The organism is Pseudomonas sp. I2 (assembly GCF_040984075.1).
GTDB lineage: Bacteria > Pseudomonadota > Gammaproteobacteria > Pseudomonadales > Pseudomonadaceae > Aquipseudomonas > Aquipseudomonas guariconensis_B.
This window is the reverse complement of record NZ_JBCGFQ010000019.1, coordinates 1-57,529: the sequence shown is the minus strand read 5'-3', so window position 1 is coordinate 57,529 and position 57,529 is coordinate 1. Positions and strand designations below refer to the sequence as shown.

General features: G+C 64.4%; 49 protein-coding genes and 1 tRNA gene (1 of these 50 cut by a window edge). 25 read left to right on the top strand and 25 right to left on the bottom strand.

All coding sequences use genetic code 11. From position 1 onward, the window contains the following. The 3 genes from WCE05_RS11920 to cysB all read left to right on the top strand — a co-directional run. On the top strand, positions 1–560 hold the 3' portion of the coding sequence (locus WCE05_RS11920) for a putative 2-dehydropantoate 2-reductase (protein WP_225790170.1). Its footprint begins 382 nt before the window's first position; only the last 560 of its 942 coding nucleotides appear in the window; its start codon lies off the left edge, out of view; it ends in the stop codon at positions 558–560. A 95-nt stretch (positions 561–655) separates the two neighbouring features. Beyond that, positions 656–1,153, top strand: a complete 498-nt coding sequence (locus WCE05_RS11915) for a universal stress protein (protein ID WP_225790171.1) — start codon at positions 656–658, stop codon at positions 1,151–1,153. A gap of 126 nt (positions 1,154–1,279) precedes the next feature. Further along, the gene (gene cysB / locus WCE05_RS11910) at positions 1,280–2,254 is read left to right on the top strand and encodes an HTH-type transcriptional regulator CysB (RefSeq protein ID WP_225790172.1); all 975 of its coding nucleotides are present in this window, start codon (positions 1,280–1,282) and stop codon (positions 2,252–2,254) included. Between the two features lie 163 nt (positions 2,255–2,417). Here the strand turns inward: cysB and WCE05_RS11905 are convergent, their stop codons facing one another. The 5 genes from WCE05_RS11905 to WCE05_RS11885 form a co-directional block, all read right to left on the bottom strand. Continuing rightward, positions 2,418–3,152: a phosphoadenylyl-sulfate reductase gene (locus WCE05_RS11905; protein ID WP_253091354.1), complete on the bottom strand. Its 735-nt coding sequence runs from the start codon at positions 3,150–3,152 to the stop codon at positions 2,418–2,420. A gap of 193 nt (positions 3,153–3,345) precedes the next feature. Beyond that, positions 3,346–4,689, bottom strand: coding sequence for an aminodeoxychorismate synthase component I (gene pabB, locus WCE05_RS11900; RefSeq protein WP_368815977.1), 1,344 nt, complete (start codon positions 4,687–4,689; stop codon positions 3,346–3,348). Positions 4,690–4,868: 179 nt separating this feature from the next. Beyond that, positions 4,869–5,849 carry an alpha-L-glutamate ligase-like protein gene (locus WCE05_RS11895; RefSeq protein WP_225790175.1) on the bottom strand — a complete coding sequence of 327 codons (981 nt, stop codon included), beginning with the start codon at positions 5,847–5,849 and terminating at the stop codon, positions 4,869–4,871. Further along, on the bottom strand, positions 5,849–7,381 hold the full coding sequence (locus tag WCE05_RS11890) for an inactive transglutaminase family protein (protein ID WP_253081779.1): 1,533 nt from the start codon (positions 7,379–7,381) through the stop codon (positions 5,849–5,851). Before WCE05_RS11890 ends, WCE05_RS11895 begins: the two co-directional genes overlap by 1 nt. Positions 7,382–7,386: 5 nt before the next feature. Further along, positions 7,387–7,923 carry an ATP-dependent zinc protease gene (locus WCE05_RS11885; RefSeq protein ID WP_225790177.1) on the bottom strand — a complete coding sequence of 179 codons (537 nt, stop codon included), beginning with the start codon at positions 7,921–7,923 and terminating at the stop codon, positions 7,387–7,389. A 297-nt stretch (positions 7,924–8,220) separates the two neighbouring features. On the opposite strand from WCE05_RS11885, the gene WCE05_RS11880 reads away from it, so the two are divergent. The 6 genes from WCE05_RS11880 (at position 8,221) to prpD (ending at position 16,723) form a co-directional block, all read left to right on the top strand. Further along, on the top strand, positions 8,221–8,937 hold the full coding sequence (locus tag WCE05_RS11880; protein ID WP_253081780.1) for a GntR family transcriptional regulator: 717 nt from the start codon (positions 8,221–8,223) through the stop codon (positions 8,935–8,937). Next, entirely contained in the window at positions 8,934–9,824 is an 891-nt protein-coding gene (gene prpB / locus WCE05_RS11875; RefSeq protein ID WP_225790179.1) for a methylisocitrate lyase, read from the top strand. The genes WCE05_RS11880 and prpB overlap by 4 nt, the downstream gene beginning before the upstream one ends. Before the next feature lie 159 nt (positions 9,825–9,983). Continuing rightward, the gene (gene prpC, locus WCE05_RS11870; protein ID WP_225790180.1) at positions 9,984–11,111 is read left to right on the top strand and encodes a 2-methylcitrate synthase; all 1,128 of its coding nucleotides are present in this window, start codon (positions 9,984–9,986) and stop codon (positions 11,109–11,111) included. Positions 11,112–11,269: 158 nt separating this feature from the next. Next, positions 11,270–13,858: a Fe/S-dependent 2-methylisocitrate dehydratase AcnD gene (acnD, locus tag WCE05_RS11865; protein WP_368815990.1), complete on the top strand. Its 2,589-nt coding sequence runs from the start codon at positions 11,270–11,272 to the stop codon at positions 13,856–13,858. 100 nt (positions 13,859–13,958) lie between these two features. After that, positions 13,959–15,149, top strand: coding sequence for a 2-methylaconitate cis-trans isomerase PrpF (gene prpF / locus WCE05_RS11860; protein ID WP_253081742.1), 1,191 nt, complete (start codon positions 13,959–13,961; stop codon positions 15,147–15,149). Positions 15,150–15,238: 89 nt separating this feature from the next. Further along, complete coding sequence (gene prpD, locus WCE05_RS11855; RefSeq protein ID WP_225790182.1) at positions 15,239–16,723, top strand: 2-methylcitrate dehydratase; 1,485 nt, start codon at positions 15,239–15,241, stop codon at positions 16,721–16,723. Positions 16,724–16,920: 197 nt separating this feature from the next. On the opposite strand, the gene acnB is transcribed toward prpD, so the two are convergent. Further along, positions 16,921–19,530, bottom strand: a complete 2,610-nt coding sequence (acnB, locus tag WCE05_RS11850) for a bifunctional aconitate hydratase 2/2-methylisocitrate dehydratase (protein ID WP_225790216.1) — start codon at positions 19,528–19,530, stop codon at positions 16,921–16,923. A 406-nt stretch (positions 19,531–19,936) separates the two neighbouring features. Between acnB and WCE05_RS11845 the strand changes: the two genes are divergently transcribed. Beyond that, positions 19,937–20,404: a DUF1289 domain-containing protein gene (locus WCE05_RS11845; RefSeq protein WP_253081429.1), complete on the top strand. Its 468-nt coding sequence runs from the start codon at positions 19,937–19,939 to the stop codon at positions 20,402–20,404. An 85-nt stretch (positions 20,405–20,489) separates the two neighbouring features. Here WCE05_RS11845 and queD read toward each other — a convergent pair whose 3' ends face one another. Together queD and WCE05_RS11835 are read right to left on the bottom strand one after the other, a co-directional pair. Beyond that, positions 20,490–20,846 (bottom strand): 6-carboxytetrahydropterin synthase QueD, encoded by a 357-nt coding sequence (gene queD / locus WCE05_RS11840; protein ID WP_225790184.1) that lies wholly within the window; start codon positions 20,844–20,846, stop codon positions 20,490–20,492. A 63-nt stretch (positions 20,847–20,909) separates the two neighbouring features. Continuing rightward, the gene (locus WCE05_RS11835) at positions 20,910–21,155 is read right to left on the bottom strand and encodes an AlpA family transcriptional regulator (protein WP_225790185.1); all 246 of its coding nucleotides are present in this window, start codon (positions 21,153–21,155) and stop codon (positions 20,910–20,912) included. Positions 21,156–21,184: 29 nt separating this feature from the next. Here WCE05_RS11835 and WCE05_RS11830 point away from each other — a divergent pair, with 29 nt between their 5' ends. Next, a complete protein-coding gene (locus tag WCE05_RS11830) occupies positions 21,185–21,421 on the top strand; it encodes a type II toxin-antitoxin system HicA family toxin (RefSeq protein ID WP_225790186.1) in 237 nt (78 codons plus the stop codon). Then, positions 21,421–21,762 carry a type II toxin-antitoxin system HicB family antitoxin gene (locus tag WCE05_RS11825; RefSeq protein ID WP_225790187.1) on the top strand — a complete coding sequence of 114 codons (342 nt, stop codon included), beginning with the start codon at positions 21,421–21,423 and terminating at the stop codon, positions 21,760–21,762. Before WCE05_RS11830 ends, WCE05_RS11825 begins: the two co-directional genes overlap by 1 nt. A gap of 109 nt (positions 21,763–21,871) precedes the next feature. Here the strand turns inward: WCE05_RS11825 and WCE05_RS11820 are convergent, their stop codons facing one another. Next, entirely contained in the window at positions 21,872–22,951 is a 1,080-nt protein-coding gene (locus WCE05_RS11820) for a patatin-like phospholipase family protein (protein ID WP_368815976.1), read from the bottom strand. 163 nt (positions 22,952–23,114) lie between these two features. Here WCE05_RS11820 and WCE05_RS11815 point away from each other — a divergent pair, with 163 nt between their 5' ends. From WCE05_RS11815 to WCE05_RS11795, 5 genes are all read left to right on the top strand, one after another. Then, positions 23,115–23,423 (top strand): PepSY domain-containing protein, encoded by a 309-nt coding sequence (locus WCE05_RS11815; RefSeq protein WP_225790189.1) that lies wholly within the window; start codon positions 23,115–23,117, stop codon positions 23,421–23,423. After that, entirely contained in the window at positions 23,423–23,737 is a 315-nt protein-coding gene (locus tag WCE05_RS11810) for a PepSY domain-containing protein (RefSeq protein ID WP_225790190.1), read from the top strand. The genes WCE05_RS11815 and WCE05_RS11810 overlap by 1 nt, the downstream gene beginning before the upstream one ends. Beyond that, entirely contained in the window at positions 23,738–24,406 is a 669-nt protein-coding gene (locus WCE05_RS11805) for a response regulator transcription factor (protein WP_225790191.1), read from the top strand. It begins immediately after the preceding gene. Continuing rightward, a complete protein-coding gene (locus WCE05_RS11800; protein ID WP_368815975.1) occupies positions 24,403–25,722 on the top strand; it encodes a sensor histidine kinase in 1,320 nt (439 codons plus the stop codon). Before WCE05_RS11805 ends, WCE05_RS11800 begins: the two co-directional genes overlap by 4 nt. Positions 25,723–25,963: 241 nt before the next feature. Continuing rightward, positions 25,964–27,121 carry an HPP family protein gene (locus WCE05_RS11795; RefSeq protein ID WP_368815974.1) on the top strand — a complete coding sequence of 386 codons (1,158 nt, stop codon included), beginning with the start codon at positions 25,964–25,966 and terminating at the stop codon, positions 27,119–27,121. On the opposite strand, the gene WCE05_RS11790 is transcribed toward WCE05_RS11795, so the two are convergent. Then, positions 27,095–27,961 (bottom strand): LysR family transcriptional regulator, encoded by an 867-nt coding sequence (locus WCE05_RS11790; protein WP_225790194.1) that lies wholly within the window; start codon positions 27,959–27,961, stop codon positions 27,095–27,097. The genes WCE05_RS11795 and WCE05_RS11790 overlap by 27 nt on opposite strands. A 178-nt stretch (positions 27,962–28,139) precedes the next feature. Here WCE05_RS11790 and WCE05_RS11785 point away from each other — a divergent pair, with 178 nt between their 5' ends. After that, on the top strand, positions 28,140–30,029 hold the full coding sequence (locus WCE05_RS11785) for a propionyl-CoA synthetase (protein WP_368815973.1): 1,890 nt from the start codon (positions 28,140–28,142) through the stop codon (positions 30,027–30,029). 47 nt (positions 30,030–30,076) lie between these two features. On the opposite strand, the gene zapE is transcribed toward WCE05_RS11785, so the two are convergent. Beyond that, entirely contained in the window at positions 30,077–31,150 is a 1,074-nt protein-coding gene (gene zapE, locus WCE05_RS11780; protein WP_368815972.1) for a cell division protein ZapE, read from the bottom strand. A 166-nt stretch (positions 31,151–31,316) separates the two neighbouring features. On the opposite strand from zapE, the gene WCE05_RS11775 reads away from it, so the two are divergent. Continuing rightward, complete coding sequence (locus tag WCE05_RS11775; RefSeq protein WP_225790197.1) at positions 31,317–31,742, top strand: DUF1810 domain-containing protein; 426 nt, start codon at positions 31,317–31,319, stop codon at positions 31,740–31,742. Between the two features lie 6 nt (positions 31,743–31,748). Here WCE05_RS11775 and WCE05_RS11770 read toward each other — a convergent pair whose 3' ends face one another. Then, positions 31,749–31,991 (bottom strand): DUF465 domain-containing protein, encoded by a 243-nt coding sequence (locus WCE05_RS11770; protein ID WP_225790198.1) that lies wholly within the window; start codon positions 31,989–31,991, stop codon positions 31,749–31,751. A 316-nt stretch (positions 31,992–32,307) separates the two neighbouring features. Here WCE05_RS11770 and WCE05_RS11765 point away from each other — a divergent pair. Continuing rightward, a tRNA-Gln gene (locus WCE05_RS11765) sits at positions 32,308–32,382 on the top strand. A 168-nt stretch (positions 32,383–32,550) separates the two neighbouring features. Here WCE05_RS11765 and WCE05_RS11760 read toward each other — a convergent pair. The 3 genes from WCE05_RS11760 to WCE05_RS11750 form a co-directional block, all read right to left on the bottom strand. Next, positions 32,551–33,699 carry a M14-type cytosolic carboxypeptidase gene (locus WCE05_RS11760; protein WP_225790199.1) on the bottom strand — a complete coding sequence of 383 codons (1,149 nt, stop codon included), beginning with the start codon at positions 33,697–33,699 and terminating at the stop codon, positions 32,551–32,553. A 149-nt stretch (positions 33,700–33,848) separates the two neighbouring features. Beyond that, on the bottom strand, positions 33,849–34,364 hold the full coding sequence (locus WCE05_RS11755) for a DUF4880 domain-containing protein (RefSeq protein WP_368815971.1): 516 nt from the start codon (positions 34,362–34,364) through the stop codon (positions 33,849–33,851). A gap of 430 nt (positions 34,365–34,794) precedes the next feature. Then, complete coding sequence (locus tag WCE05_RS11750) at positions 34,795–35,112, bottom strand: hypothetical protein (protein WP_368815970.1); 318 nt, start codon at positions 35,110–35,112, stop codon at positions 34,795–34,797. Between the two features lie 87 nt (positions 35,113–35,199). Here WCE05_RS11750 and WCE05_RS11745 point away from each other — a divergent pair, with 87 nt between their 5' ends. Continuing rightward, the gene (locus tag WCE05_RS11745; RefSeq protein WP_225790202.1) at positions 35,200–35,904 is read left to right on the top strand and encodes a LexA family transcriptional regulator; all 705 of its coding nucleotides are present in this window, start codon (positions 35,200–35,202) and stop codon (positions 35,902–35,904) included. Between the two features lie 80 nt (positions 35,905–35,984). Here WCE05_RS11745 and WCE05_RS11740 read toward each other — a convergent pair whose 3' ends face one another. The 4 genes from WCE05_RS11740 to WCE05_RS11725 all read right to left on the bottom strand — a co-directional run bounded on the left by WCE05_RS11740 (position 35,985) and on the right by WCE05_RS11725 (position 41,660). Next, positions 35,985–37,937 carry an acetyl-CoA carboxylase biotin carboxylase subunit gene (locus tag WCE05_RS11740; protein WP_368815969.1) on the bottom strand — a complete coding sequence of 651 codons (1,953 nt, stop codon included), beginning with the start codon at positions 37,935–37,937 and terminating at the stop codon, positions 35,985–35,987. Next, positions 37,934–38,746 carry a gamma-carboxygeranoyl-CoA hydratase gene (locus tag WCE05_RS11735; RefSeq protein ID WP_253091361.1) on the bottom strand — a complete coding sequence of 271 codons (813 nt, stop codon included), beginning with the start codon at positions 38,744–38,746 and terminating at the stop codon, positions 37,934–37,936. The genes WCE05_RS11740 and WCE05_RS11735 overlap by 4 nt, the downstream gene beginning before the upstream one ends. Positions 38,747–38,749: 3 nt before the next feature. Beyond that, positions 38,750–40,357, bottom strand: a complete 1,608-nt coding sequence (locus tag WCE05_RS11730) for a carboxyl transferase domain-containing protein (RefSeq protein ID WP_225790205.1) — start codon at positions 40,355–40,357, stop codon at positions 38,750–38,752. Positions 40,358–40,496: 139 nt separating this feature from the next. Next, a complete protein-coding gene (locus WCE05_RS11725; protein ID WP_253081422.1) occupies positions 40,497–41,660 on the bottom strand; it encodes an isovaleryl-CoA dehydrogenase in 1,164 nt (387 codons plus the stop codon). Between the two features lie 229 nt (positions 41,661–41,889). On the opposite strand from WCE05_RS11725, the gene WCE05_RS11720 reads away from it, so the two are divergent. Then, a complete protein-coding gene (locus WCE05_RS11720; RefSeq protein WP_225790207.1) occupies positions 41,890–43,560 on the top strand; it encodes an AMP-binding protein in 1,671 nt (556 codons plus the stop codon). Positions 43,561–43,739: 179 nt separating this feature from the next. Here the strand turns inward: WCE05_RS11720 and WCE05_RS11715 are convergent, their stop codons facing one another. Then, positions 43,740–43,907, bottom strand: coding sequence for a hypothetical protein (locus WCE05_RS11715; RefSeq protein WP_368815968.1), 168 nt, complete (start codon positions 43,905–43,907; stop codon positions 43,740–43,742). Between the two features lie 136 nt (positions 43,908–44,043). On the opposite strand from WCE05_RS11715, the gene WCE05_RS11710 reads away from it, so the two are divergent. The 3 genes from WCE05_RS11710 (at position 44,044) to glgB (ending at position 51,752) form a co-directional block, all read left to right on the top strand. Continuing rightward, on the top strand, positions 44,044–46,062 hold the full coding sequence (locus WCE05_RS11710; RefSeq protein WP_253081420.1) for an alpha-1,4-glucan--maltose-1-phosphate maltosyltransferase: 2,019 nt from the start codon (positions 44,044–44,046) through the stop codon (positions 46,060–46,062). Positions 46,063–46,229: 167 nt separating this feature from the next. After that, a complete protein-coding gene (treS, locus tag WCE05_RS11705) occupies positions 46,230–49,541 on the top strand; it encodes a maltose alpha-D-glucosyltransferase (RefSeq protein ID WP_368815967.1) in 3,312 nt (1,103 codons plus the stop codon). Further along, a complete protein-coding gene (gene glgB, locus WCE05_RS11700; RefSeq protein WP_225790211.1) occupies positions 49,542–51,752 on the top strand; it encodes a 1,4-alpha-glucan branching protein GlgB in 2,211 nt (736 codons plus the stop codon). A 101-nt stretch (positions 51,753–51,853) separates the two neighbouring features. Here glgB and WCE05_RS11695 read toward each other — a convergent pair whose 3' ends face one another. From WCE05_RS11695 to WCE05_RS11675, 5 genes are all read right to left on the bottom strand, one after another. Then, positions 51,854–52,711 (bottom strand): DUF6708 domain-containing protein, encoded by an 858-nt coding sequence (locus WCE05_RS11695; protein ID WP_368815966.1) that lies wholly within the window; start codon positions 52,709–52,711, stop codon positions 51,854–51,856. Positions 52,712–52,967: 256 nt separating this feature from the next. Further along, positions 52,968–53,351 (bottom strand): hypothetical protein, encoded by a 384-nt coding sequence (locus WCE05_RS11690; protein WP_368815965.1) that lies wholly within the window; start codon positions 53,349–53,351, stop codon positions 52,968–52,970. Positions 53,352–53,646: 295 nt separating this feature from the next. Further along, positions 53,647–54,540, bottom strand: a complete 894-nt coding sequence (locus WCE05_RS11685; protein WP_368815989.1) for a hypothetical protein — start codon at positions 54,538–54,540, stop codon at positions 53,647–53,649. Positions 54,541–54,908: 368 nt separating this feature from the next. Then, a complete protein-coding gene (locus WCE05_RS11680) occupies positions 54,909–55,802 on the bottom strand; it encodes a hypothetical protein (protein WP_368815964.1) in 894 nt (297 codons plus the stop codon). 2 nt (positions 55,803–55,804) lie between these two features. Beyond that, positions 55,805–57,529, bottom strand: a 1,725-nt coding sequence (locus WCE05_RS11675) for a hypothetical protein (RefSeq protein ID WP_368815963.1), incomplete at its 5' end; no start/stop codon positions are given.

Here is a 57,529-nt window from a genome sequence, read left to right as displayed (position 1 = left end):
GCTTCATTTGCGTCAATCGCCAGGCGCCTGGAGTGATTCGCCACCAGGCGCTGGGCGCGGTCAACCTGGGGTATCACAGCGGCCCGGCCGAGGACGCGGGGGCGGCCATTGTCGCCGAGGGCGCCGCTTTGTTCCAGGCGGCCGGTATCGACTCCCAGGCCATGGATGACCTCGACCTGGCGCGCTGGCAGAAACTGGTATGGAACGTACCCTACAACGGCCTTTCGGTGCTCCTGCAGGCCAGTACGACCCCACTGATGAGCGACCCGCACAGCCGTGAGCTGATCCAGGCGCTGATGGCCGAGGTGGTGCAGGGCGCGCAGGCCTGTGGTCATGTGCTGGCGCAAGGGTATGCCGAGCACTTGTTGCGCATCACCGAGCAGATGCCCGACTACTGGCCGAGCATGTACCACGACCATGCCCTGGGGCGTGCGCTGGAGTTGCAGGCGATCTATGCCGAGCCGCTGGCCCGGGCGCGAGCGGCCGGATGCCAGCTGCCGCGCATGGAGATGCTGTACCAGGCACTGACCTTCCTCGACCGGCGCAATCGCCCGGCCTGAAGGGCGCGGCGGCAGCGCGCCGGACGGCACGGCGGCCGTTCGCGGCGCTGCTAAGCTGAACCTTGCTCTGCCTTAGCGGCAGTCGAGGAGGTCGAATGATCCATTCCATGCTGTATGCCACCGACCTCGGTGTATACGCGCCCTTCGTCATGCAACACGCCCTGGCCCTGGCGCGCACCTTCAATGCAGAGCTGTACGTAATTCATGCGGTGGAGCCCATGGGGCAGTTCGCCGAATCCTTGCTGCAGAGCTACCTCGACGAACAGACCCTGGACGAACTGCACAGCCAGGGCGTCAACACGGTGCTGGCCAATATCGAGCAGCGGGTACTGGAGAACTTTCGCGACGAACTGGGCGAGGAGGCCGACCTGGCCGTGATCCGGGCGGTCAGGGTGCGCCAGGGCGACCCGGCTCAGGTCATTCTCGAGCAGGCCCAGCGCCTGAGTGTCGACCTGCTGATCTTCGGCAGCCACAGCCAGGGGGCAGGGGTGGACGTGCCGATCGGCCGTACCGCGGTGCGGCTGTTGCAGCTGTCGCCGGTGCCGGTCTACATGGTGCCGTTGGCCCAACATTTGGGGCGTAGGAAAGCGTGAGGCTGGCAGTAAGTCATTTCCGGGCATGTAACAAAATAGTTCTAGATTTATTTCCAGAACCACTAATATAGTTATATCTCGTCGCTGCCAGCTGCCGGTGACCTACCGCTGATCCGAGGGATACCTATGAAGCTTCAACAACTGCGCTACATCTGGGAAGTGGCGCACCATGACCTCAACGTCTCCGCGACAGCGCAGAGCCTCTACACCTCCCAACCCGGGATCAGCAAGCAGATCCGCCTGCTCGAGGACGAACTGGGTGTCGAGGTCTTCGCCCGCAGTGGCAAGCACCTGACCCGCGTCACCCCTGCAGGCGAGCGCATCATCAATACCGCTGGCGAGATCCTGCGCAAGGTCGAGAGCATCAAGCAGATCGCCCAGGAATTCTCCAACGAGAAGAAGGGCACCCTGTCGATCGCCACCACCCACACCCAGGCGCGCTATGCGCTGCCACCGGTGATCAGCAGCTTCATCAAGCAGTACCCGGAAGTCGCCCTGCACATGCACCAGGGCTCGCCCATGCAGATCGCCGAGATGGCCGCCGACGGCACCGTCGATTTCGCCATCGCCACCGAGGCGCTGGAGCTGTTCGGCGACCTGATCATGATGCCGTGCTACAAGTGGAACCGCTGCGTGGTCGTGCCCCAGGGCCACCCGCTGACCAAGCTGCCGAAGCTGACCCTCGAAGCGGTCGCCGAGTATCCGATCGTCACCTATGTATTCGGTTTCACTGGCCGTTCCAAGCTGGACGAGGCCTTCAATCATCGCGGCCTGACGCCGAAAGTAGTGTTCACCGCCGCCGACGCCGACGTGATCAAGACCTATGTGCGCCTGGGGTTGGGCGTGGGCATCGTGGCCAAGATGGCGGTCGATCCCAAGCTCGACAGCGACCTGGTGTGCCTGGATGCCAGCGAACTGTTCGAAGCCAGCATCACCAAGATCGGCTTCCGTCGTGGCACCTTCCTGCGCGGCTTCATGTGCGATTTCATCGAGAAGTTCGCCCCGCACCTGACCCGCGAAGTGATGGCCAAGGCCATCCAGTGCCATAACAAGCAGGAGCTCGAGGAGCTGTTCGCGGGCGTCGAGTTGCCGGTGCACTGACAACAGCGGCAAGCTACAAGAGAAAAGCAGCCTGTGCCCTAATGCTGTTCACTTAAGTCTGATGTTGCATCGATTGGGGCTGCAAGGCAGCCCCAATGGCTTAAGTGAACGGCATTAGCCTGTGCCCGGTCTGCTTTTCTTGTGGCTTGAAGCTGGGCCCGCTTCAGGCCTTGCTGATCAGGTTGCCCGCGTGCAGGCCGCATTCCTTCTGGGTCGACTCTTCCCACCACCAGCGGCCTTCGCGCTCGTGCTGGTTGGGTAGTACAGGACGGGTGCAGGGTTCGCAGCCGATGCTGATGAAGCCGCGCTCGTGCAGGCTGTTGTAGGGCAGCTCGAGCATGCGGATGTAACCCCAGACTTCCTCGCTGGTCATCTGCGCCAGCGGATTGAACTTGTACAGGGTACGTTCAGGGGTGGAGAACGCCGTGTCGATCTCCAGCGCGGCCACCTGGCTGCGGGTGCCCGGGCTCTGGTCGCGGCGCTGGCCGGTGGCCCAGGCGCGCACGGTGGCCAGCTTGCGGCGCAGCGGCTCGATCTTGCGGATGCCGCAGCACTCGCCATGGCCATCCTTGTAGAAACTGAACAGGCCCTTTTCCTTGACGAACGGCTCGAGCTTGGCATGATCCGGGCTGAGGATCTCGATCGGCAGGTTGTACTGTTCGCGGACCTGGTCGATGAAGCGATAGGTTTCCGGGTGCAGGCGGCCGGTGTCGAGGCTGAATACCTTGACCTGCTTGTTCAGCTTCCAGGCCATGTCCACCAGTACCACGTCCTCGGCACCGCTGAAGGAAATCCACAAGTCGTCGCCGAAGTGCTCGAAGGCGAGCTTGAGGATGTCCTGTGGGGACTTGCTGGCATAGGTCGCGGCGAGGGTGGCGACGTCGAAGGGTTGGCTCATCAGGCGGTTTCCATCGTGTGTATGGCGCTGTGCGCTCGTAATAGGGCGATGGTAACAAAAAATGGCGGGGTAGACGCCCTGCGATGGTGAGTGGATGCCAGGGTGTCGCCTGTGTAGGTCAATCAAGATGCTCGGCTGCCATCTCGGGGCGCAAGGCAGCCCTGGGGCTTGCCCGCGTAAAGGGCGGCGCCAGTCACAAGCCTTGCAGCGTCTGCATCAATACCCGCACCTTGGCGATGGACTCCTCGTATTCGGCCTGCCAGTCGGAGTCGGCCACCACTGCGCCGCCTCCCCAGCAACTGACCTGGCCATCCTTGACCAACAGGCTGCGGATGGCGATGGAGCTGTCCATTTCGCCGCGTACATCCACATACAGCAGCGAGCCGCAATACAGCGCCCGGCGCGCTGGCTCCAGTTCGTCGATGATCTGCATGGCGCGGATCTTCGGAGCGCCGGTGATCGAGCCACCGGGGAAGCTGTCGCCGATCAGGTCCAGCGCGTCCTTGCCGCTGGCCAGGCGCCCGGTGATGCTGCTGACCAGGTGATGGACGTTGGGGTAGCTCTCCAGGCTGAACAGCTCAGGTACCTTGACCGAGCCGATCTCGCAGGTACGCCCCAGGTCGTTGCGCAGCAGGTCGACGATCATCAGGTTTTCCGAGCGGTCCTTGGGGCTCTCCTGTAGCTCGGCGGCGTTGCGGGCATCTTCCTGCGGGTCGCTGGAGCGGGGGCGGGTGCCCTTGATCGGGCGGGTTTCCACCTGGCCCTGGCTGACCTGGATGAAGCGCTCCGGTGAGAAGCTCAGCAGGGCACTGCCGTCGGCCAACTGCTGGTAGCCGGAGAAGGGCGTCGGGCAGGCCTTGCGCAGAGCCTGGTAGGCCCGCCACGGGTCGCCCTGGCAGGGCGCGCGGAAGCGTTGGGTCAGGTTGATCTGGTAGCAGTCACCGGCCTGGATGTACTGCTGGACCTTGTCGAAGGCTGCCCGGTATTGCTCGGGCTGCAGGTCGCCGCGCATGGGGGCGAGCAGTTGGAAGTCACCGGGCTCACAGGCTTCGGGCATTTCGAACAGGTGGACCAGGCGCTCCCGCTCGCGGGCGTCCAGGCTTGGGTGGAAGACCAGTTGGCTGGTGCGTAGCCGATGGTCGCTGACCAGGGCCCAGGCATACAGGCCGAGTTGTGCATCGGGCAGGCCGAGATCGTCCCGCGCCAGGCTCGGCAGGTGCTCCAGGCGCCGGCCGAAGTCGTAGCTCAGGTAGCCGATCAGGCCGCCGGCGAAGGGCAGTTCGATGCCTTCGGGCAGTGTCGCTCGGCCCAACTGCGTCAGGGCGTTGCGCAGGCGTTGCAGGTAGGCCCGACCTTCTTCCCCGGCTTGAGCCTGCAGGTGTTGCAGCGGCCAGGCGCTGAGCAGGTCGAAGCGGCCGCGCTCGGCACCTGGGCGGGCGCTGTCGAGCAGGATTGCCCCGGCGGCCTGGCGCAGGCGGGCGAAGTAGGTGGCCGGGTCGGGCTGGTAGGGCAGGGCGTGGAGCGTACAGGTCGGCATGCGAGTGGGTGGCGATGACAAAGCGAGGAGGGCGATTGTAGTCGCCTGGGGGAGGGGCGGCCAGCTCTGGCTGCGACAGCTATTCGGCTTCCATTTAGAGCGAGCGCTTTCGTGATCGTCGCGCTAGCCTCTCGCGTTGACAAATGACTGGGGCCGCTTCGCGGCCCCGATACGGCGGATCACTGCGGATGAACGTGCCCGAACAACCCCTGGGACACACGCACCCGCTGCTCGGCATCTTCCGTGACGCCGTCCTTGGCCAGCGCCTCCAGGTGCGCCTCGATGGCATGGGTGCGCTGGGTCAGGCCGCAGTCGTTGGCGATCTGGATGTTCAGGCCCGGGCGGGCGTTGAGCTCGAGGATCAACGGGCCCTTGTCCTGGTCCAGGACCATGTCCACCCCGATATAGCCCAGGCCACACAGCTCGTAGCAGTTGGCCGCGAGCTTCATGAAGCCGTCCCAGTTCGGCAACTGCACGCCATCCACCGCGTTGGTGGTGTCCGGGTGCTTGCTGATGATCTTGTTCAGCCAGGTGCCGCGCAGGGTGACACCGGTGGCCAGGTCCACGCCCACGCCGATGGCGCCTTGGTGCAGGTTGGCCTTGCCGCCCGACTGACGGGTCGGCAGGCGCAGCATGGCCATCACCGGGTAGCCCATCAGCACGATGATGCGGATGTCCGGCACGCCTTCGTAGCTGATGCTCTTGAAGATCTGGTCCGGGGTCACCCGGTACTCGATCAGCGCGCGGTCGCGATGCCCACCGAGCGAATACAGGCCGGTGAGGATGCTGGAGATCTGGTGCTCGATCTCGCCGTGGCTGATGATCTTGCCCGACACCGTGCGATAGCGGTCCTCGAAGCGGTCGGCGATGACCATGATGCCGTCACCGCCGGCGCCCTGGGCCGGCTTGATGACGAAATCGTTGCGCCCGCCGATGATCTGGTCGAGCTTTTCGATCTGCTTCTCGGTCTCGATGATGCCGTACATCTCCGGCACATGGATGCCAGCCTCGAGCGCACGCTCCTTGGTGATGATCTTGTCGTCGACGATCGGGTACAGGTGGCGCTTGTTGTACTTCAGGACGTAGTCCGCGTTGCGCCGGTTGATACCCATGATGCCCCGGGCCTCCAGGGCTTTCCAGGTCTTGATCAGTCCGAACATCAGGCGTCAGCCTTCACGAAAGCCTTGAAGCGAACGAGCTCGGTCAGGCGGTAGCCGCGGTAACGGCCCATCGCCAGCATGAAGCCCACCAGAACCAGCAGTACGGCCGGGAAGGTGAAGACGAAGTACACCAGCTCCGGCACCATCATCAGCAGGTGCGCCAGGGAGGCGGCGAACAGGGTGCCGATGGCCACCTTCATGGCATGGCCGCCGCCACGTTCCTCCCAGGTGATCGACAGGCGCTCGATGGTCATGGTCAGGATCACCATCGGGAACAGTGCCACCGACAGGCCGCGCTCCAGGCCCAGCTTGTGGCTGAACAGGCTGATGGCGGCGATCAGCACCACGACGAAGGTCAGCACCACCGACAGGCGCGGCAGCATCTGCAGCTTCAGGTGCTCGAGGTAGGAACGTAGCGACAGGCCCAGGGCGGTGATCACCGTGAACAGGATGATGCCGAAGCCCAACTGGGTCTCGCGGAAGGCCAGGGCGATCAGCACCGGGGTGAAGGTACCCAGGGTCTGGATGCCGATCAGGTTGCGCAGCACCAGGATCACCAGCACGCCGATCGGGATCATCACCATGATCATGAAGGTCTGCTGGGTCTGCAGCGGCAGGCCGTACAGGGAATACTCGAGGAAGTCGGCGTCGGTGTTCTCGTCGGTCAGCTTGGCCAGGCGGATGGCGTTCATCTCGCTGTTGTTCATGCTGAAGGTGACGTTGGCCTTGCGGCCGCCATCGACGGTGACCAGGTTCTCGTCGCCGACCCACCACAGCAGGCGGTCGTTGGGCAGGCCCTGCTCGCCGGTGTCGGGGTTGAAGTACAGCCAGTCGTTGCCGTTGAAGCTGCGCAGCCACAGCTCGGGGCTTTGCGGGGTATCGGCGACCAGGCGGATGGTGTGCACCTTCTCCATCGGCACGTGGGCGATCGACAGCAGCAGGTCGATGACCTTGGCCTTGTTCAGGGCCGAGGTATCGCCGCCCAGCAGCAGCTTGACGTTGTCGTCGTTGAGGTTGTTGACCCGCTTGATGGTCTCGCTGACGAAGGTCTCGACGTCGGCCGAGTGCTGGCGGATCGGCGCCATCAACGCCTCGGCGGCGATCTTCTCGGGGCCCTCGACGGCCAGGCTGTCACGGAAGGTCGGGCCCTTGACCGTGGTCTTCTCGTTGCTGTAGCGCTTGGTCAGCACCAGGCGGTAGTAGAGGGTCTGGTTGCCGCTGGCGCGGCGCGCCGACCAGGTCACCTTGCGGTTGCCGTCGACACGGTTGACGCTCACCCCGTAGTTGTTGGAGATGAAGCTCTCGTTGAGGCTGACGTAGTCGCGGTTCAGCGGCGGCACGAACATCTGAACCTTGACCGGGTCCTTGGGGTTGGCGATGAACTCGACCTTGGCGTCGATGTTCCACAAATCGTCGGTCTCGTCCTCGGTGACCGGGATGCCGAGAATGAAGATCTGGTAGGCCGTGACCAGCACGCCCAGGAGCACCAGGACGGTGATCAGGACTTTCAGGTGGAGGGTAAGAGAGCGCATCGGGATTACTCTGCTTTGGGAGCTTCGGTGGCACAGGCAGGTTTGCCGGCCGCGTATTTAAGGCTTGGGTCGACCAGCGCGTCGAAGTGCTTGAGCGCCTCGGAGCCGATCAGCAGCGGGAACTGGAAGGCGCTGCGGTCGGTGAGGTTGACTTCGATGGTGCGCTGCGCGCGGCCCATGCAGATGTTCAGTTCGATGACCGGGCGGGCCGTGTAGGCCTTGCCTTCGTCGGGATTGTAGTCGCCGGCGCGCCGCTTGATCTTGCTGACCCGCGCCAGCGGGCGCTCGATCGGGTGCGAGTGGGCGGCATCGATGGCCAGGTAGAAGCGTACCCAGCTTTCGCCATCGCGCTTGAAGCGCTTGATGTCGCGGGCACTGAGGGAGGCGGTCTTGGCGCCGGTGTCGAGCTTGGCCGCCACTTCCAGGTCGAGGTCGGAAAGACGGGCATATTCGTTCAGGCCATACACGGTCTTTTCCGCCGCCGGGACGTGGGCCGGCAGCAGGGCGAGGCAGAACAGCAGTGAAACGGGTGTGAGTCTCATAAATCCTGGCGCGGTGCTGTGCGGGGTTCGGGGCAAGGCGACTGGCAAGTACTGCGCAAGCATCCTCGTTCATCTGTCAACAGCATGAAACGATGACAGGCACACTATATCCATCCTCCCTTGGGAAGCGCGGCATTCTATCACGCCAACGTCTCGACGCCAGCGCGCCGCGTTCTGACAGCATTTGCAGCCGTTAAGTTCGTTCTTAGACGATTGTCGACAATGTTGATTTTGTCTTTGACGTGCCACCCATGTTTAGCTAGCTTTTGCGCTATTGAAACGTAAGGTGTCGACAATATGCTAGGTGCAACCCAGGCTTCCCTGACCCTTCCGGATGAAACGGAAACCCTCTCGGAGAACGTTTTCCGACGCATCCAGGCAGCGATCGTCAAGGGCGAGATCGCGCCGGGCAGCAAGATCTCCGAGCCTGAGCTGGCGCGTACCTATGGCATCAGCCGCGGCCCGCTGCGCGAGGCCATCCACCGCCTGGAGGGGCAGCGCCTGCTGGTGCGCGTGCCCCATGTCGGCGCCCGGGTGGTGTCGCTCAGCCACGCCGAGCTGATCGAGCTGTACGAGATCCGCGAGTCCCTCGAAGGCATGGCCTGCCGCCTGGCCGCCGAGCGCATGAGCCAGGCCGAGATCGACGAACTGCGCCGGGTGCTCGACACCCACGAGCGCGACGCCACCTTCCAGGCCGGCCTTGGCTACTACCAGCAGGAAGGCGACTTCGACTTCCATTACCGGATCATCCAGGGCAGCGGCAACCAGACCCTGGTCAAGATGCTCTGCGGCGAGCTGTACCAGCTGGTGCGCATGTACCGCATCCAGTTCTCCGCCACGCCCAACCGCCCGCACCAGGCCTTCGCCGAGCACCATCGCATCCTCGATGCCATCGAAGGCCGCGACGGCGAACTGGCCGAACTCCTGATGCGCCGGCACATCGGCGCATCCAAGCGCAACATCGAGCGTCACTACCAAGGCGCCGACAACAATAGCCCACGAGGTGAGTCATGACTTTGAAGAGCACGCCCGGCCAGCGTTTCCGTGACGCGGTCGCTGCCGAACATCCGTTGCAGGTGGTCGGGACCATCAATGCCAACCACGCCCTGCTGGCCAAGCGCGCCGGCTTCAAGGCCATCTACCTGTCCGGCGGCGGTGTCGCCGCCGGCTCCCTGGGCCTGCCGGACCTGGGCATCAGCGGCCTGGACGACGTGCTGACCGACGTGCGCCGCATCACCGATGTCTGCGACCTGCCGCTGCTGGTGGATGTCGATACCGGCTTCGGCGCCTCGGCCTTCAACGTGGCCCGCACCGTGCGTTCGATGATCAAGTTCGGCGCCGCCGCCCTGCACATCGAGGACCAGGTCGGCGCCAAGCGCTGCGGCCACCGGCCGAACAAGGAGATCGTCTCCCAGCAGGAGATGGTCGACCGCATCAAGGCCGCGGTGGACGCCCGCACCGACGACAGTTTCGTGATCATGGCGCGTACCGACGCCCTGGCCGTGGAAGGCCTGAACGCCGCCCTGGACCGCGCCGCCGCCTGCATCGAGGCCGGTGCCGACATGATCTTCCCGGAAGCGATCACTGAACTGTCGATGTACAAGACCTTCGCCGACCGGGTGAAGGCGCCGATCCTGGCCAACATCACCGAGTTCGGTGCCACGCCGCTGTACACCACCGAGGAACTGGCGTCGGTCGATGTCTCCCTGGTGCTGTACCCACTGTCGGCGTTCCGTGCCATGAACAAGGCCGCCGAGAACGTCTACACCGCGCTGCGCCGCGACGGCACGCAGAAGAACGTCATCGACACCATGCAGACGCGCATGGAGCTCTACGATGCCATCGGCTACCACGCCTTCGAGCAGAGCCTCGATGCGTTGTTCGCCCAGAAGAAAGCCTGAGCCAGCGCCGTCGCTGGTCGGCCAGCCTCCACAGGGCGCGCAAGTTGCAAAGGGTGCGCTGTACTTGTGGACGCCGGCTTGCCGGCGATGGGGCGGTACAGATACGTCGGATTAGCCTGTAAGACTTCACATAACAAGTTCAAGAAAGGAGAACACACCATGGCCGAAGCAAAAGTACTCAGTGGCGCAGGCCTGCGTGGCCAGGTGGCCGGGCAGACCGCCTTGTCGACCGTCGGCCAGGCCGGTGCCGGCCTGACCTACCGTGGTTACGATGTGCGTGACCTGGCGGCCGCTGCCGAATTCGAGGAAGTCGCCTACCTGCTGCTGTACGGCGAACTGCCGAGCAAGGCGGAACTTGCCGACTACAAGCGCAAGCTCAAGGGGCTGCGCGACTTGCCGCAAACCCTCAAGGAAGTGCTCGAGCGTATCCCGCGCGACGCCCACCCGATGGACGTGATGCGTACCGGCTGCTCGGTACTGGGTACCCTGGAACCGGAACTGACCTTCGAAGCCCAGCGCGAGAAGACCGATCGCCTGCTGGCGGTGTTCCCGGCGATCATGTGCTACTGGTACCGCTTCTCCCACCATGGCGTGCGCATCGACTGCACCAGCGACGAGGACACCCTTGGCGGTCACTTCCTGCACCTGCTGCACGGCAAGCAGCCGAGCCCGCTGCACGTCAAGGTGATGAACGTCTCGCTGATCCTCTACGCCGAGCACGAGTTCAACGCCTCGACCTTCACCGCCCGGGTCTGCGCCTCGACCCTGTCGGACCTGTACTCCTGCGTCACCGCCGCCATCGGCACGCTACGCGGCCCGCTGCACGGGGGCGCCAACGAAGCGGCGATGGAACTGATCGAGCGCTTCCAGAGCCCGCAGGAGGCGGTCGCCGAGCTGCTCAAGATGCTCGAGCGCAAGGACAAGATCATGGGCTTCGGCCATGCCATCTACAAGGAGTCCGACCCGCGTAACGAGGTGATCAAGGGCTGGTCCCGGCAGCTTGCCGACGAGGTGGGCGACAAGGTGCTGTACCCGGTCTCCGAAGCCATCGACAAGACCATGTGGGAGCAGAAGCGCCTGTTCCCCAACGCCGACTTCTACCATGCCTCGGCGTACCACTTCATGGGCATCCCGACCAAGCTGTTCACCCCGATCTTCGTCTGCTCGCGCCTGACCGGCTGGGCGGCGCACGTCTTCGAGCAACGCGCCAACAACCGCATCATCCGCCCAAGCGCCGAGTACATCGGTGTCGAACAGCGCCAGTTCGTGCCGATCGAGCAGCGCTGAATAGAAATAGAGAGGCAACCCGTTTCCCCTGTGGAAGCGGGCTTGCCCGCGAATGCGCCCGACCGGCCTACCCATGTGCGCCTGCTGACGCATTCGCGGGCAAGCCCGCTCCCACAGGGACGGTGGAGCCTTCCGAATCCTGTGACCGAGCCTGAATGATGAACACTGCATACCGCAAAGCCCTGCCAGGCACCGACCTGGACTACTTCGACGCCCGCGCGGCGGTCGAGGCGATCAAGCCCGGCGCCTACGATGGCCTGCCTTACACCTCCCGCGTGCTCGCCGAGAACCTGGTGCGCCGCTGCGACCCGGCGACCCTCAACGCCTCCCTGGAGCAGTTGATCGAGCGCAAGCGCGACCTCGACTTCCCCTGGTTCCCGGCGCGGGTGGTGTGCCATGACATCCTCGGCCAGACCGCCCTGGTCGACCTGGCTGGCCTGCGTGACGCCATTGCCGACAAAGGCGGTGACCCGGCCCAGGTCAACCCGGTGGTGCCGGTGCAACTGATCGTCGACCACTCGCTGGCGGTGGAGTGTGGTGGTTTCGATCCGCAGGCGTTCGAGAAGAACCGCGCCATCGAGGACCGTCGCAACGAAGACCGTTTCCATTTCATCAACTGGACCAAGAAGGCGTTCAAGAACGTCGACGTGATCCAGCCAGGCAACGGCATCATGCACCAGATCAACCTGGAGAAGATGTCGCCGGTGATCCACAACGACCGCGGCGTGGCCTACCCGGACACCTGTGTCGGCACCGACAGCCACACCCCGCACGTCGATGCCTTGGGCGTGATCGCCATCGGCGTCGGTGGCCTGGAGGCCGAGAACGTCATGCTCGGCCGGGCCTCCTGGATGCGCCTGCCAGAGATCGTCGGCGTCGAGCTGAGCGGCCGGCTCGCGCCGAACATCACCGCCACCGACCTGGTGCTGGCCCTGACCGAATTCCTGCGCAAGCAGAAAGTGGTCGGCGCCTACCTCGAGTTCCATGGCGAAGGCGCCCGTGCCCTGACCCTGGGCGACCGCGCCACCATCTCCAACATGGCCCCGGAGTACGGCGCCACCGCGGCGATGTTCGCCATCGACCAACAGACCATCGATTACCTGCGGCTGACCGGCCGCGAAGACCAGCAGGTCAAGCTGGTGGAAACCTACGCCAAGGCCGCCGGCCTGTGGGCCGACAACCTGGCCAAGGCCGAGTACGAGCGGGTGCTGCGCTTCGATCTGTCCAGCGTGGTGCGCAACATGGCCGGCCCGTCCAACCCGCACGCCCGTGTCGCCACCGCCGACCTGGCCGCCAAGGGCATCGCTGGCGCCTGGGAAGAGGTACCGGGGCAGATGCCCGACGGCGCGGTGATCATCGCCGCCATCACCAGTTGCACCAACACCAGCAACCCGCGCAACGTGATCGCCGCAGGCCTCCTGGCGCGCAATGCCAACAAGCTCGGCCTGGCGCGCAAGCCCTGGGTGAAGTCCTCCCTGGCTCCCGGCTCCAAGGCCGTGCAGCTGTACCTGCAGGAAGCGGGGCTGGAGCAGGAGCTCGAGCAACTGGGCTTTGGCATCGTCGCCTTCGCCTGCACCACCTGCAACGGCATGTCCGGCGCCCTGGACCCGAAGATCCAGCAGGAGATCATCGACCGCGACCTGTACGCCACCGCGGTGCTGTCGGGCAACCGTAACTTCGACGGGCGCATCCACCCGTACGCCAAGCAGGCGTTCCTCGCCTCGCCACCTCTGGTGGTGGCCTACGCCATCGCCGGCACCATCCGCTTCGACATCGAGAAGGACGTGCTGGGCGTGGTCGATGGCCGGGAGATCCGCCTCAAGGACATCTGGCCGAGCGACGAGGAAATCGACGCCGTGGTGCGTGCCGCGGTCAAGCCAGAGCAGTTCCGCCAGGTGTACATCCCGATGTTCGCCATCGAGCAGGACAAGGGGCCGAAGGTCGCGCCGCTGTATCAATGGCGGCCGATGAGCACCTACATCCGTCGCCCGCCGTACTGGGAAGGTGCCCTGGCCGGCGAGCGCAGCCTGCGTGGCATGCGCCCGCTGGCGGTGCTGCCGGACAACATCACCACCGACCACCTGTCGCCGTCCAACGCCATCCTGGCCAACAGTGCCGCGGGCGAGTACCTGGCGAAGATGGGCCTGCCGGAAGAGGACTTCAACTCCTACGCGACGCACCGTGGCGACCACCTGACCGCACAACGCGCCACCTTCGCCAACCCCAAGCTGTTCAACGAGATGGTGCGCAACGAGGATGGCAGCGTGAAGCAGGGCTCGCTGGCGCGCATCGAGCCGGAGGGCAAGGTGACCCGCATGTGGGAGGCGATCGAGACCTACATGGAGCGCAAGCAGCCGCTGATCATCGTCGCCGGTGCCGACTACGGCCAGGGCTCGTCCCGCGACTGGGCGGCCAAGGGCGTGCGCCTGGCGGGCGTGGAGGCGATCGTCGCCGAAGGCTTCGAGCGCATCCACCGCACCAACCTGGTGGGCATGGGCGTGTTGCCGCTGGAGTTCCAGCCAGGCACCAACCGCAAGACCCTGGACCTCGATGGCAGCGAGACCTACGACGTGCTCGGCGAGCGCACGCCGCGGGCGACCCTGACCCTGGTGGTGACCCGGCGCAATGGCGAGCGGGTCGAGGTGCCGGTGACCTGCCGCCTGGATACCGCCGAGGAAGTGTCGATCTACGAGGCCGGCGGGGTGTTGCAGCGCTTCGCCCAGGACTTCCTGGAAGCGACCGCCTGAGTGAAGCGGGCCGCTCCTGCCGGGGCGGCCTTGCGTCGCGAAAGGGCTGCGCAGCAGCCCCAGGTTTTCGCCGGAACGAAACAATCAGGACAGCACAGCAATGGCACATGTACCCCAGATCAGAATCCCCGCCACCTATATCCGTGGCGGCACCAGCAAGGGCGTGTTCTTCCGCCTGCAGGACCTGCCCGAGCGCGCCCAGGTCGCGGGCCCTGCCCGTGATGCGCTGCTGCTGCGGGTGATCGGTAGCCCCGATCCCTATGGCAAGCAGATCGATGGCATGGGCGGCGCCACCTCCAGCACCAGCAAGACGGTGATCCTCGCGCGCAGCACCCGCCCGGACCATGATGTCGACTACCTGTTCGGTCAGGTCGCCATCGACAAGGCCTTCGTCGACTGGAGCGGCAACTGCGGCAACCTCTCCGCCGCGGTCGGCGCCTTCGCCATCAGCGGCGGCCTGGTGGACCCTGCGCGCATTCCGCGCAACGGCACCGCCACCGTGCGCATCTGGCAGGCCAACATCGGCAAGACCATCATCGCCCATGTGCCGATCAGCGAAGGCGAGGTGCAGGAGACCGGCGACTTCGAGCTCGACGGCGTGACCTTCCCGGCGGCCGAAGTGCAACTGGAGTTCCTCGATCCGGCCGCCGACGAAGACGGCGACGGGGGCGCCATGTTCCCCACCGGCAACCTGGTGGACGACCTGGAGGTCCCCGGTGTCGGGACCCTCAAGGCGACCCTGATCAATGCCGGCATCCCGACCATCTTCGTCAATGCCGCCGAGATCGGCTACAGCGGCACGGAGCTGCAGGATGCGATCAATGGCGACCCCGAGGCGCTGGCCCGGTTCGAGGCCATCCGTGCCCATGGCGCGGTGCGCATGGGGTTGATCGAGCACGTCGACGAAGCCGCCGGGCGCCAGCACACGCCGAAGGTCGCCTTCGTCGCGCCGCCGACCTCGTATACCGCGTCCAGCGGCAAGGTGGTCGAGAGCGTAGACATCGACCTGTTGGTGCGCGCGCTGTCCATGGGCAAGCTGCACCACGCCATGATGGGCACCGCGGCAGTCGCCATCGGCACGGCCGCGGCCGTACCCGGCACCCTGGTGAACCTCGCCGCCGGCGGGGGCGAGCGCAGCGCCGTGCGTTTCGGCCACCCCTCTGGCACCTTGCGGGTCGGTGCCCAGGCGCGCAAGGTGGACGGTGAGTGGACGGTGACCAAGGCAATCATGAGCCGTAGCGCCCGCGTGTTGATGGAGGGCTGGGTACGCGTGCCTGGCGACAGCTTCTAGCACGCCTCTGGCGCTCGGCTTCGAAGAACGCAGGGCAGGCCCTGCGGTAGTGGGGCTGCTTTGCAGCCCTCATTCTCAAGGAGCAGAAGATGAGTGCCAACGTAGACCTGAACGACCGCCCGGACTACGACCGGGTGTTGCAAGCCATCGCCGACTACGTGCTCGACTACCGGGTCGAGTCGGCCGAGGCGCTGGACACGGCGCGCAACTGCCTGATGGATACCCTGGGCTGCGGCCTGCTGGCGCTGCGCTTCCCCGAGTGCACCAAGCACCTGGGGCCGCTGGTGGAGGGGACCGTGGTACCCCATGGCGCCCGGGTGCCTGGCACCGCCTACCGCCTGGACCCGGTCAAGGCAGCCTGGGACATCGGCTGTATCGTGCGTTGGCTGGACTACAACGACACCTGGCTGGCCGCCGAATGGGGGCATCCGTCCGACAACCTCGGCGGCATTCTCGCCGTGGCCGATCACCTGTCGCAAAAGCGCGTGGCCAATGGCGAGCCGGCGCTGACCCTGCGCGAGGTGCTCGAGGCGATGGTCATGGCCCACGAGATCCAGGGCGTGCTGGCCCTGGAGAACGCCTTCAATCGCGTCGGCCTGGACCATGTGTTGCTGGTCAAGGTCGCCTCCACGGCGGTGTGCGCCCGGCTGATGGGGGCCAACCGAGAACAACTGCTGTCGGCGCTGTCCCATGCTTTCGTCGACGGCCAGGCGTTGCGCACCTATCGCCATGCGCCCAATGCCGGTTCGCGCAAGTCGTGGGCGGCGGGCGATGCCTCCAGTCGCGGGGTGCGCCTGGCCGATATCGCCCTGCGTGGCGAGATGGGCATCCCCGGCGTACTGACCGCGCCCCAGTGGGGGTTCTACGATGTCTTGTTCAGCCACACCAACAAGGACCTCGCGCTCAAGCCCGAAGCCCAGCGCAGTTTCCGGCTACCCCAGCCGTTCGGCAGCTATGTGATGGAGAACGTGCTGTTCAAGATCAGCTTCCCTGCCGAGTTCCATGCCCAGACCGCCTGCGAGGCGGCGGTGGCCTTGCATCCGCAGGTGCGCGACCGGTTGGGCGAGATCGACCGCATCGTCATCACCACCCATGAGTCGGCGATCCGCATCATCTCCAAGGTCGGCCCCCTGGCCAACGCCGCCGACCGTGACCACTGCATTCAGTACATGACCGCCGTGCCGCTGATCTTCGGCAACCTGGTGGCCGAGCACTACGAGGATGCCTTCCATGCCGCCCACCCGCTGATCGATGCCTTGCGGGCGAAGATGCAGATCGTCGAGGAGCCGCGTTTCAGCCGTGAGTACCTGGAGGCGGACAAGCGCTCCATTGCCAATGGCGTGCAGGTGTTCTTCAAGGACGGTACGCAGACCGAGCAGGTGGTGGTGGAGTACCCCATCGGTCATCGGCGTCGGCGTGCGGAGGGGATTCCCTTGCTGGAAGCGAAGTTCAGGGAAAACCTGGCGACGCGCTTCGCCCCGCAGCGCTGCGAGACGATTTTCGCGCTGTGCAAGGATCAGGTGCGGCTGGAAGGCACGGCGGTGCACAGGTTCGTCGATCTGTTCGTGATCTGACCTCCCGCGAAGGGACTCTTTGCGGCCCATCGCCGGCAAGCCGGATCCTCCAGGGGCTGCGTCGATCACATAGGATGTGATTTGCAGGGCCATGGGAGCGGGCTTGCCCGCGAATGGGCCCACAAGCCCAACGAAAAAGCCCCGGCATCTCTGCCAGGGCTTTTTCTTGTAGCTTGCAGCTCGAAGCTTGACGCTTCTTACGCCTGGACCACCGGGATCTGGGCGTTGGCCGCCGCTTCGCGGAACTCGGCGATCTGGTCGAAGCTCAGGTAGCGGTAGACGTCGGCAGCCATGCTGTCGATGTCCTTGGCGTACTGCAGGTATTCCTCGACGGTCGGCAGCTTGCCGAGGATCGAGGCGACTGCGGCCAGTTCAGCCGATGCCAGGTAGACGTTGGTGGCGTCGCCCAGGCGGTTCGGGAAGTTACGGGTGGAGGTGGAGACCACGGTCGAGCCGGTCTGCACACGTGCCTGGTTACCCATGCACAGCGAGCAGCCTGGCATTTCCATGCGCGCACCGGCCTTGCCGTAGATGCCGTAGTAGCCTTCCTCGGTCAGCTGGTGGGCGTCCATCTTGGTTGGTGGCGCCAGCCACAGGCGGGTCGGGATGCCGCCTTTGACCTTGTCCAGCAGCTTGCCGGCAGCGCGGAAGTGACCGATGTTGGTCATGCACGAACCGATGAACACTTCGTCGATCTTGTCGCCGGCAACGGTCGACAGCAGGCGGGCGTCGTCCGGGTCGTTCGGCGCGCAGAGCACAGGCTCCTTGACGTCGGCCAGGTCGATCTCGATGACCGCGGCGTACTCGGCGTCGGCGTCGGCCGACAGCAGCTGCGGGTCGGCCAGCCAGGCTTCCATGGCTTGGGCGCGACGCTCCAGGGTACGGGCATCACCGTAGCCTTCGCTGATCATCCAGCGCAGCAGGGTGATGTTCGACTTCAGGTACTCGGCGATCGACTCTTCCGGCAGCTTGATGGTGCAACCGGCGGCGGAACGCTCGGCCGAGGCGTCGGACAGCTCGAACGCCTGCTCGACGGTCAGGTCGTTGAGGCCTTCGATCTCCAGGATGCGGCCAGAGAAGATGTTCTTCTTGCCCTTCTTCTCGACCGTCAGCAGGCCCTGCTGGATCGCGTAGTAAGGGATGGCGTGGACCAGGTCACGCAGGGTGATGCCCGGCTGCAGCTTGCCCTTGAAGCGCACCAGGACCGACTCTGGCATGTCCAGCGGCATGACGCCGGTGGCAGCGGCGAAAGCCACCAGGCCGGAACCGGCCGGGAAGGAAATGCCGATCGGGAAGCGGGTGTGCGAGTCGCCGCCGGTGCCGACGGTGTCAGGCAGCAGCATGCGGTTCAGCCAGCTGTGGATGATGCCGTCGCCCGGGCGCAGGGACACGCCGCCACGGGTGCGGATGAAATCCGGCAGGGTGTGGTGGGTGGTGACGTCGATCGGCTTCGGATAGGCCGCGGTGTGGCAGAACGACTGCATGACCAGGTCGGCGGAGAAGCCCAGGCAGGCCAGGTCCTTCAGCTCGTCGCGGGTCATCGGGCCGGTGGTGTCCTGGGAGCCGACGGTGGTCATCTTCGGCTCGCAGTAGGCGCCCGGGCGTACGCCCTGGCCTTCTGGCAGGCCGCAGGCACGGCCGACCATCTTCTGCGCCAGGGTGAAGCCCTTGCCGGAGTCGGCAGGCTGCTCGGGCTTCTTGAACAGGTCGGAAGCGCCCAGGCCCAGCTCGGCACGGGCCTTCTCGGTCAGGCCACGGCCGACGATCAGCGGGATACGGCCGCCAGCGCGGACTTCGTCGAGCAGCACTTCGGTCTTGAGCTCGAAGGTGGTGACCAGCTCGTCGCTACCGTTGCGGCGGACTTCGCCCTTGAACGGGTAGACGTCGATGACGTCGCCCATGGCCAGGTTGGTGCAGTCGAATTCGATCGGCAGGGCGCCGGCGTCTTCCATGGTGTTGTAGAAGATCGGGGCGATCTTGGTGCCGAAGCAGAAACCACCGGCGCGCTTGTTCGGCACGTACGGGATGTCGTCGCCGAAGAACCACAGCACGGAGTTGGTGGCGGATTTACGCGAGGAACCGGTGCCGACCACGTCGCCGACGTAGGCGACCGGGTGACCCTTGGCCTTGACTTCCTCGATCTGCTTGAGCGGGCCGACCGAGCCTGGCTGGACCGGCTCGATGCCGTCGCGGGCCATCTTCAGCATGGCCAGGGCGTGCAGCGGGATGTCCGGGCGCGACCAGGCATCCGGGGCAGGGGACAGGTCGTCGGTGTTGGTTTCGCCAGGCACCTTGAACACGGTCAGGGTGTATTTCTCGGCGATGGCCGGGCGGGCGGTGAACCACTCGCCAGCAGCCCAGGATTCCAGGACGGCCTTGGCATTGGCGTTGCCGGCCTTGGCTTTTTCAGCCACGTCGTGGAAGGCGTCGAACATCAGCAGGGTGTGCTTGAGCTGTTCGGCCGCGACGGTGCCCAGTTCGGCGTCGTCCAGCAGCGCGACCAGCGTCTCGATGTTGTAGCCGCCTTGCATGGTGCCCAGCAGCTCGGTGGCGTGCTTGCGGTCGATCAGCGGCGAGGTGGCTTCGCCCTTGGCGATGGCGGAGAGGAAAGCGGCCTTGACATAGGCGGCTTCGTCGACTCCTGGGGGAACGCGGTGGGTGATCAGGTCTACGAGGAAGGCTTCTTCGCCGGCCGGCGGGTTTTTCAGCAGCTCGACCAGGCCTGCAGTTTGTTCGGCGTTCAGCGGCTGGGGCACGACACCCAGGGCGGCACGCTCTTCGATGTGTTTGCGGTAGGCTTCAAGCACAGTTATTACCCTCATCAGTGGTCCCTAAAGGGAGTCCGGGACGCTCATCCAGCATTCCCATGCACCCATGCGCAATCACGGCTTTGTGGGCCGCCCAGCCAGGGTCGCAGGGAATCCTTACAGAAGCTGCTTTCAAAGTTTTACGCCTGTAGAACGGAGAGCTGATGAGGGGTTGGCCCGGGCATGCAGGCTGCATGACCCGAACCAACGCCGTTCTACCGGATGAACTGTGCTCGTGACGCTTTGAAAACAGCTTCCAACGGACATTGGTGCCTTGAAAAGGCGGTGTGATTCTACGGCAAAAAAAGGCAGAAGGTAAGGCGGCTCGCATGACTTTAACGAGTGACCCTGGTTAGACAAAGGGCTAACATGGGGCCGTGTTCCACCGCCAAGCCGTTGTTTTTCCATGTCCAACCAGTCCATCAAGACCCCTTGCGTCGGCCTCTGCTCCACGGTGTATGGAGACTCGGTGTGCCGCGGCTGCAAGCGTTTCCACCACGAAGTGATCCACTGGAACAGCTATGACGACGAGCAGAAGCGCGCCGTCTGGCAGCGCCTGGAGCAACTGCTGGTGCAGGTGATGATGGCCAAGCTGGAAGTGTTCGACAAAGACCGCCTGCGCCAGCAACTGGAGCAGCGTTCGATCCGTTTTCTGGCGCATCAGTCGGAATATTGCTGGGCCTACCAGCTGATCGCCCGTGGCGCCCGGATGATCCGTGACCTGGACGCCTACGGCATGGCCTTGCTGCCGGAGTTTCGCGATTGGGAGCTGCCGCAACTGCGCGATGCGATCGACCGGGAGTTCTTCCTGTTGTCGGAGGCGCATTACCAGCGCTACATCGCACCGTCCTTCCTCAAGGGCGCATTGGGGTAGGACGCTTGGCGCAGGCTGGCAGGGGAACGGATGGCCGAACGGCCTGTCCCTGGCCGGCACGTCGATCGTCGTGCGCCGCGCTGGCTCAATCCCCGCTGTATTCGCACCCGCTGGTGCAGGTCTCGTGGATGCGCACCTTGGACAGCTCCGGCAGCAGCGGCTTGACCTGGTCCCAGATCCACTTGGCGATCACTTCGCTGGTGGGGTTCTCAAGGCCGGGGATGTCGTTGAGGTAGTTGTGGTCCAACTGCTCGTAGATCGGCTTGAAGATCGCCTTGATCTCGGCGAAGTCGCGGATCCAGCCGGTGTGCGGGTCGAGCGGGCCGGTCAGGTGCAGGGCGACCTTGAACGAGTGACCGTGCAGGCGACCGCACTTGTGCCCGGCGGGGACGTTGGGCAGGCGGTGGGCCGATTCGAATGTGAACTCTTTGAAAATTTCCACTGGTGGACCTGTAATGCTGGCGGGGTAAGGGCTTGAGCGGAAACTGATGTTTCAATGTACTGCTCAATGTACTGATTGGTCGTCGCTGGGGCCGAAAGATGTCATCCACTGGGTGATGTCCGACTGGCGCCAGGCAACCGAGTTGGGTCCTATCTTAACCTGTTTTGGGAAGGTGCCTTCCCTTATTCGCGTGTGGACCGTGTTGCGACCCATTCCTGTTACGCGCAACACCTCATCGAGGCGCAGCAGTCGGTCAATACCTTCTGTGTTTGTGCTCTTTTCGAGGCGATTGACCTTCCGTGAAAGCAACTAAAATTAGTTGCATGAAAGGGGTCGAAATGTCCAGGCAAGAAAAGCTGCTGAACAAGCAAGCTGGGTTCACTTGGTCGGAACTGGTCACGCTGCTGCGCGGGCTTGGATACCGCCAGATCGAGGGCGATGGCAGCCGGGTGAAGTTCGATAACGGTAGCCCGCAGGCGATGATCAACCTGCACAAGCCGCACCCCGGCAATGAGCTGAAGGCCTACGTTAAACGCCAGGTGATAGAGCACTTGAAAGCAGGAGGATTGATCTGATGAGCACCATGTTGCAGCACCGGGGCTACTACGGCTCGATTGAGGCCAGCCCTGAAGACGATTGCCTGTTCGGCAAGCTCCAGTTCATTCGCGCCCTCGTCAGTTATGAGGGCGAGACGGTTGCCGAGCTGACCAAGGCGTTTCGCGATGCAGTGGACGACTACCTGGATACCTGTGTGTCGCTCGGACAGGAGCCGGAGACTCCGTGCAAGGGGTCGTTCAATGTGAGGGTCGGGCATGACCTGCACCTGGCGGCCAGTGTGGCAGCTAGCCGGCAAAACATTTCTTTGAATGACCTCACCCGCAAAGCGCTTAGCGAGTACCTGGGGCATCACGCATAGCCAGCAATAAAAAGCCCGCACTGCTATGCGGGCTAACGTAGGGGAGCGGATGAGCCTTCACTGTGCAGGGCAGGGCGTGAAAAAAGCGTGAAGTCTACCGGCATGCCCGTCACAAGGCTTGCAACCGTTCGTGCAGCCGCCCGCTGGCGATCAGCTCGAGCAGTTCGTCGCCCAGCCGCTGGCTTTCGGCGATAGCCTTGTACCAGTAGCGCTTGCGCGCCTGCGCATCGCCCATGAAACGCTTGAAGTCGTTGCGGTCTGGCAGTTTGCCGTAGGGCAGGGCGGCCAGGTACTGCGGCGAGGGCGTGACCAGCAGCACGTTCTGCAGGCGCGTGGCATCGCCCCGGCGCCAGGGCAGGGCCTTGTCGAACCAGCCGGGCACCACCTTGTCGGTGAAGTGCGGATAGAGCACCAGGTCGTCGCCGCGATAGGGCAGGTCCAGGTGGTAGTCCAGCAGGCCGCCGTCGCGGTAGGTGCCCACGCCTGCGCCCGGGATGTCGCGCACGCCTTGCATGACCATGGGGATCGACCCCGAGGCGAGCAAGGCGTGGCGCAGGTTGGCCAGATCCAGGGGCAGGCAGCGCGAAGGGAAGTCGGTCAGTTCGTCCAGCGGCGGTGCCGCGCGGCCATCGTGCAGGATCACCCGCTCGAAGTGCCGGGCCAGCCGTGGTCGGCCCAGCAGGTTGCTGGCGATCACCGACGACAGGCCCATGCCCAGGCGCCCCCGATGATCGTCGGCGAGCAGGCCGTGGCTTTTGACCACCATGATGTTCAGGCGGTAATGCGCGTTGCCCAGGATCTGCCCGTCGCGGCCTTGCAGCAGGTCGTCGAGCATGCGCTGGCAGCACTGGCTGACCTCGGCCGGGGTCACGCCCTTGGCGAAGTCCTGCTCGGTGTACAGCTCGCCCAGGCGGCGCAGGCCCGCGACCGGGTCGTCCAGGCAGGCGCTGGCGAAGCGCCAGGCGCCGATCGACGCGCCGATCAGGGCGCGTTGGCGTGGTGCCGAGGGCAGCCATTCGCCGAACAGAGCCAGGTCCAGGCCCTGGATGCCCAGCGGCTTGGGGCCACCGGCCGCGCCTGGCAGCACACCCACGTCGATGGCCCGCAGGCCGCGTTCGCGGATCTGCCGCAGGGCACGATGGCCGGCCTTGAAGGTCAGGGCAGGGTATTTGACGTGGATGGCGCTCATGGTGGATCTCGCGGGCAACAAGCGGGTCATTATAGGGTGTTCGGGGGCGCGAAGCGGCCCCCAGGCTGCGCTATCATGACGCCGCCTGCCTTCAGGTTGAATTAAGGACCCCCGGTTAGTCTTAACCCCGTAGACAACTTGTACATCTCGATGGAGAGAACCCATGAAGACTTTGACTGCCCTGTTCGCCGCCGCCGCCCTTGCCCTGGGTGCCAACGCCGCTTTCGCCAAGGATGTCCAGCCCGATGAAGTGGTCAAGCTGGTCAACGCCAAGACCATCAAGTCCCTGGACGAGCTGAAGGCCGCCGCCGTGGCCAAGCACCCGGGCGCCACCGTCACCGATTCGGAGCTGGAAAACGAATACGGCCGCTACATCTACAAGGTCGAGCTGCGCGACACCCAGAACGTCGAATGGGACGTGGACCTGGACGCCAAGACCGGTGAAGTGCTCAAGGACGAACGGGACAACTGATGATTGACCTCCCGCGAACGGCGCGCTACCTGGCACTTGCGCTGATGGCCGCCTGTTCGCTGGCGGGTGCCCGTGATCTCGACCAGGACGAAGCCCTCGAACTGCGCCAGAAGGGCATCATCCTGCCGTTGGAACAACTGCTCGAATCGGCCCTGGGGCGCTACCCCGGGGCCCGCCTGCTGGAGGCGGAACTGGAAGAAAAGCACGGCCGCTACGAGTACGAGGTCGAGCTGCTGACCCCGGCCGGCGTGGTCCGCGAGATCAAGCTCGACGCCCGCAACGGCGCGCTGCTCAAAGACGAGGAAGACGACTGAATGCGCCTGCTGCTTGTCGAGGACAACGTTCCCCTGGCCGACGAACTGATCGCCGGCCTGCAACGCCAGGGCTATGCCGTGGACTGGCTGGCCGATGGCCGCGATGCGGTATACCAGGGCCAGAGCGAACCGTACGACCTGATCATCCTTGACCTGGGCCTGCCGGGCTTGCCGGGGTTGGAGGTGCTGAGCCAGTGGCGGGCGGGTGGTCTCGGCGTGCCGGTGTTGATCCTCACCGCCCGCGGCTCCTGGGCCGAGCGCATCGAAGGGTTGAAGGCCGGTGCCGACGACTACTTGAGCAAACCCTTCCATCCTGAAGAGCTGCAACTGCGCATCCAGGCGCTGTTGCGCCGCGCCCGCGGGCTGGCCAACCAGCCGACGCTGGAGGCTGCCGGCCTGCACCTGGACGAAAGCCGCCAGTGCGTGACCCGCGAAGGCGTCGACATCCAGCTGACCGCTGCCGAGTTCCGCCTGCTGCGCTATTTCATGCTGCATCCACGGCAGGTGCTGTCCAAGAGCCACCTGGCCGAGCACCTCTACGATGGCGAGACCGAGCGCGACTCCAATGTCCTCGAAGTGCATGTCAACCACCTGCGGCGCAAGCTCGGGCGCAGTGTGATCGAGACCCGGCGCGGCCAGGGTTACGTCTATGCCGGGAGCGCCGGGTGAAGTCGATCCAGGCGCGCCTGAGCCTTGGCCTGGTCGCGGTGCTGGTGGTGGTCGGGCTGGCCCTGGCCCAACTGAGCCTGTGGCTGTTCGAAGTCGGCCTGCAACGCTACCTGGAGGCCGGCCTGCGCAAGGAAAGCGAGAACCTGCTGGTGGCGCTGGTGCGTGGGCCTTCCGGTTTGCAGCTGGACGAGCGGCGCATCTCCGCCGCGTACCAGCGGCCGTTCTCCGGCTACTACTTCCGTATCGATTTCGACCAGGGCACCTGGCGTTCGCGTTCGCTGTGGGACCTGGACATGCCCAGGCCGGCAGCGCCAGGCCTGGAGGACAGCCATGAGCTGGGACCGGAGGGCCAGCAACTGCTGGCGTTTCGCGCCGACTACCGACGGCTGGGCCAGGACATTTCCATCAGCGTCGCCCAGGACTATTCGCCGGTGCGCGACGGTTTCCGGCGCATGCAGCAGATTGGCCTGGGCCTGGGCCTGGTGGCGCTGGTGCTGGTGCTGGTGCTGCAGCGCATCACCGTGACCCGTTCGCTGCGCCCGCTGGAACGGGCACGCCAGCAGATCGCCCAGTTGCAGCAGGGGCAGCGCTCGCAGCTGGATGCCGAGGTGCCCAGCGAACTGCAGCCATTGGTGGATCAGATCAACCACCTGCTGGCCCATACCGAGGACAGCCTGCGCCGTTCGCGCAACGCCCTGGGCAACCTCGGCCATGCGTTGAAGACGCCGTTGGCCGTGCTGCTCAGCCTGGCCACCAGCGAACGCCTCAGGGACCTGCCCGAGGTCCGGGCGCAGATGCGCGAGCAACTGGAGCAGATCCAGCAGCGCCTGGCCCGTGAGCTCAATCGCGCGCGCCTGGCCGGCGATGCGCTGCCCGGCGCCCAGTTCGATTGCGATGCCGAGCTGCCGGGGTTGCTCGCGACGCTGGGCATGATCCATGGCGAAGGCCTGCTGCTCGAGCGCGACGTACCGCCGGGATTGCTCCTGCCCTGGGATCGTGAAGACTTGTTGGAGTTGCTCGGCAACCTGCTGGACAACGCCTGCAAGTGGGCCGACAGCGAAGTGCGCCTGGGCATCGCACCGACCACCGAAGGTTTCCAACTGTGGGTCGATGACGACGGCCCTGGCATCCCCGAGGCGCAGCGCCTGCAGGTGCTCGAGCGCGGTTCGCGGCTGGACGAGCAGGTCGACGGGCATGGCCTGGGGCTGGGCATCGTGCGGGATATCGTCGAAGCCTGGGGCGGCCGGCTATCGCTGCTGCAAAGCCCCCTCGGCGGGTTGCGGGTGAGCATCGACCTGCCGCGCAGGGGCCGCTGAGGCCCAGAGGCAAGCTTCAAGCCGCAAGCTTGCAGCCCCCCACTTCAATAAAATTGCAGTACAGACGCATTTTTTTGAATTGGCCCAGTTCCCCCGCCGCCCGGCACAATCCCTCGCGAAACTTTCCAGTTTTCATCTCCATGGACGGAGCCCATTACGCTATTGCATCCGCAATACAGGGCCCAGGCCGGTTCCGCTGGGCTTTCTTTTTAATCAGAAAAACTACGATCAAATCACTTCGATGTCTGCCTCGCGTCCCGAAAGTCGTCTGCAGCGCCTGCTTCCGGCGCCCCTGAACATCCCCCCCAGAGAATGGCTGCGCGCCGGCACCGGTGCGCTGCTGGGCCTGTTTCTCGCCGGTTGGCTATGCAGCATGGCCTATGGCCCGTCCATCGCCCTGCACCTGCTCGGCCCCCTGGCGGCCTCGGCGGTGCTGGTGTTCGCCGTGCACTCCGGGCCGCTGGCCCAGCCCTGGCCGGTGCTGGGCAGCTACGCTATCGCCTGCGCGGTGGGCCTGGCCATGCGCCAGGGCTTCGGCGCCGAACTGTGGGTGGCCGGCGCCGCGCTGGGGCTGTCGATCCTGGTGATGTGCCTGCTGCGCTGCCTGCACCCGCCGGGCGGCGGGGTGGCGGTGAGCGCGGTGCTGGCGGATTCGGGGCTGGTGGCCCTGGGCGACCACCTGCTCGAACCGGTCTTGCTCAATGCACTGATCCTGGTCACGGTGGCGGTGTTCTACAACCGCCTTACCGGCGTGCGCTACCCCAAGGGCGCCTTGCCGCGCAAGGACCTGCACCACACCCACGACCCCTTGCCGAGCGAGCGGGTCGGGGTGAGCAGCGAAGACCTCGACCTGGCCCTGGAAGAGCTGGGCGAGTTCGTCGACGTGACCCGCGACGAACTCGAACGCATCATCCTGGCCACCGAGCAACATGCCCTGCAGCGTAGCCTGGGCGGCATCACCGCCGCCTCGGTGATGTCCCGCGACGTGCAGTTCGCCTCGCCTGCGACGACCCTCGAGCAAGCCTGGGCAATGCTCTCCAGCCACCACCTCAAGACCCTGCCAGTGCTGGAAGGTGGCCGCCTGGTGGGTATCGTCAGCCTCAGCGACCTGGTCGGCCCGGCCATGGCCCGTGCGCGCTTCAGTTGGCGCGGCCTGTTCCGCCGCCAGGTGGTGCGCATGGAGCAGGTGATGAGCCGCCGGGTGATCAGCGTCAGCAGCCGGCATCCGCTGGATCGCCTGCTGCCGCTGCTCAGCGAGCAGGGCCTGCACTGCCTGCCGGTGCTCGACGGCGACACCTTGGTCGGCGTGATCACCCAGACCGACCTGATCGCCGGCCTCAAGCGGCACCTGCTCAATGCCGCCGCACAGCGCTCAGATAACCGGGTCCCAGCGCTGTGACCAATCGCTGTCGCCGGCTGCCACCAGCCGGCGCAGTACGCTGAAGGCCTGCTGCAGTGCCTCGCTGTCACGCTTGCGGGCGTAGACCAGGAAGGTCGGGTAGGTGAACTCCGGGGCCTGCGGCACCCGCTCGAATATGCCCCGCTCCAGGTAGGCCTGGACCACCCGCGTGCGGAAATAGCCGCTGCCGCCCTGGTCGAGGATGAACTGCAAGGCCAACGGCCCGAGGTTGAAACTCAGCGCCGGGCGTGCGCAGTCGGGCAGGGCGGCATCGTGCTGGCGGCGGAACGCCTCGCCCCAGTCGATGTAGATGTACGGCTCGGGTCGGTCGACCCGGCGCACGCGGATCAGCTTTTCTTCCATCAACTGCTCCACCTGCAGCCCCGGGCCGTAGGTCGGCTGGTACACCAGCGCGGCGTCGAGCAGGCCCATCTCCACCTTGCGCAGCAGCGACTCGCCATCGCTCACTTCGCTGCGGATGGCATGGCTGGGCAGTTCGTGGTGCAGCGCGCTGACCCAGTCGAGCATCATCGGGTTGCCCAGGCTCACCTCGCCACCCACGTGCAACACCTGCTGGCAGCCTTGGGGCAGTGGCAGGTCGCGGCGTGCGGCTTCCCAGGTCTGCACCAGTTGGTTGGCGTAGGTGACGAACGCCTCGCCGTCGCTGGTCAGGCTGGCACCGTTGCGGCTGCGCACGAACAACTGGCAGCCGAGCTGTTGCTCCAGGCGCTGGACCCGTGCGGTGATGGCCGTCTGTGACACGAACAGGCGTTCGGCGGCGGCGACCAGGCTGCCGCAACGCACGATTTCCAGAAAGGTACGGGCCTGATCGATATCCATTGAAGCGGCTCTGTGGCTGACGGGGAGCCCTATTCTAGGCCTTTGCACCGTAATGGGGCGACTGCCTCGTGCAATCTTGCATATCGGTTGCGACTTAAGTCCGATGGCGAGCGTAGGGTGCCGGTCCATACTCAGGGTTCGCCCTTCAATAACAACAAGTACCGGGTTGCAAATCGACATGAGCTACCAGCACAGCTACGCCCGTTCCATCGCCGACCCCGCCGCCTTCTGGGCCGAGCAGGCCGACCGCCTGGCCTGGCACCGCAAACCCTCGCTGACCCTGCAGGACAACCCCGACGGCACCCATCGCTGGTTCGCCGATGGCCGCCTGAACAGTTGCTACCTGGCCCTTGACCACCAGATCGAGCAGGGCCGGGGCGAGCAGCTCGCACTGATCTACGACTCGCCCGTGACCGGCGTGCAGCAAACCTTCACCTACCAGCAACTGCACGACGAGGTGGCACGCCTGGCCGGCCTGCTGCGCCAGTTGGGCGTGGGCAAGGGCGACGGGGTGATCATCTACATGCCCATGGTGCCCCAGGCGGCCATGGCCATGCTCGCCTGCGCACGGATCGGCGCGGTGCATTCGGTGGTGTTCGGAGGCTTCGCCGCCAACGAACTGGCCCTGCGCATCGACGATGCCCGGCCGAGCCTGCTGCTGACGGCCTCCTGCGGCCTGGAGTTCGACCGGGTGATCGAGTACAAGCCGCTGGTCGACCGCGCCTTGCAACTGGCTCGCCATCAGCCGCGCCATGTGCTGGTGCTGCAGCGGCCCCAGGCGCGTGCCACGCTGCAACCGGGCCGTGACCTGGACTGGCGCGAGGCGCTGGCCAGCGCCGAGCCGGTGGCACCGGTGGAGCTGGAGGCCGGTGACCCGCTCTACATCATGTACACCTCCGGGACCACCGGAAAGCCCAAGGGCATCGTGCGCGAGAACGGCGGCAACGCGGTCGCCCTGTGCTATGCCATGCGGCATATCTACGGCATGCAGGCCGGGGACGTGTGGTGGGGGATCTCCGACGTGGGCTGGGTGGTCGGCCATTCGCTGATCGTCTATGGCCCCTTGATGTGCGGTTGCACCACGGTGTTCTACGAAGGCAAGCCGATCCGCACCCCGGATGCCTCGGCCTACTGGCGGGTGGTGGAGCAGTACAAGGTCAATGGCCTGTTCTGCGCGCCCACCGCCATGCGTGCGATCCGCAAGGAAGACCCGGACGGCGAACTGATCCGCCGCCATGATCTGGGCTCGCTGCGCCAGTTGTTCCTGGCCGGGGAGAAGCTCGACTCCAGCACCCACGAATGGCTGGAGCGGGTCAGCGGCAAGCCGGTGCACGACCACTGGTGGCAGACCGAGACCGGTTGGCCGGTCACCGCGCCCTGCGTGGGCCTGCAAGGCAGCGCGGCGCGACCGGGCTCGAGCAACCGTGCGGTGCCGGGTTACCACGTCCAGGTGCTGGACGATGACGGCCGGCCCCTGGGGCCGAACCAGCAGGGCGCCATCGTCATCGCCCTGCCATTGCCGCCTGGTTGCAGCCAGACCCTCTGGGGTGACCACGAGCGTTACTTGCAGGCCTACCTGCGCACGTACCCGGGTTACTACCACACGGGCGATGGCGGCTACCTGGACGACGAAGGTTTCGTCTACATCATGGGGCGCACCGACGACGTGATAAACGTCTCCGGCCATCGCCTGTCCACGGGCGAGATGGAAGACCTGGTGGCACGGCATCCGGCAGTGGCCGAGTGCGCGGTGATCGGTGTGCACGACGAGATCAAGGGGCAGGTGCCGCTGGCGCTGGTGGTGCTCAAGGACGGCGAGGGCATCGCCGAGCAGCAGTTGCAGGCAGAACTGGTGGCCAGCGTGCGTGAGCAGATCGGTGCCCTGGCGTGTTTCAGTCGGGTGCGCCTGGTCAAGCGGCTGCCCAAGACCCGTTCCGGGAAGATCCTGCGGGCGGTGCTGCGCAAGATCGCCGACGGGCAGGACTACGTGCCGCCCTCGACCCTGGATGATCCGGCGGTGCTGGGGGAAATCGAGGGAGTACTGGCGGACCTGCCCAGGGCTGGCTGATCGGTCAGGGCTTTCAACATTCGGGGGCTGCAAAGCAGCCCCAGCATTCACCCCGGCCCAACCTGATGCAACTGCCCCAGCCGGCTGCGTGTGCGCATCAGGTCGGCGATCGCCCCGCCCAGGCTGTGCGCCAAGGCCCGTCGCCCGATCACGGTCACTGCCTTGTCCTGGTCGTAGAGCACATCCACCAGGTTGACGAACCGCTGCTGCGCCGCCAGCGAACACGCGGCCAGGTCGTCCAGCCCCTCGATGATCCAGCGGTCATAACGGTTGGCGAGCTCCAGGTAGTCGATCACCGCCGTGGGTCGTTCGCACAGGTCGTCGAAGGTGAACATCACCTGCCGTCCCTCGCTGTACAACGCACGCAGGCTGCGCTTGTTCACCTCCAGCATGACCGGCTGCGCGGCCGGCACCGCCAGTGCCTGGCGCTGTTCGGTATCGCCCGGCCAGAGGTAATGCCCACGGGTGAAGCGCTGGTACGCGCGGTTGGTCGGCAGGCTGCGAAAGTCCGTGTCGCCCGCCACCTCCAGCACCTGCATGCGCTGGTTGATCAGGCGGATCACCGGCAGGAACCGCTCGTGGTACAGCGGGTTGGGCAGCAACCCCTCGGGCGCGTAGTTGGATGTCACCAGCAGGAACACCCCGCGGTCGAACAGGGCATTGAACAGCCGGGTGAGCAACATGGCATCGCCGATGTCATGCACGTGGAATTCGTCGAAGCACAGCACCCGGCAGTCCTCCAGCAGCTCGGTGAGGGTCGTGCCCAGGGCGTCGTCCAGCGCCCGGTGGCGGTGCATGCCCTGGTGCAGGCGGGCGAAGAAGTCATGGAAATGCAGGCGGCGCTTGGCCTGCACGGGCACGGCCTGGAAGAACCCATCGAGCAGCCAGCTCTTGCCGCGCCCGACCGAACCATGCAGGTAGAGGCTGCGGGCCTGGCCATGTTCCAGCACCGCCAACTGCCGGGCCATGCACTGGATCACCTGGCGCTGCCCGTCGCTGAGCGTGTAGCCGCGGCTGACGGCCTTGTCCTGGAACAACGCCAGCAGTGCGTTGCCGGCGGGCGATGCCTTGTCGAGGCGCCGGCGCAGGTGACGTAGTGGTGTGGGAATCCAGGCGGGCAAGACGAAGGCTCCTCGGGGCGGATGGCAGGGTAGGGGGCAGCTTGCGCGAGCCGGGGCATTTTGATCAATCGAGAATGTGCCGGGCAATCATCGTGAAAGGCGATCGCTCCCTTCGCCCTGGCTACACTGGAAGGCTGGAACATTCCACCCGCATCGGGAGGCCTGTATGAGCGATCCCTACCACCTGGCCCGCTTCGTCGAAGCCCAGGACCCGGTGATCGACCGGGTGCTGCAGGAACTGCAGGCCGGTCGCAAGGCCAGCCACTGGATGTGGTTCGTCTTCCCCCAACTCGATGGCCTCGGCCGCAGCGCCATGGCCGAGCGCTACGCCCTCTCAGGTGTCGACGAGGCCCGTGCCTACCTGCGCCATCCCGTGCTGGGGCCGCGCCTGGAGGCCTGCGTCAATGCGCTGATGCAGCACTGCGACAAGAGCGCCCGGCAGATCCTCGGCAGCCCCGATGATCTCAAGCTGCGCTCGTGCCTGACCCTGTTCGCCCAGGTCGACCCAAGTAACCCGCTGTTCCAGTTGGCCCTGGTGCAGTTCTACCAGGGCGAGCCCGACGCGCTCACGCTCGGGCTGCTCGGCCAGTGACGGCGGTCAGGCCTTGCGTTCGAGCTGGCGCTCGATCATGTACTTCACCGCCAGGCGTCGTTCCTTGAGACGATGCAGGTCATCGTCGGTGACATTGCCCGCCGAGATCGACTCGGCCGCCAGAACCTGGTTGTCGATGTCCACGTATTCGTCCAGCAGGCGGTCCAGCTCCTTGTCCTGCTGGCGGCGCTGCTGGACGATCTCGCGAGGGTAGTGCAGGTCTTGGTAGAGGTCATGGGAAACTGGCATGGGGCCCTCCTTGTGATGCGCAGGCATTGCTTACCTGATTGGAATGGGCGATCGGGCTGGTGTTGAAGCGAGGCGGGGAAAAAACGACGGGCGGTCATGCCGTTGTCTTAGGAACGGGGGGCTTCTGGCGCAGGTAACCTTACATACCTGCAACACGGACACTAAGTTTCTGTTTTCAGGCATTTTTTTTTCACGCTGGGGGTTCCCAGCCGAAAAGAATGTTGCTAAAGTGCCGCGCATTCCAGCACAGCGCCCCCGCGGCGTTGTCAGCGAACAGTCTGAACGACGGTGCCCAGGCACTGCTCGCATCCGATACAGGGGCGTCGCCAAGCGGTAAGGCAGCAGGTTTTGATCCTGCCATGCGTTGGTTCGAATCCAGCCGCCCCTGCCATTTTTTCTTTTCTATTTATCTTCCCAGGCCGCGATCGAAGGCCAGCATCCACGTCATCGCTTGCCGTTCAGGGCTCACGAATCCTGTGTGCCGCAAGAGTCCTTGTGGACGCTTCAGTATAGGGCTGGCGCCATGCCCATTGGGGCTGCAAGGCAGCCCCAATGCCCCTCAGCGCAGGTCCCCGACCATCTTCGCCAAGGTTTCCAATACCGCCCCAGCCAACGCCTTCGAGCGCTCCCCCGACCAGCCGGTCATGGCGTTGGGCGCATCGTCATGGTCCTTGAACGGCATCTCCAGGGTCAGCGACAGGCAGTCGTACGCCTGCCCCACGGCATTGCAGGCCAGGGTCATATTGGCCTGGCCCGGTTCGTCGCGGGGGTAGCCATGGGTGGTCTGGAAGTCTGGCGTGACGCTGCACAGCATCGTGCGAAACTGCTGCTCCAGTTGCGCCAGGCGCGGCGTATAGCCCGGGTTGCCTTCGCAGGCCGCCGTGAACACATGGGGGATTTCCTCATCCCCATGCACGTCGATGAACGCATCCACCCCATACTGCTTCATCTGTGCCTGGGCGAAGAACACCTCCGGGCTCGAGTCGACACTGGCGTCCTGCCAGGCGCGGTTGAGGTCCTTGCCCTTGAAGTTGGTGCGCAGGTGGCCGAGGAAGGCGCCGTCGGGGTTCATGTTGGGGATCAGGTACAGGTCGGCCTTGGCCAGCAGTTGCCGGACGGACGCCTCGTTGGCCTGCAGGCAATCGATCACGCCTTCCATGAACCACTCGGCCATGTGCTCGCCCGGGTGCTGTTGGGCGATCAGCCACAGCTTGCGTTTGCCCGCCGCACCGTCGCCGGCGCGCAGCAGGGGAATGTCGCGGCCCTGCACGCTGCGCCCACTGGCCAGCAGTTCGACGCCGGGGATCTGCCGGGCGCGCTCGATCAACTGGTTGTGGCGGGCGCGAGGGTAGGGCTCGAAGTAGGCGAACCAGATCTGCTCCTGCTCGGCCTTCACTTCGAAGGCCAGCGCCTTGCCATCGAACTGGCTGGGTACGCGGAACCAGGTCTGCTGGTCGTAGGAGGCCACGGCGTTGTAGCCGCTCCAGGCGTTCTTGTAGGAAGACTCGGAAGCGTTGTCCAGGCTGAAGCGATGGACCTGCCCCCGCGTGAGGCCGCTGACCTTGAAGTGGAACCACTGGAAGTGGCCGCTGTGGGTGTCGGGGCGGATGGCCAGGTGGACCTGGGCCGGGTTGCTGGCATCCAGCACTTGGATGTTGCCGGAATCGAAATCGCAGTCGATGTGCAGCGGGGACAGCGTCACGGTCATTGCCTGGCTCCTGTGGCTTTTGTTGTGGGGGTACTGTACACCGCTGGGTGGGTCGCTGCGTTGCGAATGACGCCTCTGGTTATGCTGTTGGATTTCTGGGGCGCGAAGCGGCCCCAATCGAGTTGACTGTCAGCGCTGGAGGTGAGGGCTCAGGCCAAGTACCCGAACATCAGGAGGGCCGCAATCCCCAACCCGATCGCAATCGAGCAGCCGCCCAACGAAAGCGCCGCACGCCCTTGCTGGTACCAGCCGTCATGCCCCAACTGCCGTGCTGGGGCCAGCAGGCTGCGCCAGCGCAGCTCGGTCTCGTGGAAGGCTTCCCGGTGTGCGGGGTCGGCATCCAGCCAGCGGCGGAAGTCGATGCGTTCGCTGGCAGTGACCTGCGGGTTTTGCAGGCGCACATACCAATGCCCGGCCACGCAGGCCAGGGCATCGCCAGGCGCATGGGTGGTCTGCAGCGCCTGGTTCATGTGGCGTTCGATGGCCAGCAGGGGCAGGTCGAGGCGTTCGGCGATAGCGGCGAAATCCAGCTGGTCGAGGCGGTTGAGCAGGAACACCTGCTGCACTCGACGCGGCAGGCGCTTCAGGCCGTGGAGCAGGGCATCCTCGGAAGACGCCTGGTCGGCATCGGTGGCATGACCGAGGGGCAGCAGCAGACGGGTCATGGACGGCTCCTTGCGCGAAAGGGGTGGGGGAGGGGGCATCTTCCCTGATGCGCAAACAGCTTAATCTTAACGAGATTGATTCTCAAGTGCTGATTGTGCAAAACGTTGTAACACCCGTTCACGAAATGACACACCTTTGCTATCATCGCGGCCATTCAAACGGTACCCGGTCTTCATTAGCCTGAAGAGCCAAAAAAAATGACCCGGCAAAAAGCCGGGTCAAAAACCGTGATTAGCCTGATGAGGAGATAATCTGAGAGCGACCTAAGCTCCAGGTTATCCAGCGGATCTCGCGATCAGCTGAGTGCAATAATAATCGTTATCATTTGCCAGTCAAATGAATTTTCAGTAATCCGGTAAAAAAGTTTTTCCGGTGCACCCCCGTCCCCGGCAATTGGGGCCTTTGCCGTTCGTCGGCCTCACGTGTTGTCTACTCTCCCCCCACCTGTACCGATTGCTTGTGCTCCAGCAGCGTCCTGGCCATGTTCATCATGTGCATCAGCGCGAACAGGATCTCCCGCGTCATGCCCTGGGGCTGGTGGGTGGCCGTCTCGTGGGCGGTGGCGGCGGCGCAGCGCAGCAAGGCGACGGCATGGTCGTGGGCCTGCTCGGAGGAAACACCGTCGTGCAGGGTCCAGATGCGGTTGTCCAGGCTGGGGCGGGACGGTGGTGGATTGAGGTAGTAGTCGAGGGCGCGGCGGGCCGCTTCGCTGTCGAGATCTGTTTCGTCTTTTTTCGGTGGTTTCATCCTGATACCTGCGAAGGCCAATGGAAAAAGGTCCAGGCTGAAGTTAATACTTTTAGTATTCGATGTCTCGATGAGAAATAATACTGAATGTTTATTGAGCGCCCGAAGGCAGTCCGTATCGTGCCAGCGATGAATATGGATAAATGGATTGCCCTCGTCCGTGACCGGATCGAGGAGCTCGATATCTCCCAGGAGCAGCTCGCCGAGCGCGTTGGGGTTTCCCAGGGCAGCGTGGGCCATTGGCTACGCAAACGGCGCCAGCCGAGGGTCGATTCGATGAACCGGGTGTTCGTCGAGCTCGGCATGCCCCATTACCAGGTCCGCCTGCAGCTGCGGGTGCTGGGGCAGGTTGGCGAAGACAGCGCCCTTTACGAGGTGGATGACGACGACGATGTCGACCTGATGAAATACATCGTGTGCTTTCGTTATCCGGTACTGGGCTGGGATGAGCTGGATGCGCCGATGCCCGAGCAAGGCACTGTCTTCGAGCAGACCGATTATTTCGCCCAGGGCAAGGCGTTCTGGCTGACGGTCGAGAACGACGCCATGAGTGCCGCCAGCGGCCGCAGCGTGCCCCAGGGCATGCGCATCCTGGTGGACCCGGGGGTGGCGGCGGAGCCGGGGCGCCTGGTGATCGCTCGCCAGCCTGGCAAGCCGGCGATCTTCCGGGAGCTGGCCGAGGAGGGTGGGCAGCAATACCTCAAGGCGTTGAACAGCAGCTATCCGGCGTTGGTGTGTGAGGAGGGCTGCGAGTTCCTGGGGGTTGTCGTGCGGGTGCACGGGGTGCTCTAGGGCTTCGGCGAGCTGCCATCGCTCAGTCGAGCGGCATCGGGGCTGCTTTGCAGCCCCGAAATGGCAGTTGAACGGTCAGCTCATTCCACCAGCTCGACCAGCACCGCTCCCTCGTTGACCATATCCCCTTCCTGGCAGAACAGCGCCTTCACCGTCCCGCCATGGGGCGCACGAATGCTGTGTTCCATCTTCATCGCCTCCAGCACCACCAGCGCGGTGCCGGCCTCCACGGCCTGGCCCGGCGCGACCAGCACGCGCACGATACTGCCGTTCATGGGCGCGCCCAGGCCGCCCTGATGGCTGTGGCTGGCCTCGGCCTCGGCGATCGGGTCGAAGGCGGCGACGGCATGCATTTCCCCCTCCCATTGCAGGAACAGGGTGTCGCCACGGCGAATCGCCAGGTGGCGCTGGCGCACGCCGTCCAGGTCATGGCACAACTGCTCGCCTTCCAGGCGCAGGGTCGATGCCGCCGTGCGCTCCAGGGCCACGGCTTGCGCATGGCCGCCGCTCACCAGGTGCAGGCTGCTGCGCGCCGGCAGGCCCAGGCGCAAGCCCGCGCGGCTGGCCCAGGGCGAAGCCGGGTCATCATCGCGCCGGGGCGTGGGGCTGCCCTGCAGCCAGGCTTCGGCGGCAGCCTGCCAGAACGCCGCCGGTAGCGCCTGGGCAGGCGGCAGCAGCTCGGCCTGGTGGCGCGGGATGAAGCCGGTGTCCAGCTCGGCCGCGGCGAAGGCCGGGTGGGCCAGGATACGGCGCAGGAAACCGATGTTGGTCTTCACCCCGCCGATGGCGAATTCATCGAGCATGGCCAAAAGGCGCAGGCGTGCCTGCTCACGGTCCTCGCCCCAGGCGATCAGCTTGCCCAGCATCGGGTCGTAGAACGGCGAGACGCTGTCGCCCTCGCTGACCCCGCTGTCTACCCGTCGTCCCTCACCAGGCGTCGACTCGCGATACAGCGCCAGGGTGCCGGTGGCCGGCAGGAACTCGTTGGCCGGGTCTTCGGCGTACAGCCGCACCTCGATGGCATGGCCGACCAGCGGTACCTGCGCCTGGCTGATCGGCAAGGGATCGCCGCAGGCGACGCGGATCTGCCAGGCCACCAGGTCCAGCCCGGTGATGGCCTCGGTGACCGGGTGCTCCACCTGCAGGCGGGTGTTCATCTCCATGAAGAAGAACTCGCCGCGGGCATCGAGCAAGAACTCCACGGTGCCCGCGCCGACATAACCGATGGCCTGGGCCGCGCGCACCGCCGCCTCGCCCATGGCCTTGCGCAGCTCGGCGGTCAGGCCCGGGGCAGGGGCCTCCTCGATCACCTTCTGGTGGCGGCGCTGGATCGAGCAGTCGCGCTCGTTGAGGTACAGGCAGTTGCCGTGCTGGTCGGCGAACACCTGGATCTCCACATGGCGCGGCTTGAGCACGTACTTCTCCACCAGCATGCGCGCATCGCCGAACGACGACTGCGCTTCACGCTGTGCCGAGGCCAAGGCGTCGGCCAGCTGGCTTTCCTCCTCGACCACCTTCATGCCCTTGCCGCCGCCACCGGCGCTGGCCTTGAGCAGCACTGGGTAGCCGATGCGTTCGGCGGCGGCGCGAAAGGTCTCCAGGTCCTGGGCCTCGCCGTGGTAGCCGGGCACCAGCGGCACGCCGGCGCTTTCCATCAGGGCCTTGGCCGCCGACTTGCTGCCCATGGCGTCGATGGCGCTGGCCGGGGGGCCGAGGAAGATCAGCCCGGCCTGTTCGACGGCACGGGCGAAGCCGGCGTTCTCCGAGAGGAAGCCGTAGCCGGGGTGGATGGCCTGGGCACCGCTGGCCTTGGCCGCGGCCAGCAGCTTGTCGATGTCCAGGTAGCTCTCGGCCGCCTTGGTGCCGCCCAGGTCGACACGGATGTCGGCCTCGCGGCTGTGCCGGGCGTCGCGGTCGGTGGCACTGTGCACCGCGACCGTGGTCAGGCCCATGGCCTTGGCGGTGCGCATGACCCGGCAGGCGATCTCGCCGCGGTTGGCGACCAGCAGGGTGGTCAGCGTGGGATGGCTCATGGGCGTGGGTCCTTATCCAGGGTTTGCCAGGCGGGGCGGCGTTTTTCCAGGAAGGCGCGCAGGCCCTCCTGGCCTTCGGCGCTGACGCGGATGCGGGCGATGCTGTTCTCGCAGTAGCGGCGCAGAGCGGGGCTCAGTTCACCGTCATCCACTTCGCGCAGCAGGTCCTTGGTGGCGCGCAGGGCCTGGGGGCTGTTCTGCAGCAGGTTGTCCACCCAGGCCTCGACCTGGGCGTCCAGGTCGCTGGCCGGGTACACCTCGGCCAGCAGGCCCAGCTCACGGGCGCGCACGCCGCTGAAGCGCTCGGCGGTCAGGGCGTAGCGGCGGGCGGCGCGCTCGCCGATGGCCTTGACCACGAACGGGCTGATCACCGCCGGGGCCAGGCCGATGCGTACCTCCGACAGGCACAGTTGCGCATCCTCGGCGCCGATGGCCATGTCGCAGCAACTGATCAGGCCCAGGGCACCGCCGAAGGCCGCACCCTGCACCACGGCCAGGGTCGGTACCTTCAGGCGATGCAGGCTGTACATCAGCTCGCCCAGTTCATGGGCGTCGTCCAGGTTGGTGTTGAAGTCCAGCTGCGCCGACTGCTGCATCCACGCCAGGTCGGCGCCGGCACTGAAGTGCCGGCCACGACCGCGCAGCAGGACGAAGCGCAGGCTGGCGTCCTCGGCGAGCCGGTCGATGGCCACGATCAGCTCGCGGATCATCTGCGCATTGAAGGCGTTGTTCTTGTCTTCCCGGCTCAGCCACAGGGTGGCGAAGCCACGGGGATCGCGGATCAACTCGAGGGTTGTGAAATCGCTCATGGGTCACATCCGGAAAATGCCGAAGCGGCTCTGTTCGATCGGGGCGTTCAGCGCGGCGGACAGCGCCAGGCCGAGCACGTCGCGGGTCTGCGCCGGGTCGATGACGCCGTCGTCCCACAGCCTTGCGCTGGAATAGTAGGGGTGGCCCTGGCGCTCGTACTGGTCGAGGATCGGCTGCTTGAGCCTGGCCTCGTCCTCGGCGCTGAAGGCCTGGCCTGCGCGCTCGCTCTGCTCGCGCTTGACCTGGGCCAGCACGCCCGCCGCCTGTTCGGCGCCCATCACGCCGATCCGCGCGTTGGGCCACATCCACAAAAAGCGCGGGTCGTAGGCGCGGCCGCACATGCCGTAGTTGCCGGCACCGAAGCTGCCGCCGATGATCACCGTGAACTTCGGCACCTGGGCGCAGGCCACTGCGGTCACCAGCTTGGCGCCGTGCTTGGCGATGCCGCCTTCCTCGTACTTCTTGCCGACCATGAAGCCGGTGATGTTCTGCAGGAACAGCAGCGGGATGCCGCGCTGGCAGGCCAGTTCGATGAAGTGCGCGCCTTTTTGCGCCGCCTCGGCGAAGAGGATGCCATTGTTGGCCAGGATCGCCACCGGGTAGCCGTGCAGGTGGGCGAAGCCGCACACCAGGGTGGTGCCGAACAGCGCCTTGAACTCGTCGAACACCGAGCCATCGACCAGGCGTGCGATCACCTCGCGCACGTCGAACGGTTGCTTGGCGTCGGCCGGCACCACGCCGTACAGCTCCTGAGCGTCGTAGAGCGGGGCGACCGGCGCCTGGCACTGCAGCTTGCCGAGCTTGTGCCAGTTGAGGTTGGCCACGCAGCGCCGGGCCAGGGCCAGGGCGTGCTCGTCGTTGTCGGCATAGTGGTCGGCCACGCCGCTGGTGCGGCAGTGCACATCGGCGCCGCCGAGGTCCTCGGCGCTGACCACTTCACCGGTGGCGGCCTTCACCAAAGGCGGCCCGGCGAGGAAGATGGTCGCCTGCTGGCGCACCATGATCGCCTCGTCGGCCATGGCCGGCACATAGGCGCCACCGGCGGTGCACGAGCCCATGACCACGGCGATCTGCGGGATACCCAGGGCGCTCATGTTGGCCTGGTTGAAGAAGATCCGCCCGAAGTGTTCGCGGTCGGGGAAGACTTCGTCCTGGCGCGGCAGGTTGGCACCACCGGAGTCCACCAGGTAGAGGCAGGGCAGGCGGTTCTGCAGGGCGATGGCCTGTGCGCGCAGGTGTTTCTTCACCGTCAGCGGGTAGTAGGAGCCGCCCTTCACCGTGGCGTCGTTGGCCACGATCATGCATTCGACCCCCTCGACCCGGCCGATGCCGGCGATCACCCCGGCGGCGGGCACGTCCTCGCCGTATACCTCATGGGCGGCGAGCTGGCCGATCTCGAGGAACGGCGAGCCCGGGTCGAGCAGGCGGTCGATACGCTCGCGCGGCAGCAGCTTGCCACGCGAGGTGTGCCGCTCCTGGGCCTTGGGCCCGCCGCCCTGGCTGACCTGGGCGAGCAGGGTGCGCAGCGCTTGCACCTGGGCCGCCATGGCGGCCGCGTTCTGCACGAATTCCGGCGATCTTGGGTTTAACTGTGACTTCAGAATCATCATTGCTCCCGGCGCAGCTCGCTTTCAGCTCCAAGCATCAAGCTGCAAGCTGATCTGTGTTGTAGTGACGAACGCGTATCTCCAGCACGCCACGAACTGCTCTTTCTTGCAGCTTGAAGCTTGCAGCTCGGCATGCCCCCCGTCAGCGCGTTTCGTTGAAAAGCTCGCGGCCGATGAGCATCCGGCGGATCTCACTGGTGCCAGCGCCGATTTCGTACAGCTTGGCGTCGCGCAGCAGGCGGCCAGCCGGGAACTCATTGATGTAGCCGTTGCCGCCGAGGATCTGGATCGCCTCCAAGGCCATCTGGGTGGCGCGCTCGGCGGTGTAGAGGATCACCCCGGCGGCGTCCTTGCGGGTGGTCTCGCCACGGTCGCAGGCCTGGGCCACGGCATACAGGTAGGCGCGGCTGGCGTTGAGCTGGGTGTACATGTCGGCGATCTTGCCCTGGATCAGCTGGAACTCGCCGATGCTCTGGCCGAACTGCTTGCGGTCGTGGATGTAGGGCACTACCAGGTCCATGCACGCCTGCATGATCCCGGTCGGGCCGCCGGAGAGCACCACGCGCTCGTAGTCCAGGCCGCTCATCAGCACGCGTACGCCGCCGTTGAGCTGGCCGAGGATGTTTTCCTCGGGCACCTCGACGCCGTCGAAGAACAGCTCGCAGGTGTTGGAGCCACGCATGCCCAGCTTGTCGAACTTGTTGCTGCGCGAGAAGCCTTTCCAGTCACGCTCGACGATGAACGCGGTGATGCCGTGCGGGCCCTTGTCCAGGTCGGTCTTGGCATAGATCACGTAGGTGTTGGCGTCCGGGCCGTTGGTGATCCAGGTCTTGCTGCCGTTGAGCACGTAGTGGTCGCCGCGTTTCTCGGCGCGCAGCTTCATCGACACCACGTCGGAGCCGGCGTTGGGCTCGCTCATGGCCAGGGCGCCGATGTGCTCGCCGCTGATCAGCTTGGGCAGGTACTTCTGCTTCTGTTCGTGGCTGCCGTTGCGGTTGATCTGGTTGACGCACAGGTTGGAGTGGGCGCCGTAGGACAAGGCCACCGAGGCCGAGCCGCGGCTGATCTCCTCCATCGACACCACATGGGCCAGGTAACCCAGGCCGGCACCGCCGTATTCTTCAGGCACGGTGATACCCAGCAGGCCCATGTCGCCGAACTTGCGCCACATGTCGGCGGGGAACAGGTTGTCCTGGTCGATCTGCGCGGCGCGCGGGGCCAGTTCGGCGGCGACGAAGGTGCGCACCTGGTCGCGGAGCATGTCGATGGTTTCGCCCAGGGCGAAGTTCAGGGTGGGGTAATGCATGCGGGGGCACCTTCTTGTTCTTGAAATGGGTAACACCGTAGCTCATGGCTGTTTCACGGCGAGCCTGTGCGAGGCCATGGCAGGGTGTCGTTTTTCACCTTTACGTTAACGTAAACCTGGCGTTGGGTGCTGTCAATCGACTCATGACCTTTACGTTAACGTAAATCTGCGCCAGAGTAGCCATCGCTTGCTTCAGTCATGCCCAGAACAACCACAAGAAGGGATATCCATGAGTCAACCAAGCTACACCCGTGGCCGCCAGGACCGGCCCCTGCTGACCCAGACCATCGGCCAGGCCTTCGACGCCACCGTGGCCCGCTGCCAGGACCGCGAGGCCCTGGTGGCCCGGCACCAGGGGCTGCGCTACAGCTGGCGGCAATTGGCCGCGCAAGTCGATCGTCACGCCAGGGCGCTCATGGCCCTGGGCGTGCAGGTCGGCGACCGAGTCGGCATCTGGTCGCCCAACTGCGCCCAGTGGTGCATCCTGCAACTGGCCAGCGCCAAGGTCGGCGCGATCCTGGTCAACATCAACCCGGCCTACCGGGTGGGCGAGTTGGAATACGTGTTGCGCCAGTCAGGCTGCAGTTGGCTGGTTTGCGCCGATGTCTTCAAGACCTCCGACTACCACGCCATGCTCCTGGAGCTGGTGCCCGAACTGGCCGCCCCGTCGCCGGGCCGCCTCGCCAGCGAGCGCCTGCCGGACCTGCAGGGCGTCATCAGCCTGGCGGCCAACCCACCGGCCGGCTTCCTGCCCTGGGCGCGCCTGGCCGAGCGGGCCGGGCAGATCGACCTGCAGGCCTATGCCGCGCGCCAGCGCAGCCTGCAGTTCGACCAGCCGGTGAACATCCAGTACACCTCCGGCACCACGGGCGCGCCCAAGGGGGTGACGCTCAGCCACTACAACATCCTCAACAATGGCTACATGGTCGGCCAGAGCCTGGGCCTGGGCGACACCGACCGCATGGTGATCCCGGTGCCGCTGTACCACTGCTTCGGCATGGTCATGGCCAACCTCGGCTGCGTCACCCATGGTTGCACCATGATCTACCCCAACGACGCCTTCGACCCGGCCTTGACCCTGCGCGCGGTGGCTGAGGAGCGCGCCAGCATCCTCTACGGCGTGCCGACCATGTTCATCGCCATGCTCGACCACCCAGGCCGGGCCGAGCTGGACCTGTCCAGCCTGCGCAGCGGCATCATGGCCGGCGCCACCTGCCCGATCGAGGTGATGCGCCGGGTCATCGACCAGTTGCACATGGCCCAGGTGCAGATCGCCTATGGCATGACCGAGACCAGCCCGGTATCGCTACAGACCGGCCCGGACGATGAGCTGGAGTTGCGCGTGACCACCGTCGGGCGTACCCAGCCGCAGTTGGAGACCAAGCTGGTGGACGAGCACGGCAACATCGTCGCCCGTGGCGAGATCGGCGAGCTGTGCACCCGCGGCTACAGCGTGATGCTCGGCTACTGGAACAACCCCCAGGCCACCGAGGAAGCCATCGACCCGGCCGGCTGGATGCATTCGGGCGACCTGGCGGTGATGGACGAGCAGGGCTACGTGCGCATCGTCGGGCGCAACAAGGACATGATCATCAGGGGCGGCGAGAACATCTACCCGCGCGAGCTGGAGGAGTTCTTCTACACCCATCCGGCGGTGGCCGACGCCCAGGTGATCGGCATTCCCTGCAGCCGCTATGGCGAGGAGATCGTCGCCTGGATCAAGCTGCACCCCGGGCACAGCACCAGCGCCGAGGCGCTGCAAGCGTGGTGCAAGGCACGCATCGCCCATTTCAAGGTGCCGCGGCACTACCGCTTCGTCGAGGCGTTCCCGATGACCGTGACCGGGAAGGTGCAGAAGTTCCGGATGCGCGAGATCAGCATCGCCGAGATCGCACTGTAGTTTTTGCCGTTCAACTGTATTTGGGGCCGCTTCGCGGCCCCAGATGCCCCATAGGATCCAAGTCGATCCCCCCATCATGCAGCGCCCAGGCCCCTGCGGGAGCGGGCTTGCCCGCGAATGGCCCCAGGCGGCACCCCCAAAGCCACGGCCAGCCACCCTGGGCCGGTCATGATCCTTGTCTATCCTTTGCCTTTGACCGGCGGCTCCTCGCTCGGCGGGTCCCCCACCGGAGGCGGCACGGTCGGCTCGACCGGCGGATCGTCCGGCTCTTGCTCCGGCACCGGTGGCGGCAGGGTGGGGTCGTCGACGTTGGGATCGGGCGCCTCTGGCGCAATGGGTATGCTCATGGCCTGGCCTCGCAGGATGAATGAAGTGCTGTCGCAGGCTTTGACCGGGCCCTGTGCCATTCGCTCATTTTTTTGAACCCCCGCCGCCCCGACGGCTCTGAACCCTTACCGCCACAGCAAAAGGGAGCAAGGTTCGATGTCTGGTAACGAGCCCTTCGAAAGCGTGCCCATGGCCAACGACCATCCGGACCAGGCCATCAGCCTGTCCCAGGCGCTGCTGGCGCCGCGCATCGTGATCGAGGACACCCTGCCCGTGCTCGACGCCGGCACCTTCGCGGCCAAGGCCGTGCGCGGCCAGCCGGTGGAGGTGAGCAGCAAGGTCTACAGCGACGGCCACGACCGCCTGGCGGTGACCCTGCACTGGCGCCAGGCCCACAGCCGGCGCTGGCACTGCGTGGCGATGCACTCCCCGGGCAACGACCTGTGGCTGGCGCACTTCACCCCCACCGAGCTGGGCCCGCACCTGTTCAGCATCGAAGCCTGGATCGACCCCTTCGCCACCTACTGCCACGACCTGGAGAAGAAATACCACGCCGGCGTCGAGGTCAGGCTGGAGCTGGAGGAGGGCCGGCTGTTGCTGGGCCAGGGCGCCGAGCGCAGCCAGGGCCCGTTGCGCGAGCAGCTCGAACAGTTGCAGCAGCGCCTGTCGACGCTGGCAGCGGACGACCAGGTGGCGCTGTTGCTGCATGCCGACACCGCCGCGCTGATGATCGCGGCCGAACACCGCAGCTACCTGACCCGCAGCGCCGAGTTCCCCGTGGACGTGGACCGCGAGCGCGCCCTGTTCGCCAGCTGGTACGAGCTGTTTCCCCGCTCGGTCACCGATGATCCCCAGCGCCACGGCACCTTCGACGACGTGCACCAGCGCCTGCCGATGATCCGCGACATGGGCTTCGACGTGCTGTACTTCCCGCCCATCCACCCTATCGGCATGAAGCACCGCAAGGGCCGCAACAACGCCTTGCGGGCCGAGCCGGGCGACCCGGGCAGCCCCTATGCGATCGGCAGCCCGGAGGGTGGCCACGACGCCATCCACCCACAACTGGGCAGCCGCGAGGATTTTCGCCGGCTGGTGGCCGCCGCCACCGAGCACGGCCTGGAGATCGCCCTGGACTTCGCCATCCAGTGCTCCCAGGACCACCCCTGGCTGACCGAGCATCCCGGCTGGTTCAGCTGGCGCCCCGACGGCACCATCCGCTACGCCGAGAACCCGCCGAAGAAGTACCAGGACATCGTCAACGTCGACTTCTACGCCGCCGATGCCGTGCCCTCCCTGTGGCTGGCCCTGCGCGACGTGGTGGTCGGCTGGGTCGAGGAGGGCGTGCGGACCTTCCGTGTCGACAACCCGCACACCAAGCCGCTGCCGTTCTGGCAGTGGCTGATCGCCAATGTGCGCAGCCGCTACCCGGACGTGATCTTCCTCGCCGAGGCCTTCACTCGCCCGGCGATGATGGCGCGCCTGGGCAAGGTCGGCTATGCGCAGAGCTACACCTACTTCACCTGGCGCAACACCAAGCAGGAACTGCGCGAGTACTTCGAGGAACTCAACCAGCCGCCGTGGCGCCACTGCTACCGGCCGAACTTCTTCGTCAACACGCCGGACATCAACCCCTATTTCCTGCAGACCAGCGGCCGTGCAGGCTTCCTGATCCGCGCCGCCCTGGCCACCATGGGCTCGGGGCTGTGGGGCATGTACTCGGGCTTCGAACTGTGCGAGGGCACGCCGCTGCCAGGCAAGGAGGAGTACCTGGACTCGGAGAAGTACGAGATCCGTCCGCGCGACTTCACCCAGCCGGGCAACATCGTCGCCGAGATCGCCCAGCTCAACCGCATCCGCCGGCAGAACCGTGCCCTGCAGACCCACCTGGGGGTGGCGTTCTACAACTGCTGGAACGACAACATCCTGTACTTCGGCAAGCGCACGCCCGAGCGCGACAACTTCATCCTGGTGGCCGTGAGCCTCGATCCGCACAATGCCCAGGAAGCGCACTTCGAACTGCCCCTCTGGGAGCTAGGCCTGGACGACGGCGCCGATACCCTCGGCGAGGACCTGATGAACGGCCACCGCTGGACCTGGCACGGCAAGACCCAATGGATGCGCATCGAGCCCTGGCACCTGCCATTCGGCATCTGGCGCATCGAGCGGGCAAGTTAGGCGATGAATCGGGGGCCGCGAATCGCCCCATCGCCGGCAACCCAGGTCCCGCAGGTTTTGCCGCACCGCGAAGCTTGTGGGAGCCGGCTTGCCGGCGATGGGGCGCGAAGCGGCCCTGATACCGACAACACGGTTGCAAGCTGAACCCGAACAGAAAGGAGTCGCACATGGCCAAGCGTTCCCGCCCGGCAGCCTTCATCGACGACCCGCTGTGGTACAAGGACGCGGTGATCTACCAACTGCACGTGAAGTCGTTCTACGACTCGAACAACGACGGCATCGGCGATTTCGCCGGGCTGATCGGCAAGCTCGACTACATCGCCGACCTGGGCGTCAACACCCTCTGGCTGCTGCCGTTCTATCCTTCGCCACGGCGCGACGACGGCTACGACATCGCCGAGTACAAGGCCGTGCACCCGGACTACGGCAGCATGGCCGATGCCCGCCGTTTCATCGCCGAGGCGCACAAGCGCGGGCTGCGGGTGATCACCGAGCTGGTCATCAACCACACCTCCGACCAGCACCCCTGGTTCCAGCGCGCCCGCTGTGCCAAGCGCGGCAGCAAGGCACGGGACTTCTACGTGTGGTCGGACGACGACCAGAAGTACGACGGCACGCGGATCATCTTCCTCGATACCGAGAAGTCCAACTGGACCTGGGACCCGGTCGCCGGCCAATACTTCTGGCACCGTTTCTATTCCCACCAGCCGGACCTGAACTTCGACAACCCCCAGGTGCTGAAGGCGGTGATCGGGGTCATGCGCTTCTGGCTCGACCTGGGTGTCGACGGCCTGCGCCTGGACGCGATCCCCTACCTCATCGAGCGCGACGGCACCAACAACGAGAACCTGCCCGAGACCCACGAGGTACTCAAGGCGATCCGCGCCGAGATCGACGCCAACTACCCCGACCGCATGCTCCTGGCCGAGGCCAACCAGTGGCCCGAGGACACCCGGCCGTACTTCGGCGAGGGCGACGGCAACGAGTGCCACATGGCCTTCCACTTCCCGCTGATGCCGCGCATGTACATGGCCCTGGCGATGGAGGACCGCTTCCCGATCACCGACATCCTGCGCCAGACCCCGGAGATCCCCGCCAACTGCCAGTGGGCGATCTTCCTGCGCAACCACGACGAGCTCACGCTGGAGATGGTCACCGACCGCGAGCGCGACTACCTGTGGAACTACTACGCCGAGGACCGCCGCGCACGCATCAACCTGGGCATCCGCCGGCGCCTGGCGCCGCTGCTGCAGCGTGACCGTCGGCGCATCGAGCTGCTCACCAGCCTGCTGCTGTCCATGCCCGGCACGCCGACGCTGTATTACGGCGACGAGCTGGGCATGGGCGACAACATCTACCTGGGCGACCGCGACGGCGTGCGTACCCCCATGCAGTGGTCGCCCGACCGCAACGGCGGTTTCTCTCGCGCCGACCCCCAGCGCCTGGTGCTGCCGCCGATCATGGACCCGCTGTACGGTTACCAGACGGTCAACGTCGAGGCCCAATCCCACGACCCGCACTCGTTGCTCAACTGGAACCGCCGCCTGCTGGCGGTGCGCAAGCAGCAGAAGGCCTTCGGCCGTGGCAGCATGAAGATGCTCACCCCAAGCAACCGGCGCATTCTCGCCTATGTACGCGAGTACACCGATGCCGAGGGCAACAACGAAATCGTCCTGTGCGTGGCCAACGTTTCCCGCGCCGCCCAGGCCGCGGAGCTGGAGCTGTCCCAGTATGCCGACAAGGTGCCGGTGGAAATGCTCGGCGGCAGCGCCTTCCCGCCCATCGGCCAGTTGCCGTTCCTGCTCACGCTGCCGCCCTATGGCTTCTACTGGTTCCTCCTGGCCTCGCGCGATCGCATGCCCAGCTGGCACATCGAGCCGACCGAGGGCCTGCCGGAGCTGACCACCCTGGTGCTGCGCAAGCGCATGGAGGAGTTGCTCGAGGCGCCCTCCAGCGACACCCTGCAAACGACCATCCTGCCCCAGTACCTGCCCAAGCGGCGCTGGTTCGCCGGCAAGGAAGGGCCGATCGACCAGGTGCGCCTGAGCTACGGCGTACGCCTGGCCACGGCGGCCAGCCCGGTGCTGCTCAGCGAACTGCAGGTGCACAGCGACGGCGTGGTCGATCACTACCAACTGCCTTTCGGCCTGCTGCCGGAGGAGCAGATCAACAGCGCCTTGCCGCAGCAACTGGCGCTGTCCCGGGTACGCCGGGGCCGCCAGGTGGGGCTGATTACCGACGCCTTCGTCCTCGAGCCGTTCATCCGTGCCGTGCTGCGTGCCTGCCAGGAGCGCACCTGGCTGCCGAGCGATGCGGGCGAGCTGCGTTTCGAGTGCACCGAACAACTGGCCGAGCTGGCGCTGGACGAGGACAGCGAAGTGCGCTACCTGAGCGCCGAGCAATCCAACAGCTCGGTGGTGGTGGGTGGGCGCCTGGTGCTCAAGCTGATCCGCCGGGTCAACCCCGGCATTCACCCGGAACTGGAGATGAGCACCTACCTGACCGCGGCCGGCTTCGCCAACATCTCGCCGTTGCTGGGGTGGGTCAGCCGGGTCGACGAGCAGCAGCAACCGCACTTGCTGATGATCGCCCAGGGCTACCTGGACAACCAGGGCGATGCCTGGGCATGGACCCAGAACACCCTGGAGCGGGCGATCCGCGACGAGATGGAGCCGACGACCGTCGAGCCGGAGGCGCACACCGACGCCCTGGCCGAACTCACCGGCTTCGCCGCCTTGCTCGGCCAGCGCCTGGGCGAGATGCACCTGCTGCTGGCCGCGCCCAGCGACGACGAAGCCTTCCAGCCACGGCCCAGCTTGGCCGCAGACAGCGAGCGCTGGAGCCGGCAGATCAGCGCCGAGCTGGCGCATGCCCTGGACCTGCTGGCCCAGCACCGCGACAGCCTCGACAGCGAAAGCCAGGCCCTGGTCGACGACCTGCAGCAACAGCGCGCGGGCCTCGCCCAGCACATCGACACCCTGGCCCACCAGGCCCAAGGTGGCCTGCTGATGCGCGTGCACGGCGACCTGCACCTAGGCCAGGTGCTGGTGGTGCAGGGCGATGCCTACCTGATCGACTTCGAAGGGGAGCCGGCACGTCCGCTAGAGGAGCGCCGGGCCAGGCACAGCCCGTACAAGGATGTCAGCGGCGTGCTGCGTTCCTTCGACTATGCTGCTGCGATGATCCTGCGCAGCGCCTCGGCGGTGGACTTGTCCGACGCCGCGCGCCAGGCCCGGCAGCGGGTCGCCCGGCAGTACCTGCACCAGTCGCGCCATGCCTTCGTCGAAGCCTATGGCCTGGCCACCGCCGCCATGCCCCACGCCTGGCAGCAGGCCGAGGGCGAACGCGCCGCGCTGGAGCTGTTCTGCCTGGAAAAAGCCGCCTACGAAATCACCTACGAAGCCGAGAACCGGCCAAGCTGGCTGGCCGTGCCCTTGCATGGCCTGCATGGACTGATCAGTACCTGGGGAGAGCCATAGATGAATGCAACCACGCGTGAAAACGGCGGCCTTCGGCAACGGGACCTCGACGCCCTGGCCCGCGCCGAGCACGCCGATCCCTTTGCCGTGCTGGGGCCGCACGCCGATGGTGCGGGCGGCCTGTTCGTTCGCGCCTTCCTGCCCAACGCGCTGAGCGCGCGAGTGCTGGCGCGCCATGATGGACGTGTGCTGGCCGAAATGGTGCAGGGCAGCCTGCCGGGCCTGTTCACCGCGCACCTGGACGAAGCCCATCCCTACCTGCTGCAGATCGGCTGGGCCGGCGGCGAGCAGATCACCGAAGACCCCTATAGCTTCGGCCCGCAGTTGGGCGAGATGGACTTGTACCTGTTCGCCGAAGGCAACCACCGCGACCTGTCCGGCCGCTTCGGCGCCCAGCCCACCCAGGCCGACGGTATCGACGGGGTGTGCTTCTCGGTCTGGGCACCGAATGCCCGGCGGGTCTCGGTGGTCGGCGACTTCAACAACTGGGACGGCCGTCGCCACCCCATGCGCCTGCGCCACGATGCCGGGGTATGGGAGCTGTTCGTGCCGCGCCTGGGCATCGGCGAGGCCTACAAGTTCGAAGTACTCGGCCAGGGCGGCGTGCTGCCGCTCAAGGCCGACCCGCTGGCCCGCGCCACCGAGCTGCCGCCGAGCACGGCCTCCAGGGTGGCCGGCGCGCTGCGCCACGCTTGGCGCGACGACGGCTGGATGGCCCAGCGCGCCCAGCGCCATGCCTACAACGCGCCGCTGGCGATCTACGAGCTGCATGCCGGCTCCTGGCGCTGCGAGCTGGACGACAGCGGCGAGATCGCCCGTTTCTACGACTGGCGCGAGCTGGCCGAACGCCTGGTGCCCTACGTGCAGGACCTGGGCTTCACCCATATCGAGCTGATGCCGATCATGGAGCACCCGTTCGGCGGCTCCTGGGGCTACCAGCCGCTGTCGCTGTTCGCGCCCACCTCACGCTACGGCAGCGCGGAGGATTTCGCCGCGTTCGTCGACGCCTGCCACCAGGGCGGCATCGGCGTGATCCTCGACTGGGTACCGGCGCATTTCCCCACCGACGAGCATGGCCTGGCGCGTTTCGACGGCACTGCCCTGTACGAGTACGACAACCCCCTGGAGGGCTTTCACCAGGACTGGAACACACTGATCTACAACCTTGGCCGCAACGAGGTGCGCGGCTTCATGCTGGCCTCGGCGCTGCACTGGCTCAAGCACTTCCACATCGATGGCCTGCGCGTCGATGCGGTGGCCTCGATGCTCTACCGCGACTACTCGCGCAAGGCCGGCGAGTGGGTGCCCAACCGCCATGGCGGGCGCGAGAATCTCGAGGCCATCGACTTCATCCGCCAACTCAACACCGTGGCCGCCCACGAGGCCCCAGGGGCGCTGATCATCGCCGAGGAGTCCACCGCCTGGCCCGGCGTCAGCCAGCCGGTGCAGCAGGGCGGCCTGGGCTTCGCCTACAAGTGGAACATGGGCTGGATGCACGACACCCTGCACTACATCCAGAACGACCCGGTGCACCGCGCCTATCACCACAACGAAATGAGCTTCGGGCTGATCTATGCCTATTCCGAGCACTTCATCCTGCCGATTTCCCACGACGAAGTGGTGCACGGCAAGCACTCGCTGATCGACAAGATGCCGGGCGATCGCTGGCAGAAGTTCGCCAACCTGCGCGCCTACCTGGCCTTCATGTGGACCCACCCGGGCAAGAAGCTGCTGTTCATGGGCTGCGAGTTCGGCCAGTGGCGCGAGTGGAACCACGACCACCAGCTGGATTGGTACCTGCTGCAGTATTCCGAGCACCAGGGCGTGCAGCGCCTGGTGAGCGACCTCAACCGCCTGTACCGCGAGCAGCCGGCCCTGCACGAGCAGGACTGCCAGCCCCAGGGCTTCCAGTGGCTGATCGGCGACGATGCGCGCAACAGCGTATACGCCTGGTTGCGCTGGAGCGCCGACGGCGAGCCGTTGCTGGTGGTGGCCAACTTCACCCCCGTGCCGCGGGAGGGGTATCGCATCGGCGTGCCGTTCGGCGAGCGCTGGGCGGAGTTGCTCAACAGCGATGCCGAGCTGTATGCCGGGTCGAATGTGGGGAACCTGGGGGCGGTGGCCAGCGAGCCGTTGCCCAGCCATGGGCAGCCGTTGTCGCTGGCGCTGAACCTGCCGCCGTTGGGCGTGCTGGTGATGAAACCGGCCTGACACCACCGGTGTATGGCAAGGGCTCACCCTTGTTCGCAGAGCACGCCAAGCCCCAATGCCGCTTACTTAAGACGGTCAGCGGTCATTTGGGGCCGCTTCGCTTACCGATCTTCCTCGAAGGCTTCTGGAGGTGGAGGTGCCGCGCGGACGTTGAAGAGGCGGCAGATGACGTACCAGCAGAGGGCAACGGACAGGTTGTAAGGGAACAGCACGGCCCAGAACGGCAGTTGCCAGTTTTTCTTGCCCTGCATTTCACCAGGCTCGCCGGTTCGCCAGGGAGCGTAGTGCTGCCAGGCTTCGGCGGGTGTCAGGCAGATCTGATGCAGGGGCTTGTACCACCAGTTGGGTTCACCGGGGGGCGGTAGTTTGTCAGGGCCGTGGTCCATGAAGTGGCGGAGGTATTCCCAGACTTCGGCGACGTATTTGATGTCGGGTTCGGTCGGTTCGTTGCTGTCGACCCAGAGGCAGTCTTTCTGATGGAGGGTGCCGTCTGCTCTGCGGGGAGCGAAGGCGAGTGCATAGCTAGTACTGAAGGACGCACCGCCAAATTCAGTACGTTTGAATAGTCCGCCCCGCATGTTGTTCCAGTCGAAAATGAAAAGACTTTTGAAACGCTTGTAGTAAACTTTTTTTGTGGATCTGTTTAGGTAGATGTTGGATAATTTTTTTATATAAAGAATTCGGTAGGCTAGAAACGGGGAGAAGATAAGGGGTGCAAGAAATTGCATGATCATAAGCAAATAAGCACGATCAAAAGTGTCGGGTATAAAAATTTTGGGGTAGGTTAATAGAGCTAATCCTACTGTCATTGCGGTGTAGAGCTTTCCCATGAATACAGAGTCGGTTACCCATGGGTTGCGCAAGGTTAATGTTTCGTTGGTTGTGCTGGATATTTGGCTTGAGATTCTAGGTTTGGTTTCTGTTTTGCATTTAGGGGCGAATAGCCAGATCACTGACATGGTTTGTCTTCCTGGTTTTAATTGTGTTCCGGTTCGAGATTGTTATGCCGGTCTGGGTTAGGGGGCGAGTGATTTCCCGGCTTTTGTAACTATTTTTAATTTTTTAGATTAAAGGCTGTAACACCGAAGGTCGGCGCGGCAAGCCCCGACGTGCATTCCGACGCATCGCTTCTCTGCAAGATGTTGTAGGTTTTTAAGCGCAATGACGTTAGACCAGAGCATCGTTGTATCCAGCGGCTCCAAGACTTGAACTCATTTACGGCTCGATACGCTCACCATTCCCCCGGATCACTGGTTTGCGCTTTTCGGCGAAGCCGCAGAGCACGTCGATTTCAGCGGGAAAGGTGGCGTAGGGAACGTTGTACTGCAGCCAGGCTTCGACGCTGTCGGGGTAAGCATTGATAAGCAGCCAGATGATCCACGCGGGGATGGTGATAGGGGCCCATAACCAACCATAAGGTTTATGAAGTTGGCGGCGCAGGCTGGCATACCAGTTGCGGAATATTGTGCCAATGTTAATTTTATCTGGCCCGGTAATCGCTGCGCCCCATGCTATTGTAATTATGTATATCAAGAACGGCATGCCAATATAGCTGGCTGCGCTGCTTTTCATGTGATTGGCATATGTTTCGAGCTCCACGCACTGTTTATTGACACGTCGTACCCCGTCAGCTTGGGGAGGAATATTATCGATGCAGTTATGGTTTAGCCGTGTACCTCCAAGCCGTAGGCTATGCGGGAGGCGTTTTATTTTTTCTTTCATTTTGAGGGCGCCGGCTCAAGTTGAGAGGAATCTATTGGGCCTGAAAATATATGAGGTGTTGCCGAGTTTGATCGCACTCCATGCACGATACGATGGCATCGCGCATGGGCAGAATGGGTACCCGTGCGTGGTAAGCAGGCCGGAGGGGTGGCGCTGCTGACGGAGGTATCAATCATTGACGCTTTCCTTTGCCTGAGGGAGCGGGAGCTTCCTCGAAGGCTTCCGGAGGTGGAGGTGCCGCGCGGACGTTGAAGAGGCGGCAGATGGCGTACCAGCAGAGGGCAACGGACAGGTTGTAAGGGAACAACACGGCCCAGAACGGCAGTTGCCAGTTTTTCTTGCCCTGCATTTCACCAGGCTCGCCGGTTCGCCAGGGAGCGTAGTGCTGCCAGGCTTCAGCGGGTGTCAGGCAGATCTGATGCAGGGGCTTGTACCACCAGTTGGGTTCACCGGGGGGCGGTAGTTTGTCGGGGCCGTGGTCCATGAAGTGGCGGAGGTATTCCCAGACTTCGGCGACGTGTTTGATGCCGGGTTCGGTCGGTTCGTTGCTGTCGACCCAGAGGCAGTCTTTCTGATGGAGGGTGCCATCTGCTCTGCGGGGAGCGAAGGCGAGTGCATAGCTGGTAGTGGAGGATGCACCGCCAAATTCGGTGCGTTTGAAAAGGCCTCCTTCGGTTTTGGTCCAGTCGAACACTATCTGTTTTTTGAATCGTTGGTAATGAATCTTATTCGTGGCGCGACTGAAGTGGAAGCAAGATAGTTTTTTTATTAAGTGAATTCGATAAGCTAGGAATGGAGTGAAGATTAGTGGGCCTATTAAATACTGTGCCATTGAGTGTTTGTCTAGTAGCAAGATGCTTCTATATTCATCATCGAGAATGGAGGGGTACATAAGGCTTGCCAAAAATATTGTTATCGCTGTGTAAATTTTTCCCATGAATACCGAGTCGGTTACCCATGGGTTGCGTAAGATTAATATCTCGCTGGTTATGCTAGATATTTGGCTTGAGATTTTAGGCTTTGTTCCTGTTTTGTTGTTAGGGGTGAATAGCCAAACCACTGACATGTTTTGCTCCCTGGCTTGAAATGTTTTTGGGGAAGGAGTTTTCGGGGTGGGAGTGATAACGGGTGATTGATTTTTTACCTGTGTTTGATTTTTGAGATTGATGGCCATCCAAGACTTGAGCCCATTCACGGATCGATACGCTCGCTATTCACCCGGATCACTGGTTTACGCTTTTCGGCGAAGCCGCATAGCACGTCGATTTCAGCGGGAAAGGTGGCGTAGGGAACGTTGTATTGCAGCCAGGCTTCGACGCTGTCGGGGTAAGCATTGATAAGCAGCCAGATGATCTACGCGGGGATGGTGATAGGAGCCCATACCCGTGCGTTGTAAGCAGGCCAGAGGGGTGGCGCTGCTGACGGAGGTATCAATCATTGGCGCTTTCCTTTGCCTGAGGGAGCGGGAGCTTCCTCGAAGGCTTCCGGAGGTGGAGGTGCCGCGCGGACGTTGAAGAGGCGGCAGATGACGTACCAGCAGAGGGCAACGGACAGGTTGTAAGGGAACAACACGGCCCAGAACGGCAGTTGCCAGTTTTTCTTGCCCTGCATTTCACCAGGCTCGCCGGTTCGCCAGGGAGCGTAGTGCTGCCAGGCTTCGGCGGGTGTCAGGCAGATCTGATGCAGGGGCTTGTACCACCAGTTGGGTTCACCGGGGGGCGGTAGTTTGTCGGGGCCGTGGTCCATGAAGTGGCGGAGGTATTCCCAGACTTCGGCGACGTATTTGATGTCGGGTTCGGTCGGTTCGTTGCTGTCGACCCAGAGGCAGTCTTTCTGATGGAGGGTGCCGTCTGCTCTGCGGGGAGCGAAGGCGAGTGCATAGCTGGTACTGAAGGACGCACCGCCAAATTCGGTGCGTTTGAATAGGCCGCCCCCCATGTCGTGCCAATCGAAAACGAAGAGTTTTCCTAGGCGCTTATAGTAGATGTTTTTTGTGGCTCGATTTAGGAAGAAGTTTGAAAGATTCTTTATGTAGTAAATTCGATATGCCAGAAATGGCGTTAGGATGAGGGGTGTGAATATGTATATGGCTATTGAGTGTCCGTCTGTTAATACGAAGTTGCGATAGTCTTCGTCGAAGATGTCAGGATATATCAAGAGTGTCAGGGCTACTGTCAGTGCTGTGTAAAGTTTTCCCATGAAAACCGAGTCGGTTACCCATGGGTTTCGCAAAATTAATAGATTGTTATTGATGTTGATGGCCTGGTTGCCTATTTTAGGCGGGTGCAGTGAGTTGGTGTGAGGCGTGAAGATCCATAGTGTTGACATTGTTATTTCTCAAGCATGAAATGGGTTGTCGAGGTAGCGGCTTCGTCTAACCCTGTATTGGGCAGGTAGGTTATTTCTAATGTTGCATATCTGTAGGTCTTGACTTCGGATTTGAAGTGTAGGACTAATCCTGCAGCAACCATGTAGCAGGCCGGGTTGACTTTGGAAATTGTCGGGTTGCCATTGTTGACGTGCTTGCTGAATTTTGCATGCCAATCACTTTGGCCGAGAATGAAGCCGCGCAGGAACACTGTGAACTCGACGCTGGGCGCCTGTTTAGGCACTTCATTGTGAACGATCGCTGTCCAGTTAGGCGGTGACCATGTGTTGTTGTCAGACCATCGGCTGTCAAGTCCCTCAATACCAAGAGTCTTTGATTCCTTACTAGAAATTAAGGTGGGTAAGTAGAAGGCCAAATACCATGCTTTAATTTCTTCGTTGAGGTTGCTGAATGATGGTAGTTTGTTTTCGAAGTCTAATTTTATGCGTGCTCGTATTTCTCCATCATTTTGGCGTGTGCCAAAAATAGTTCTGGCTGCCCATAGCTCTATAGGGCTATGAAGGTGTTCATGTGCTTTCGAATGAAGAAGTATTCCGCCTGTGATTATTATTGCGCCAAGTAGTGCGACTGCCGCCGCCGCTTGTCCTGCAAATGGAATGATAAGTGTCGGGCCGGCGATTGCCAGACTGCCCTCCAGAAGTAATATGGAGCCAATGGCCACGGATACCCCACCGTAAGCTGTATACAGGGATGCGCCCGGGGCGCCATTTGATTTTTGTCTCCTGTATTTTTCATAGTCTGAATAGAGTCCTGAAATAATTGCTGGATAACTGGATAGTCGCGCGAATAGATTGCTACTTAAGAACTTGATAAATCCATTGCCAAACGCCATCCCAGGCGCAGTGGAACTCAACCTCAACATCAGCGCCTTTTGCATCGCCCGAACGCTTACCAATGTCCCCGCCGCTGCGCCTATTACCCCGAAGATCGACGCGGCGAACCCCGCCGTGTATTCCGGTGCATCGCTTTTCTGCAAGTTCTGGTAGGCCGCTTTGAGCGAGATCACGTTGAACCACAGCATCCCGCTATTCAAACCGGTTCCAACCCCACCGGTGAGCAGCCCGACAAAGGTCGGCTTCACACGCAATGTGGTCGTGAGCTCGACCGCCACCGTCCGGCTCCCCGTGACCCGCAGCTGTTTCATCTCCTCGACTTGGGCCATTCCGCTTTTCAGGTACCGTTCCACCTCCTGGCTGAACGGATTCTCGCGTACGGCCTGGTCGGTGATCCGGTAGCGCGCCGCCAGCAGCCCCAGGGCTTTCTCGGCATTGGCTTCCTTGGCGGCCATCAGCACTTGTTGGCGCAGGGTGTGGCTGGCGTCCCAACGGGTGCGGCCGCGCATGCGCTTGAGCACCACGGCGCTGACGGACTGGGCGGTGAGGTCGGTGATGTCGGCAATGGCCGGGAAGCGCCCGGCCAGGCCCTCGATGACATTGTCGCTGCCACCCAGCAAGGTGCCGACCGTATCGGCTTTTTCCCTGAAGGGGTTGAACGGCGCCAAGGCCGTGTAGAGGGGGCTGTCGTGCTGGTCCAGCCATTGCTCGAGGCGCTTGAAGCGTCGGTCGTGGTCTTCGGTGCCGGGGACTGGCTGGGCCATGGGGTGGATCAGCAGGGCCAGGGCGATCTCCAACCCACGGGCGCAGGTCGGCTCGTCACGGTCATAGGA

Coding starts and splice junctions, on each gene's coding strand:
- WCE05_RS11915 (WP_225790171.1), top strand. CDS start 656: ATGATCCATTCCATGCTGTATGCCACCGACCTCGGTGTATACGCGCCC.
- cysB (WP_225790172.1), top strand. CDS start 1,280: ATGAAGCTTCAACAACTGCGCTACATCTGGGAAGTGGCGCACCATGAC.
- WCE05_RS11905 (WP_253091354.1), bottom strand. CDS start 3,152: ATGAGCCAACCCTTCGACGTCGCCACCCTCGCCGCGACCTATGCCAGC.
- pabB (WP_368815977.1), bottom strand. CDS start 4,689: ATGCCGACCTGTACGCTCCACGCCCTGCCCTACCAGCCCGACCCGGCC.
- WCE05_RS11895 (WP_225790175.1), bottom strand. CDS start 5,849: ATGTTCGGACTGATCAAGACCTGGAAAGCCCTGGAGGCCCGGGGCATC.
- WCE05_RS11890 (WP_253081779.1), bottom strand. CDS start 7,381: ATGCGCTCTCTTACCCTCCACCTGAAAGTCCTGATCACCGTCCTGGTG.
- WCE05_RS11885 (WP_225790177.1), bottom strand. CDS start 7,923: ATGAGACTCACACCCGTTTCACTGCTGTTCTGCCTCGCCCTGCTGCCG.
- WCE05_RS11880 (WP_253081780.1), top strand. CDS start 8,221: ATGCTAGGTGCAACCCAGGCTTCCCTGACCCTTCCGGATGAAACGGAA.
- prpB (WP_225790179.1), top strand. CDS start 8,934: ATGACTTTGAAGAGCACGCCCGGCCAGCGTTTCCGTGACGCGGTCGCT.
- prpC (WP_225790180.1), top strand. CDS start 9,984: ATGGCCGAAGCAAAAGTACTCAGTGGCGCAGGCCTGCGTGGCCAGGTG.
- acnD (WP_368815990.1), top strand. CDS start 11,270: ATGAACACTGCATACCGCAAAGCCCTGCCAGGCACCGACCTGGACTAC.
- prpF (WP_253081742.1), top strand. CDS start 13,959: ATGGCACATGTACCCCAGATCAGAATCCCCGCCACCTATATCCGTGGC.
- prpD (WP_225790182.1), top strand. CDS start 15,239: ATGAGTGCCAACGTAGACCTGAACGACCGCCCGGACTACGACCGGGTG.
- WCE05_RS11845 (WP_253081429.1), top strand. CDS start 19,937: ATGTCCAACCAGTCCATCAAGACCCCTTGCGTCGGCCTCTGCTCCACG.
- WCE05_RS11830 (WP_225790186.1), top strand. CDS start 21,185: ATGTCCAGGCAAGAAAAGCTGCTGAACAAGCAAGCTGGGTTCACTTGG.
- WCE05_RS11825 (WP_225790187.1), top strand. CDS start 21,421: ATGAGCACCATGTTGCAGCACCGGGGCTACTACGGCTCGATTGAGGCC.
- WCE05_RS11820 (WP_368815976.1), bottom strand. CDS start 22,951: ATGAGCGCCATCCACGTCAAATACCCTGCCCTGACCTTCAAGGCCGGC.
- WCE05_RS11815 (WP_225790189.1), top strand. CDS start 23,115: ATGAAGACTTTGACTGCCCTGTTCGCCGCCGCCGCCCTTGCCCTGGGT.
- WCE05_RS11810 (WP_225790190.1), top strand. CDS start 23,423: ATGATTGACCTCCCGCGAACGGCGCGCTACCTGGCACTTGCGCTGATG.
- WCE05_RS11805 (WP_225790191.1), top strand. CDS start 23,738: ATGCGCCTGCTGCTTGTCGAGGACAACGTTCCCCTGGCCGACGAACTG.
- WCE05_RS11795 (WP_368815974.1), top strand. CDS start 25,964: ATGTCTGCCTCGCGTCCCGAAAGTCGTCTGCAGCGCCTGCTTCCGGCG.
- WCE05_RS11790 (WP_225790194.1), bottom strand. CDS start 27,961: ATGGATATCGATCAGGCCCGTACCTTTCTGGAAATCGTGCGTTGCGGC.
- WCE05_RS11785 (WP_368815973.1), top strand. CDS start 28,140: ATGAGCTACCAGCACAGCTACGCCCGTTCCATCGCCGACCCCGCCGCC.
- WCE05_RS11775 (WP_225790197.1), top strand. CDS start 31,317: ATGAGCGATCCCTACCACCTGGCCCGCTTCGTCGAAGCCCAGGACCCG.
- WCE05_RS11770 (WP_225790198.1), bottom strand. CDS start 31,991: ATGCCAGTTTCCCATGACCTCTACCAAGACCTGCACTACCCTCGCGAG.
- WCE05_RS11760 (WP_225790199.1), bottom strand. CDS start 33,699: ATGACCGTGACGCTGTCCCCGCTGCACATCGACTGCGATTTCGATTCC.
- WCE05_RS11755 (WP_368815971.1), bottom strand. CDS start 34,364: ATGACCCGTCTGCTGCTGCCCCTCGGTCATGCCACCGATGCCGACCAG.
- WCE05_RS11750 (WP_368815970.1), bottom strand. CDS start 35,112: ATGAAACCACCGAAAAAAGACGAAACAGATCTCGACAGCGAAGCGGCC.
- WCE05_RS11745 (WP_225790202.1), top strand. CDS start 35,200: ATGTTTATTGAGCGCCCGAAGGCAGTCCGTATCGTGCCAGCGATGAAT.
- WCE05_RS11740 (WP_368815969.1), bottom strand. CDS start 37,937: ATGAGCCATCCCACGCTGACCACCCTGCTGGTCGCCAACCGCGGCGAG.
- WCE05_RS11735 (WP_253091361.1), bottom strand. CDS start 38,746: ATGAGCGATTTCACAACCCTCGAGTTGATCCGCGATCCCCGTGGCTTC.
- WCE05_RS11730 (WP_225790205.1), bottom strand. CDS start 40,357: ATGATGATTCTGAAGTCACAGTTAAACCCAAGATCGCCGGAATTCGTG.
- WCE05_RS11725 (WP_253081422.1), bottom strand. CDS start 41,660: ATGCATTACCCCACCCTGAACTTCGCCCTGGGCGAAACCATCGACATG.
- WCE05_RS11720 (WP_225790207.1), top strand. CDS start 41,890: ATGAGTCAACCAAGCTACACCCGTGGCCGCCAGGACCGGCCCCTGCTG.
- WCE05_RS11715 (WP_368815968.1), bottom strand. CDS start 43,907: ATGAGCATACCCATTGCGCCAGAGGCGCCCGATCCCAACGTCGACGAC.
- WCE05_RS11710 (WP_253081420.1), top strand. CDS start 44,044: ATGTCTGGTAACGAGCCCTTCGAAAGCGTGCCCATGGCCAACGACCAT.
- treS (WP_368815967.1), top strand. CDS start 46,230: ATGGCCAAGCGTTCCCGCCCGGCAGCCTTCATCGACGACCCGCTGTGG.
- glgB (WP_225790211.1), top strand. CDS start 49,542: ATGAATGCAACCACGCGTGAAAACGGCGGCCTTCGGCAACGGGACCTC.
- WCE05_RS11695 (WP_368815966.1), bottom strand. CDS start 52,711: ATGTCAGTGATCTGGCTATTCGCCCCTAAATGCAAAACAGAAACCAAA.
- WCE05_RS11685 (WP_368815989.1), bottom strand. CDS start 54,540: ATGTCAGTGGTTTGGCTATTCACCCCTAACAACAAAACAGGAACAAAG.
- WCE05_RS11680 (WP_368815964.1), bottom strand. CDS start 55,802: ATGTCAACACTATGGATCTTCACGCCTCACACCAACTCACTGCACCCG.